Genomic DNA, 56,310 nt, shown 5'->3' with positions numbered 1-56,310 from the left:
GATGCAGGACCCGGGGGCCGGGTGCCGACTGGTGCATTGCGCGGTTTCCTCGCTCGCGGGTGTCGCCGGGGGACGTTGCGGGAACGCGCCTGACTACTGCCGGGTGTCGACGGCGACGAAGAGCGCGCCGGCCCACGCCGCGTCCCGGTGAGAAACGAGCCGGACGGCCGCCTGGTCACCACCGCGCCGCAAAGCCGGAGTCAGGTCGAACACGTCGGAGTCGTACCCGAGGGTGTTCGCGTACGCCGGTTCGCGCGCCGCCGGAGCCGCCCCCGGTTCGCTGATTGTCGAGTTCAGGACGTTGTCGGCCGGGTTCGCGGGGTCCGAGAGGGGGACGCCTGCGCCGTCACCGGTCGAGAACATGAGCGAATTCGCGGAGCTTCTTCTTTCTCCGTCGTAGGCCACCAGACCGGCGTGACCGGAGGCGCGCGGCGGGATTTCAAGCCCCCTGAGGCGGACTTCACGCCCCTTCTTCGTGTCCAAAGTGTCGAAGCCGTCCCAGAGAGAAAGCTTTCGCAGGGGTTCGTTGCGATTTTCGTACGCCACCACGAGCGTCCAGCCGCCCCACGCGCCCGCCTTGGACTTCCCCATGGCGACGTTCAGCTGGGCGACGGTGTACATCCCCGCACCGCTGCCGCGCACAAGGTCGGTGACATCGGCGGAAGCCTGGTAGGCGTCGGCGCCGTTCGCGACGCGGTGGCCCACGAGGGTGTCGGCGAGGACCGCCTTGTACTGGCCGCCGGGCTCGGCGATCAGGACGCGGCCGTTGTCCTTGGGGGGCTTCTGCTCGCCGACGCGGAGGTTGCCGCCCCAGTAGAGGCGGGCGTAGCTGACGCGCGAGCCGCGCGGGAGGCGGACCTCGGCGCGGGAGGAGTTGTACGTGTTGGGGTCGTCGTCGACGTCGACGTAGAACATGTCGAAGTCACCGTTGGCGCCGGGTCCGCCGGCCTGGGCCTGCGCACAGCCGGGGGTCCGCTCGCGGCAGGTGATCGCGGAGTTGGCGGCGCGGACGAAGCCGCCGTGCTGGGTGGCGTGGTAGCGCTCGGCGAAGGGGAGGGTGGGGGCTTCGGTGGGGGGTGCGGCTTCGGCTGTTCCGGCTGTCTCCGCGGTGGGGGGTGCGGGGGGTGCGGCGGTCGCCGGGTGGGGGGTCCAGAGGGTGGCGAGGGCGAGGACGCCGACGCCCGCGCGGCGCAGCAGCGGCCTCAGGGAAGTGCGCATGACCGGCGGTGCCCTTTCGGAGAGGTGGGGTTCGCGGTGCGTGGTGCGGTGTGCGGTGCGGTGCGGTGTGCGTGTTGCGGTGGTGCGATTTGCCCGCTTATAGGGATACGGCGGACGGGCCGCAACTCTATTCCGTATTCGGACTAATCCGGTGATAGCGGGCAAGTGTGTCGGAATGGTGAAGTCGGATGGCTCCGGCGAAGTCGGACGGGCCCCGGCGGAGAGCGCGGCCCGTTCCCCGGCGCGTCACTCCATTGGCCGCGCAACCCCTTGATCGCTCGCGCGTTGACACAGCGCCGGGCATCCCCGCCCGTTTGTCACAACCCAAGGAGCACCTCTCCATGTCGCGTATCGCGAAGGGCATGGCCCTCACCACCGTTGCCGTAGCGGCCGTCGCCGGCGCCTCTGGCATCGCCGCTGCCGACAGTGGCGCGCAGGGCGTCGCCGAGAAGTCCCCGGGTGTGGTGTCGGGCAACGTCATCCAGGTCCCCGTGCACGTCCCGGTCAACGTCTGCGGCAACACCATCGACGTCGTCGGCCTGCTGAACCCGGCGTTCGGCAACACCTGCGTCAACGACTGACGCGTTCTCTTCTTCGGCGACGGCCACTTCCCAGCCAGGGAGGTGGCCGTTCGTCATGTCCGGGAGGGGGGCCGGCCGGCCGAGGGGGCTAGTCCGGTGATCTTTCGCTGACCCGAATGGGGGGTGCCCCGCGCGACACGGCTGACGGGGCTTGACGGTGCGTCCGACCAGCGGCGATGCGTGATCCGGGGTGGTCGCGAGCCGTGGTTGACCTGTTGCGGTGAGTGTCCGCCGCTCGCACGGTGGGCTCAAGACCTGACGCAATCGAAAGGAACCCAAATGCGTGGTCTGCCTGTACGGCGTGTCGCGTCCACCGCACTGTGCGCCTGTCTCGCCCTCGGCGTCGCCGCCCCCGCCGCTCTCGCGGCCGACGGCCCCGCCCAGGAGCGTTCGGCGCCGGTGCACCGGGCGCCCGTCCCCGGCACCGACGCACTGCTCGCCCAGACCAAGGCCCTCGGAAACCTGGGCTCGGTCGTAACTCCCGTGACCGACCTGCTCAACACCGCCCTCAAGGCGGACAACGGCAAACTGACCCCGGACCAGGCCACGTCGCTGGCCGACGCGGTCAAGACGGCGATCGCCAAGATCGAGGCGGTGGCGCCGGCGACGCCTGCGACCTCCGCAACCCCGGTGACGCCTGCCACCCCGGCGGCGCCCGCGCTCCCGGCGACCCCGGCGCTGCCTGCGGTGCCGAAGAGCGCGCACGAGGGCGGGGACGACGAGGCCGCGTCCGCCGAGGACTCCGGAGACGGCGACCGCAAGGCCGTCCGCGCCGACCCCGCGAGCGACGCCCTCACGGCCCTCCAGAGCGCCGTCACCTCGCTCATCTCGGCCGTCACCGGCGGCAACCTGTCGGGGCTGCTCCCGGCCGCGACCTCCGTGGTGACCGGCCTGGTCAACTTCGTCGCGGCGACCCTGCTCGGCGGCGCCCTCCCCACCCCGAGCCTGCCGTCCCTGCCGTCCCTGCCCAGCCTCCCCTCGACCCCCTCGACGTCGACGGTGACCTCGGCGGTGCCCGCGACCCCGGCGCTCCCGGCCACGCCCGCGCTGCCCGCCGCCCCGGCGCTGCCCGCGGCGCCCGCGCTCCCGGCGACGCCGCAACTCCCGGCCGGAGGCTGAAGGCTGACCCTCTGAACCCCGCCTGACCCGCACCTGAGCACCGCCTGATCGCCGGTGCCCCCACGCCCGCACCCCGGCCGGACGGCCTTCCCACCCGCCGCACGAACCTCGTACGAATCCGCGCGAACCTCGTACAAGCGACTCGTCCGACGATGGGAAACGCCGACAAGTCACCCCCTTCGAACGGGTGGCCTTCCGCCCGGGGTGCGGAAACTTTCGCGTCAACGGGTTTCCGGCGCGGCGGCGCGTCGTTAGGTACGGCGTCGAGGAAGTTCCCCAGCCGCCGATGAAAGGAACCCCATGAAGTCCCTGAAGGCTGCCGCTGTCATTGCCGGAACCGTGGCCCTCGCCGGCGCCGCCGCGCCCGCGTTCGCCCACAGCACCGCCGAACTCACCCCCACCAGCCTCAACGGCGCGGTGAACACGCTCACTTCGGGCGGTCTGACCGCCAAGGACGTGATGCCGCTCCAGCACCAGTCCGACGCGCTCAACACCGAGAACGAGTCGTCCCCGCTGAGCACGGTCAAGGGCGCGGCCGGCGCCCTCAACTCCCACAACCCGCTGCTCGGCGGCCTGCCGTTGCAGGGCTGAGGTCCACTGCGGAGAGGGCCGGTCTTCGCACGGGACGGAAGCCGGCCCCGCAGGGAACGTCAAGGACAACCTCATAAACACCCCCGTAACTCGTACGGGTGGCTCACCCCTGGTGCGTCCTCCGGTCGGGTGAGAGGGCGTCCGGGAGGCGTGGTTTACGCCGTTATGGTCGCGCGGTGACCTCAACTAGCGAAACCCGCCCCTTCCGCGTCGCAGACCTGGGCACCCTCGTCGTCATGCCGTGGAGCGGCGAGGCCCCCGACGGCAGTGACATGCCCTACCTCCTGGCCTACTCCCTCGGTGACGCCGCCGAGGGCCCCGAGGTGACGGCCGCGGCCATCGAGCGGCTCCTCACCGACAACGGCCTCCCCGTCGGCGGCGACCTCGTCGACGGCACGGAGAAGCCGAGCCTGCCGGTCAGCCTGCTGGTCGAGGCGGGCACGGCCGTCCTGACCATGCCGCGCCTCAACGCGCAGTGCGTACCGCCGCCCGAGTGGCTCGCCGCCGTCGACAACCGCGGCTACGCCTACCTCGTCTTCACCACCCGCCCCTGGCCCGAGGCCGAGCCGGGCAAGCCCGTCGAACTGGAGGCGCTCGCCGCTTTCGCGGGGGCCGACGAGACGCTGAACGCCGCCGCGCACATCGTGCTGCCCGCGCGGTCGCTCCGCTAAGAGGGGCGGGGCAGGTCGGCTCGCAGTCTCAACGGGACCGTCATCTCCGCGATGGCGGTCCCGCTGTGTTCATCATCCTGTTCCCGCATCCGGGCGAATTGTGGACCCGCTCGTTCCCGCCCCCCTCGCCCGGCTCGTTATCCGGTACGCACAGCCTCTCCCCATCCCCCCGAAAGGCCCGTACCCGAGATGAAGTCGACCACCCGAGGAACCCTCGCCGCCGTCCTGCTCGCCGCCGCCGCGGGGGCCGCGGGCGCCGCTCCGGCCGCCGCCGCGGGCACCGTCCCCGTACCCGTCCCGCTGGACGGGGCCGAGCAGGCGCTGGGCATGGAGCTGCCGAAGCTCGGCGGCGAGCTCCCGCTGCCGACGCCGGGCGCCCCCGACGGGCCCCGCTACGTCGAGGGCCGGCTCCTCCCCGACCGCGCGCTCCCGCAGCTCCCGGTCGAGACGGGCCTGCCGGGCCTGGGCCTGCGCGCCCCGCTCCCGCACGTCCTGGGCGACGACTTCGACCACGTCGGCGTCGACGCCCCCGCCACCGACGTACGCTCCCTCGGCCCCGGCGCCACCCTGGACCTCCCGCTCACCCCGCCCAACCCCGACAACTTCGGCCTCCCGGACCCCAAGCTCCCCGAGGCCGGCGTCGTCACCCCCCTCCTCCAGGCGGTCCCCGGCGCGGACCTGGGCCTCGGCCAGGGCCTGTAGCGCCCGGTACGACGGCCCGCGCGCGCGAGTGCCGGGCCGTCACCCTTTTCCGGGGTGACCCCGAAGCCCTCCGGACGGTTACCGATGTGACAAACCGAACCGGACGAGCGAAACGGGGCACAGGATGCGGATGGCACGCAGAGGACTCCTCCTGGGGGCGATCGCCGTCCCCCTCATGGCCGCCGCCCACCAGGTACGCGGACCGTCCTTCCGCGAGACGTACCGGGGCCGCCGCATCGAAGGCACCCGCGCGGGCCGCGTCACCATCGACGGCCGCCCCCTGCACCTGATGCGCCGCGCCGACGGCACCTGGCTGAGCATGGTCGACCACTACTGCTCCTACGACACCCCGCGCGCCGCCGCCCGCGCCGCCGTCGACGCCCTCGGCCCGCGCGCCGAACTGACCGCGACCGCGATGGAGGGCCGTCATGGCGTACACGCGTAAAGACGTCACCACCCTCACCACCACCGAACGCCACCGCTTCGTCCGCGCCGTCCTGGAGCTCAAACGCCGGGGCGAGTACGACGAGTTCGTGCGCGTCCACATCGACCACTACACCGCCGACGGCGAACGCGGCCTGCGCACCGCCCACATGGCCCCGTCCTTCCTGCCCTGGCACCGCCGCTTCCTCCTCGACTTCGAGGAGGCCCTGCGCCGCGTCGACGCCGCGGTGACCGTGCCGTACTGGGACTGGACCCGCGACCGCACGGCCACCGCCGTCCCCTGGACCGCCGACCTCCTCGGCGGCAACGGCCGCACCGGCGACCGGCAGGTCACCACCGGGCCCTTCGCGTACGCCACGGGCGACTGGACGATCCGCGAGAACGTCACCGACGAGGACTACCTCACCCGCGACCTCGGCCGCGCCCAGGGCCCGATCGACCTCCCCACCAAGGCGGACGTCGAACAGGCCCTCGCCGACCCGGTCTACGACGTCTCGCCCTGGGACTCGACCGTCACCCGCGGCTTCCGCAACCTCCTGGAGGGCTGGACCACCGGCCGCGGCACCGCCTCCTGGCGCACCCACAACCGCGTCCACCGCTGGGTCGGCGGCGCGATGCTGAACGGCGCCTCCGTCAACGACCCCGTCTTCTGGCTCCACCACGCCTACATCGACCTGCTGTGGCTGCGCTGGCAGGGACGGCACGCGGAACACCGCTACCTCCCGGCGGAGGCACCACGGCTGGGGGACCGGCAGCGGGGGCGGATCGTGGCGAGGGGGGAGAAACTGCCGCCGTGGGAGGTGACGCCGGGGCAGCTGGAGGATCTGAGCGCGGTTTATCGGTACGGGTAGGGGGTGGGGTGGGGTGGGGCGAGGTGGGGCGTTGCGTGGTGGGGGAGTTGGGCCGGCGGGCGGTTCGGCGCGCGGGCGGTTCGGTGTGCGCTGGTTCGGTACGCGGGCGGTCTGGTACGCGGGTGGGTCGGTATGCGGCCGGTCCGGTGTGCGGCTGGTCCGGGATAGGGAACAGCCCCGGCGCTCGGAGGTGCCGGGGCTGTTCCGTGGAGGAACCGGGAAGGGGTCCGGTCAGCGGCCGTAGCCGCCGTGGCCGTACCCGCCACCGTGCTTCGGGCCGTGGTGGCCCTGGTTGACGCAGGTGTTGCCGAACGCCGGGTTCAGCAGACCGACCACGTCGATGGTGTTGCCGCAGAGGTTGACGGGGATGTTGACCGGGACCTGTACGACGTTGCCGGAGGCGACACCGGGCGAGCCGACGGCCGCACCCTGCGCGCCCGAGTCCGCCATGGCGAAGCCGGCGCCGCCGACCACCACGGCGGAGGTGCTGAGCACCAGGCCCGCGACCTTCGCGATGCGAGACATCACGTTCTCCTAACTGATCGTTTCGCACGGCGTCAGGTTCGCCGCCGTACTCCCCTTCAACGCGGCGGGGGCGAACGGGTCACGGGGGGTCACCCGAGTGGGGTGAGGGGGTCTCCGGGCGGGCCGGGGATTTTCGGTGGCGGGGGTTTCGGAGTCGGGGGTTTCGGAGGGGGCCGGAATTTTCCGGGCGGCCGGTACTTTTATCGGCAATCTCCTTGGTTTCCTGGGCTATTCTGGTCCGCTGAATCGCGAAGGCCGAAATCAACCCCCGGTGTTACGCTGCCGTATGGAGAAACCCGAATTTTCCACGGAGGGCGTGAACGTCGACGACCTCTGTTCGTACGCCGCCGACATATGGGTGGGCGACAGCGGTATTCTCACCGACCCGGAGCGGCTGCTCCGACTGCTGCGCGTGGCCGCGGAGAACGGGAACGCCAAGGTCCTCGGCGAGGCGACGCACATATTCCCCAACGGAGCGGTGACCGCGATCCTCCTGCTCTCCGCGTCCCACCTGAGCATCCACACCTGGCCGGAGTTCGGTCTGGCCAACGTCGACCTCCTGGCCTACGGCCGCCCCAATGGTGAACTCATGCTCCGTGCAGTGGAGTTCGGTCTGGCGCCGACGCGAGTGAACGTGACGCGGACGCTGCGCGCGGTGCGTTGAGGTGGGGGAGGGGGGTTTTAAGGTTGTTGACGGGGTGTCAAGGGGGGTTCCGGTATTGGCGGATGAAATCGGTCGGTGTTGTTCTGAAGGGGTGCTCTCCGTAGGTCGGAGAGGTGGTCGGTAAACATTCGAGGTGGCGGTCCTCTGTGGTGGAATATGACGCCCTGTGGATGCGGCTGGTCCAGGAATCCCACTCGGGTCCTACTGTGTTCCGTCACGCATTTATTTTCGGCGGCCTGGAATTCTCTGTGCCGCCGGAGGGTCAGCTGATGATGTGCGGCCCGGGTGCCGACCTGGCGATCGCTCTGCCGGACGTGCCCCAGCTCTTCAGCCACACCCGCGCGGAGCTGCTGCCCGGCGGGCAGGCTGTGCGTCGACTCCGTCCTGGTCGCTCGTCGGCAAGTTCGCGGCGGCTCTCGACGTCGCCGCGAGGATGCGCGAGGTCTGCTTGCCGCACCTGGCGATCGAGGGCAGCCGCTTCGCTGATGGCTTCGGCCCCGTCGCCGACGGCGTCCACGACACCGGCGGCGCTGAGCGCAGCGGCCCAGAGTGCAGCGGAGCTGTCACCGAAGTCGCCCTCGCTGTCGGCCCGTTGGCGCCCGGCCGACCCGACCGGAACCTCAACCGCCCGCTCGACGCAGGCACCGCCGACATCCCCCCGAGCCCCGGCGGCAGACCGGGCGGCATGCACGTCGACTCCATCTCCACGAAGGCTGGCGCGCCGCCCGCCGCCCGCCGCCCGCCGCCCGCCGCAGCGCCCCTGCGCCTGACCGACGCCCTCCACCTGAAGCCGAAGCCCGACATCGTCGCCCAGGCCATCGACGGCCGCCCCTACGCCGCCGCCCGCGTCAACCACTCCGCCCGCCTCCTCATCGAGCCCTCTGGGAGTCCCCGCGCACCGAACACGACCTCACCGCAGTTCTCGCACGAGCCGTCGAGCGAGCCGCCGAGTGTGGCCGCCGAGTACGCGCCGCCGAGCGCGAGCCGGAGGAGGCCGCGGTCCCGGCGGCCGAACTGGCGCGTGAGCTGAGAGGAAGGGACGGGCGGAACCAGCCGCCCGACACTGGGCTCTCCTGACACCGACCCCTCCCTGACGCCCGAGCTCTCTCGACGCCGAGCCCCCCTAACGCCCAGGCCCTCCTGATGCCAGCCCCTCCTGCCCCCATGCCCGCCCGGCGCCGCCACCCACCGACTCCTGACTTTGCGGAACATCCGGGTCAATTGACCTCTTTTTCCCGTACCGGCTGCCCGAGTTGCGACTATTTATGTCGTCTATAGGCTTTTACGTGTCCACCTGTTCTAGGAGTTGATCCCCATGGGCATGGAACACACGCTGCCGACCGAGACGGCTGACCTCGCAATTCAGGTAGAGGGCATGGTCGACGCCCCTGAGATGGACGGTGTCCACCACGACAGCGCCGAGTGCGCAGCTCTGCTGGTCATCGGCGGCGCCGGCGGACTTCTGCTGTCGACGCCGACTCCCCGACCGAAGAAATCCAGCTGAGCTAAGGGGAACCGCATTGGCAGAGCAGGCCCAGGAGGCCGCGCCCCTGAACACTGCGATCGCCGAAGCGGCCCACGGGGTCACTCTCGCCTTGCGCGAGGGTGGCCCCTACGCCCTGTCCCGCGTCCTGCGCCCGGAGGACCCGCTGACCTCGGCGGCCGTCCGCATCCTGGGCGCCGATGTCCTGCTGCCTTATGTGGCCGGACGACCGGAACAGCGCGACCCGGCCGACGAGACGGTCGTACGGCGGTCCCTGACCGCCTATCCGCCTAGTGCGGGCTCCGCCGTGTCCGCGTGGAGCCATCACGGACTGACCGAAGCGGCACGGCAGTTGCTGCCCGCCGTATGGCCGACCCCCGGGGAGCCGGACGGGGGCTGGACCGAGACCGAGTCCTGGCCGCGCCTCGCCCACCAGGTCTCCCAGCTCGCCGCCCTCGCGGTCCCCGGCCTCGCCGTCGACCTGGAGGAACGGCTCGCGCCGCGCGCGGTCGACCTCTCCCGCGGCTTCGTCCGCGCGGTGCGCCGCCGCGACTGGCTCCAGGCCGCCGGGCTCGGCCGCTGGCTGGCCCGCCTCCCCGGCGTCCCCGAGACCCTCGGCCTCGACGCGGGCCTGGCCTTCGTCGGCCGCTGGGGCGCCGAGGACCCCCGCGTCGTCCTCCATGTCGTCGCCGCCGACCGGCTGTTCGGACGCGGCCGGTGAGGGCCCCTGGGGACACGACCGCACGGAACGCTTCGACGCCGGGGGACGCGACACCACAGGGCTCCTCGACACCGGGGGACCCGTCGGCACGCGACACCTCCACGCCGCAGGACCCACCGGCTCCGGGACTCTCCCCGGCGTACGACGGGGACGCCCTCGACCCCGCACTGCTGGACCAGGTCGCCGCGCGGGCCGTCGGCTGGCTGGTGCAGGCGCGGGACTGCTTCCGGCTGCCGGACGACGCCGTCACCGACGCCGACCGGGACCGCACCTGGAAGCCGCTGGGCGAACTCGCCGAACTCAGCGGGTACATCGCCGGCGCCCACCCGCGCGCGGAGGTCCGGGAGACGGCACGCGGGCTGCTGGAGTTCGCCTGGGAGGAGACCGCGCGCGGCGAACTCTTCGCGGAACTGATGCACCGCGAGCCGTACGCCACCTACCCGGTCGAGCTGTACGGCGCCTTCGCGCGGGCCGGGCTGCGGCACGAGCGCGCCGACAATCTCGCGGCGGTCGCCGTACGGCTGCGCACCCGCGGCGTCCCCCGGGAGGCGCCCACCCGCACCCTGGGCGTCCTGCGGGCCGAACGGCGCATCGGGCTCACCCCGCACGGTGACTTCGACACCGAACTCACCCGCACCTGGCTCGGCTCGCTCCCCGAACCCTGGGCGCTGGAGCGCCGGACGGCGTACGGGCTGACCCATGACGTCTTCCACGTCACCGACTGGGGCCGCGCCCGCGCCGGGATGGCCCCGCACACGGCCGGCTATCTGCGGCTGTGGCTGCCGGCCTGGCTGGAGTGCTGGCTGGCGGAGGAGGAGTGGGACCTGGCCGGGGAACTCCTCGCCGTCGCCGCCTGCCTGCCGGCCGCCGCCCGCTACGGCACCGCCTGGGAGCGGCTCGCCGCCGCCCAGAGCAGCGACGGGAGCATCCCGGAGAACGGCCGGCTGCCCCTGGGCGTCTTCCGGTCCTGCTACCACTCGACCCTGGTCGCGGCGTTCGCGGCCACGCTGGCACTCGCGGACGGGGACCTGCGATGACGACTGCTTCCCCCGCCGTGCTGCACCGGGTCGGCGAGCGGGCGCTGGACTGGCTGGACGCCCACCGGGACTACTTCCGGCTGACCGACGACGACCGGGCCACCAACATGGCGCTGGGCGAGCGGCTCAAGCCGATCGGGGAACTCGCCATCAACATGCGGGTGCTGTTCCGTGAGGGCGTCGCCGGCTCCCGCCAGCGCGAACGGGGCGGCGCCCTGCTGGACTTCGCCTGGCGGGAACTCCTCGACGGCGGCACCCTCCTGGCCGACGTACAGCGCAGCGAGCCGCTCTCGCCGGTGCCCATGGAGGTCTACGCGCCCTTCTACGAGTGCGGTTACCGCAATCCGGGGCTGGAGGAGGTGCTGGCGCCGCCCCGGCGGCTGCGGAGCTGGGCCGCGCTGGAGGTGCTGCCCAACCGGCGGCTGTCGCTGCGCGCCGCCGAACGCAGGGTCGGGCTCACCCGGGGCGGTGATGTGCGGGAGAACCTGGCACGCACCTGGCTGGGGCAGCTGCCGGAGCCCTGGACCCTCCAGATGGACGTCGCCTACCACCTCACACACACCGTCTTCCACCTCAGCAACTGGGGTGAGAACCCTGGCGGTATCCCCCCGCACGTCTCCGGCTACCTCGAACTGTGGCTCCCGGCCTGGCTCGACGAGTGGGCGCAGCGGCAGCATTGGGATCTGCTGGGCGAACTCCTCGTCGTCGACGCCTGCCTGCCCGAGCCGGCTCTCGACGCCGGCATCTGGGAGCGCTTCGCCGCCGCCCAGGCGCCGTCCGGTGCCATGCCCATCCAGTACGGCATGCCCGAGGGCGACCCCAGCGACGTCTTCGACCTCGTCCACCACCCCACCCTCGTCGCCGCCTTCGCCTCCGCGATGGCCACCTCCCGGGCGCTGGGCTGAATGGCCCCCGCCACGGCCCCCGCCACGGCCTCCACCACGGCCGCCACCAAGGCTTCCACCGAACTCCCCGCCCCGGCCTCCGCCATGCCCCTCCCCGACCGGCTCCGGGAAGCCGTGACCCGGATCGACGCGCCCGACGTCGTCGTGGGCGTCTCCCGGGGCGGGGAGCGGACCGTGGTCTGCGGGGGCCGCGCCGACCGGGCCGACGAGGTCCGGCTGGGACTGCGGTACGAACTGGGCTCGCTGAGCAAGACGTTCACGGGACTGCTGCTGGCGGAGCTGGCCGAGCAGGGTGTGGTCGCGCTCAACGACTCCGTCAGCCGGTATGTGCCGGGTCCCGGCGAGGAGGCGGCGGACCCGGCCGGCGCCCGCACCCCCACCCTCGTACGCGTGGGCAGTCCGATCACCCTTCACCATCTGGTGACGCACACCTCGGGGCTGCCCCGGCTGCCGCCCGAGCTGGTTCCCGGGGCGCTGCTGTTTCCTCGCCGGAATCCTTATACGGGGTACGGGAGCGACCAGTTGGTGGAGGCGTTCACGCGGACGCGGGTGCGGCGGGGGCCGGGGACGCTCTGGCGGTACTCCAACTTCGGGGCCGCGCTGCTCGGGCAGGCGCTGTGCCGGGCGGCCGGGATGCCGTATCCGGAACTGCTCGCGGCGCGGGTCCTGGGGCCGCTCGGGCTCGCGGGGAGCACGGCGGCGGCTGGGGTGGACCGCGCGGACGCCGTCGGGCATGAGCGGGACGGGGTCACGCGGGTGCCGGTGACTTCCATGGGGGCCTTCGCGCCGGCCGCGTCCGTACGGACGACGCCGGGGGATCTGCTGACCTATCTGGAGGCGCATCTCCGAGGAGGGGACGGAGCGTTGGGGGGCGCGCTGCGGCGCGTTCGCACTCCGCAGCTGCGGCACGGGCGGGGGATGCGGGAGACGCACACGCTCACCTGGTTCCAGCATCCGGCCACGTGGGGGCCCGTCCTCTTCCATACCGGGGCGACCTTCGGGCAGCAGGTCTTCGCGGGGCTCCATCCGGCGTCCGGCACGGCGCTGATCGCCCTGGCGACCCAGCACTTCCGCACCTGCCCGCTCGTACCCGTCGCCTACGACCTGCTGCATGAGCTGGCGGACGGCACAGACCGCCAACTGGATTGACTCTTCGCTCTCTTGAGGTGTCAAGGTGCGACTGCCTACACCCTGACAACGCGCGGCCCCCGTCCGAGGTTCCGGCTTCGTGAACAGATTTTCGAGGCCGGTTTCCCGTAACTGCCGAATCGATTAATCGTGACCGGCGGATACGACAAAATGCCTGTTCAGACGGGTGCCTGCCGGATGGCTTCGGCATGGCTACCCGACGGGTGAACCCGCCGTGCGCCGCGTGTGGCGGCCCTTCCGCCGGTGGTCGACTGCCGCCCTAGAGCTGAGCTGAAACGTTCGTTCGCCGGTGCGGGTCCTGTCGGGCCCGGCCGTGCGGACGGCCAGAGCACCGAGGGGTCGCAGTGGGTTCCGTAGCCGAGACGTGCCGTGAGAGACGTTCGCCGGAGGCGTACGTACGACCGGACGCCGCCCGTGCGGTGGCCGCCGCGGCGCCGGTCGTGATGAGGCACCGCCGCGCCGCCGGCCGGCGCCGGGTGTGGATCGCCGTCGCCGCCGTCGTCTTCCAGCTGGCGCTGGGGTCGGTGTACTCCTGGAGCGTCTTCGCGCGGGCCCTGCGCGAGCCCGGGTCGGCGTTCGCCTTCGACGCGACGCGGGCGACACTGCCGTTCAGCGTCGCCGTGGGCATGGTCTTCCTCGGGACCTGGTGCGGCGGGCGGCTCCAGGAGCGGCACGGGTCGCGGGTCACGGCGATGGCCGGGGCGGTCGTCTACTCGGCCGGGATCGCCGCCTGTTCGCTCGCCACGACCGCGGCCGACCTGTGGATCCTCGTCCTGTGCTACGGCGTCGTCTCCGGCTTCGGCCTGGGGATCGGCTACATCGTCCCGACCGCGCTGCTCCAGCGCTGGTTCCCCGACAAGCGGGGGCTGATCACCGGGATCAGCGTCGGCGGGTTCGGGCTCGGTCCGGTGCTCAGCGCGCCCGTCATGGCCGCGCTCGTGCACCGGCACGCGGCCGTCCCCACCGAAGCGTTCCTCCCCATGGGTCTGCTCTGCGCGGCGATGACCCTCCCGGCCGCCTGGCTGTTCGTCAACCCGCCCGCCACGGCGTCCTTCGTGGCGTCCTCCGCGGCCGGACGGCCCACCGGGCGCTCGGTCACCGCGCGGGAGGCGCTGCGCACCCGGGAGTGGTATCTCCTCGCGGCGATCCTGTGCGCCAGCTCCCTGGCGGGCATCAGCCTCGTCAGCGTCCTCGCGCCCGCGGCCCATTCGGTCGCCGGGTACGACGCCTCCTCCGCCGCCGCCCTCACGGCCGCCGCCGGTGTCTTCAACGGCGTCGGCCGCCCGCTCGCCGGCGCGGTCTCCGAACGGGCCGGGCGGATGCGGACGTTCGCCGTGCTGCTGCTGATCCAAGGGGTCTGTCTCATCGTCCTCCCCTGGGCGCACTCGGCGGTCGTCTTCGCGGTGCTCGTGTGCGCGGTGAGCCTTGCCAACGGAGGCGGGTTCGGGACCATGCCCGCCACCGCCGGGGACTTCTTCGGGGTGGCCCATATCGGGGCTGTCTATGGGCCGATGCTGGTGTCCTGGAGCGTGGCGGGGGTGGTGGGGCCGTTGGCCACGGCTCATCTTGCGGGGAGGGGGTATGGGGTGGCGTTCGTGGTGATCGGAGGGGTTACGTTGGGTGCGGTGGGGTTGACCGCTGTGGTGAAGGTTCCGGGGAACGGGCGGGCGTGACGGCCGTCAGGACGGTGGCTGTCACCCGTTCCAGGTGGATGGCGTAGCCGCGGGCGGAGGGGTGGAAGCCGTCGTCGGCCAGGAGGCCCGGGGCCGGAGCGCGGAACTGAGGGTCGATCAGGCTCACCGCGTGGGCGCCCGTCCGCAGGACCGCGGCGGTCTGGCGGCGGGCCAGGGCGTGGGCGCGGCGGGAAGCCAGCGGGCGGGACCAGGGGCGCAGGGCGGGGAGGCCGGAGAGCTCGGGGCAGCAGCCCACGACCACCGTCCAGCCCGCCCGCACCAGCCGGGCCGTCTGCTGTTCCAGGTGTCCCACGGCGGGGGCCAGGCGGGCGGGGGCCAGGGCGTCATTGGCGCCGAGGCTGAGGACGGCGATGCCGGGCGGGCCGTGCAGGGCCCGGTCCGTCTGGCGTTCCAGGAACGGGGCCGTGGTCCCGATGCGGGCGAGGACCTCCACGTCGACCGGGCGGCCGGTGTGCTCGGCGAGGGCCGTGGCGATCCGGGCGCCCGCGGTGTCCTGGGGGCGGGTGACGCCGACGGAGAGGGCCAGGGAGTCGCCCAGGAGGGCCAGGCGGAGGGCGGGGGCGTCCTGCGGTGAGGCGGGTGCCGGGTAGCGGCCTTCGCAGTGGGTGGCCCGGGGGCGGGTGAGGGGGATGGGGCGGGTGAGGAGGAGGGCCAGGTACGTGCGCAGGAGGCGGCGTCTGAGGGGGAGTCTCCTGGGCGGGCGGGCGGTCATCTTCTCCGTCCCACGGGCCGGCCTGCCTGCTGCCCGAGTTCGAGGTGGCGGTCGGTCTGGCGGCCGGCGGCCCGGGAGAGGCGGGCGAGGAAGCCGGCGAGCGCTTCGCGGGCCTGGTCGGCGGCGGGGGCGAGGCGGGGGACGTCGAAGATCCTCCAGTGCCGCAGGAGGGGTTGCGGGACGTCGTCGTGGTGGATGCGGAGGTTGTAGATGTCCGCGCGGGAGATGGCGGCGGCTTTGCGGCGGAAGCCGGGAAGGCCGTCGCCGGGCATCCTGAAGGACATGGCCTCGCGGCAGATCGCCTCGGTCATCGCGGAGGGGTCGATGGCCAGGGACTCGGTGACCAGGTTGCGGTAGAAGACCATGTGCAGGTTCTCGTCCGCCGCGACGCGGGCGAGGAGACGGTCGGCGCGCGGATCTCCGCTCAGCCGGCCGGTGTTGCGGTGCGCGATACGGGTCGCCAGTTCCTGGAAGGAGACGTAGGCGCAGGCGTCGGCGACGGTGCGGTCCTGGGCGTCGTACCCCTGGCGCATCGTCTGCATCCGGGTGCGTTCCAGTTCGTCCGGGTCGACCGCGCGGGTGGTGAGGAGGTAGTCGCGGATCGCCGTCGCGTGCCGGCCTTCCTCTGCCGTCCACTGGTGCACCCAGGTGCCCCACGCGCCGTCGCGGCCGAAGCGGACGGCGATCTCGTGGTGGTAGCTGGGGAGATTGTCCTCGGTCAGCAAATTGACCTCCAGCGCCGCCTGGATCGCCGGGGTGAAGGCCGACTGGTCCGGCGTCCAAGGGGATTTCTCGAAGTCCCGGCCCTCGTCCCACGGGACATATCTGTGGGGCATCCATTCTTTCGCCGTCGCCAGATGGCGGTTCAAGTTCTCGGCGACCACAGGTTCGAGTTCCGCAATCAGATCGATTTTCACACTTACCTCTGCGGTGGGTCCGGTGCGGGGTTTATCGGGCGCCGAGGCCAGCAAAAGGATCGATATGTGCTTTGTTTTCCAATGTCAATCGTGAGGAGTGGAAATGGCCGACAGTTACGATCTGATGCGGCCGGAAGCGACTTTTCAGGAACTCGGCCTCGATTCGCTGGCGTTGATCGAACTGGCGGTGGCGGTCGAGGACGAGGTGGGGGCGAGCGTGGGGGAGCTGGGGATGGAGTGCACCTTGGCGGAGGCGGCGCGGGTGCTGGACGCGGCGCGGGGCGGCGGGAGCGAGGTCGTCGCAGGGGCGTTCGGGCGGGACGGCTGATGGCGGCCGACGACGTCGTCGTCACCGGGATCGGGCTGGTCACGCCTGGTGGGGTGGGGGTCGGGGAGAGCTGGCGGGCCGTGGTCTCCGGGGTGTCCGTCGCGGCCACCGATCCCGTTTTCGCCGGGCTCGCCGTCGATTTCAGCTGCCGGGTGCCCGGGTTCGACGCCGACCTGCTGCTGGGGGGCCGGCTCGCGCGGCGGCTGGACCGGGGGACGCAGATGGCGTTGGTGGCGGCGCGGGAGGCGCTGGCCGACGCGGGGCTGGGGGCGGGTGCCGGGCGCGGCGGCTGGGACGCCGGGCGGGTCGGGGTCGTCATGGGGGTGGGCAGCAACAGCCTCCAGCACTACACCAAGGCGTTCGTGGGGGTCGCCGAAGGGCGGCCGGGGCGGGTCTCGCCGCTGATGATCCCGCGGAGCGTGCCGAACATGGTGCCCGCCGAGATCGCGCTGGCCGTCGGGGCGCAGGGGCCCAATCTCGCGGTGTCCACCGCGTGCGCGTCGGGGACGAGCGCGCTCGGGGTCGCGCGGGATCTGCTGCGCGGGGGCGCGTGCGACGTCGTCGTCGCGGGCGGGGCGGAGTCGACGTACGCGCCCGTCTACTCCGTGACGTTCGGGCAGATGCGGACCCTGTCGGGGCGCGGGGGCGATCCCGCCTCGGCGTCCCGGCCCTTCGACCGGGACCGGGACGGTTTCGTGCTGTCCGAGGGGGCCGGCGTCCTGATCCTCGAGCGGGCCGCGCACGCGGCTGCGCGGGGGGCGTTTCCGCGGGCGCGGCTGGCGGGGTTCGGCAGCTCCTGCGACGCCCACCACGCCACCGCGCCCGATCCTGAGGGCGGGGGCGCGGGGCGGGCGATTCGGGCCGCTTTGCGGGATGCGGGGGTGGGGGCCTGGGAAGTCGGTCATGTCAATGCGCACGGGACATCCACCGTGCTGAATGACGCCGCCGAGTGCCATGCCCTTCGGTCGGTGTTCGGTTCACCTCCGCCTGTCACGTCCGTCAAAGGAGTGCTCGGGCATTCCCTGGGAGCGGCGGGTGCCGTCGAGGCCGTCTGTAAGGTCCTTTCTCTTCAGCATCAATTGATTCCGCCCACCGCGAATCTCGAATCTCTTGATGCGGGGATCGAGCTGGATGTGGTCGCTAAAGTTTCCCGCCGGGTGCGGATGCGGGTGGCTCTGAGTAATTCATTCGGGTTCGGGGGGCAGAATGCGGTGGTGGTGTTCGCCGTGTGAGTGAGGGGTGTCCGCCGGAGCGCGGGGCGCGCGCGGCGCGGTGGGGGGTCGTATGCGGTCCGCGGGCGTGCGGCCGTGGCGGCTCTCCCTTCCGGGCGCTCTGTGCCGGCGGGCCCTGGCGCCTGTGCAATGGACGCGGTCATGGCGTTCACGGGCGTTCGGCACGGGGCGGGGCATGGGTGGTGTGCGGCGGGCCGCGGTCCGTGTGGTGATCGTGGGCGGGCGGGCGACGGGTACGGCCGTGCTGGTCCAGCTGGTGGAGCGGGGCGCGGCGGGGGCGGTGGTGACCGTGGTCGATCCGGCCGAGGCGGGGTATCCGGCGGTGTTCGACGATCCGAGCCCCCTGCTGGTGGCGAACACCTCGGCGGGGATCAACTCCCTGTTCCCTGCACTGCCCGGTGACTTCGCCGGGTTCGCGGGGTGTGCTCCCCAGGACACGGTGGTCCGGCAGGTGGTCGGCCGCTATCGGGCGGACCGGGCGCGGGCGGCGGGTGAGCGGGCGGCGCGGCGCGGGGTGGAGGTGCGGTGGCTGACGGGGTTCTGCCGGTCGGTGCGGGTGCTCGGGGAGGGGGTGTACGAGGTGCGGCTGGCGGACGGGCGGTGCGAGTACGCCACCCATGTGGTGCTGGCCGTCGGCGTGGGGCCGGTCCGTCCTCCCCGGGGTCTGGGCGGGGTGGCCCCCTTCCCCTCCACCGCGCTGGTCCGGCGGGCGCCGCGGACCGCTTTGGTCGTGGGGCAGGGGCAGTCCGCGATCGATGCCGCGCTGGTGCTGTGCGCGGCCGGCGGTCAGGTCGTGATGGCCTCGCGCACCGGCCGGTTCCCCGCCGTGCGCACCCGGACGCTGCCGTACCCCGTGAGTGCCGGCGCGGTCCGCGCGGCCGGGGTCCCGGCCGATCTGTACGCCCTGGTGGACGCGGACTGCCGGGCCAAGGGGTTTCCGCCGCTGCGGGCGCAGTTGTGCCGTGACGGTGATGCGGTCGGGCGGTTGCGCGAGGAGATCGCGCTCGCCGCTGCTGACGCGTGTCCGTGGCAGGACTGTGTCGTCGGTGTTCTGGATCTGGCGGGGGCGCGTCGGCTGCGGGTCGCCGAGGGCGGGGAGTTCGGCTGGCGGTACGTCACTTCCGTCGCGCTGCCGACGGCGCGGCGGTTGCTGGAGCGTATCGACGCCGGGCAGATCGCCGTCCGGGACATGGGGGTGGTCGGTCGCGGCGCCTTTGACCTGGTGGTCACCGCGACCGGGTTCGGCCGTCCTTGGCTGTGGCACAGCGATCGGGAGGTGTTTCTCGGGCGTTGTGCGGTGGGGGCTCGGCCGCTGGAGTGGGTTGATCCCCGGTTGCGGGTGCGGCTGACCCCGGGTGGTCCGCCGGAGCGGATCTGGGCTGTCGGGCCGGCGTCCTGGCCTTGCGCGCCTTTCCCGAACTTTCTGCGTACCGCTGTGCGGCAGGCTTGTGAGGTTGTCCGTCAGATCGCCGGCGGGGGTGCGGGGTGAGGCCGGGGCGCTGTGGGGCGGCTGCGAAGTCCCGTTCAGGACAGCCCGGCCGGAGATCCGCTATGGCCACAGACCAGAACTGGCCATCTGCCGGGCGGTTCTGATGAGGACATCGCCGACATGGGGGAGATCTCGCCGGGGCTGTCGGGCAGTTCGGCGCCTTGTGCGGAGCGTGGGAATGAGAAGAACAGGATGGCGGCGAATTCGACGCCGCCATCCTTCTGTGGGGCGCCCCCGGCAGGACTCGAACCTGCGGCCAAGTGCTTAGAAGGCACCTGCTCTATCCACTGAGCTACGGGGGCCGGATGGGGTGGCCGCGTCCGTGGGGCCCGGAGGGGGCGGGGTGGGACGCTGCCGGGGACAAGGATAGAGCTCCCGGTTCCTTGTCCCGCGTGCTTCGCCTCCGTGGCTCGATGTGGAGGTTCGGTGAAGCGGTCCTGATAATCGCAGGCAGGTACGAATCGTGCACCGCTTTTGGCGTCTGGGGCCACGGGTGTTGTGCACTCGTTATGCCTGGCCTATGCCCTTGTCCCGGTCATCCCTTCCGTCCCTTGTGTCCTGTCGGCACGCAGACGTGCCTATATGCTTCATAAATCCCCTAAAATTGGGCATTCTTCGCATGTGGTGACCTTGGACGTACGGCCTCAGCTGCTCGACGCACTCTCCGCCCTGCGCGACCGTGTCGCCGCCGCACGCTTCCCGCTGCCCCTGGCGGGGGCGCCACGCGCGCGTGCCAACCGCGACGAACTGCTCGCCCAGCTCGACGACTACCTGATGCCCCGGCTGCGCACCCCCGAAGCACCCCTCCTGGCCGTCGTCGGCGGCTCCACCGGCGCCGGCAAGTCGACCCTCGTCAACTCCCTGGTCGGCAGAAGGGTCAGCGAGGCCGGGGTACTGCGGCCCACCACGCGCACGCCCGTGCTGGTCTGCCATCCCGAGGACCACCACTGGTTCAGCGGGATGCGCGTCCTGCCCGACCTCACGCGCGTGTGGGTACCCCATCAGGAACCCTCCGACGAACTCCTCCTGCCCGGCGAGGACGGCCGCCGGGTACTGCGCGTCGAGACCGCCGACACCCTCCCGGCAGGACTCGCCCTCCTCGACGCCCCCGACATCGACTCCCTCGTCGCCGACAACCGCTCCCTGGCCGCCGCCCTCATCTGCGCCGCCGACGTCTGGATCATGGTCACCACCGCGGCCCGCTACGCCGACGCCGTCCCCTGGCACCTCCTGCGCACCGCCAAGGAGTACGACGCCACCCTGGTGACCGTCCTCGACCGCGTCCCCCACCAGGTCGTCTCCGAGGTCTCCCGGCAGTACGGCGCCCTCCTCGCGAAAGCCGGCCTCGGCGACGTACCCCGCTTCACCGTCCCCGAACTCCCCGAGTCCGCCTGGGGTGGCGGGCTGCTGCCCGCCACCGCCGTCGCGCCGCTGCGCACCTGGCTCGTCCACCACGCCCAGGAACCCTGCGCCCGCCACCAGGCCATGGCCCGCACCGCGCACGGCGTCCTGAACTCCCTCAAGACCCGTATGCCCGAACTCGCCGGCGCCGCCGCCGCCCAGTACGCCGCCGCCCTCCGGCTCACCGCCGCCGTCGACAACGCCTACGACAGCGAGTACGCGCGCGTACGCGGGCGCCTCCAAAGCGGCGCGGCCCTCGCAGGAGACGCCCTGAAGCGCTGGCGGGCCTTCCCCCTCGACTGCACCGCCGGAGAGCTCCTGGACGCCCTCGTGGAGTCCCTCGCGGCCCTCCTGCTGTGCTCCGTCACCGCCGCCGACGAACGCGTCGACGACACCTGGCGCCGCGAACCCGCCGCCGGCACCCTCACCGCCCGCGACCCCGAACTCGAAAGCGCCGAACACCGCATCGGGATGGCCGTACGACGCTGGCGGCGCGAGCTCGTCGAGTACGCCGAGGACGAGGTCCGCGACCTCGAACGCGGCTCCGTGCCCGACCCCGAGGCCGTCGCCGCCCTCGTCGCCACCGCCCTCCTGGGCGGCCGGCGCGCCCGCTCCGCCGGCGAGGGCCTCGCCGAACGCCTCGGCGCCCACGGCGCGTTGCGGCTGCGCGACCGGGGCGGACGGCTCCTCGCCGACCACCTCGACCGGGTCATGACCGCCGAACGCGAGCGCCGCCTCGCCCCGCTCGACGGACTCGACGTCCATGTCGAGCCGCAGGCCGAGCTGATCGCCGCGCTGTCCGTACTTCAGAAGGAGAGGTGACGGGTGACCGCCGTCACGGACCACCAGGAACACGACGGGCCGCTGCACGAAGGGCCCCTGGACGAAGGCCCTATGGCCGACGCGAACACCCTTAAGGAGGGCGACAACGTAAGCGCACTCCCTAAGGACACGCCTTTCGACGACGACCCCGCGCGCGCGGGCGACAGCCCCTGGGGCGACGGGCTGATCGCCCGGCGGGTCGGCGACACCGAGGCCGCCACCCCCGTCGAGACCCGCGGCACCAGCGCCCCGCCCTCCGCGCCCCTCGCCTACGACGGCCCCCTGCGCTCCCGCCTCGACGCCCTGCGCGAACTCGTCGGACTCTCCCGCGCGCGGCTCGACAACAAGACCCTCGCCGAAGCCGGCCGGGTCCTCGACGAGGCCGCCGCGCGCCGCCGCCTGTCCGGGCAGCACACCGTCGTCGCCATCGCCGGGGCCACCGGCAGCGGCAAGTCCCAGCTGTTCAACGCCCTCGCCGGGGTCACCATCTCCGAGACCGGCGTACGCAGGCCCACCACCTCCGCGCCCATCGCGTGCAGCTGGAGCGACGGCGCCGCGAGCCTCATCGACCGGCTCGGCATCCCCGGGCGGCTGCGCCGGCGGCCCGTGCAGAGCGCCGAGGCCGAGGCCCAGCTGCGCGGACTCGTCCTGATCGACCTCCCCGACCACGACTCCGCCGCCGTCCAGCACCGCGAGCAGGTCGACCGCATCCTCGCCCTGGTCGACGCCGTCATCTGGGTCGTCGATCCCGAGAAGTACGCCGACGCCGTCCTCCACGAGCGCTATCTGCGGCCCCTCGCCGGGCACGCCGAGGTCATGTTCGTCGTCCTCAACCAGGTCGACCGGCTGCCCGGGGAGGCCGCCGACCTCGTCCTCGATGATCTGCGGCGCCTCCTGGACGACGACGGGATCGCCCTCGGGGAGTACGGCGAACCCGGGGCGACCGTCCTCGGGCTGTCCGCGCTCACCGGGGACGGGGTCGGGGAACTGCGGGAGCTGCTCGGGCAGTTCGTGGGGGAGCGGGGGGCGCCCGCGCGGCGGATCGCCGCCGACGTCGACGCCGCCGCCGTACGGCTGCGGCCCGTCTACGCCAACGCGCGGCGGGCCGGGCTCACCGAGGAGGCACGCGACGAGTTCGCCGCGCGGCTCGCCGATGCCGTGGGGGCCACCGCCGCCGGGGAGGCCGCCGAGCGGGCCTGGATGCGGGGGGCCGGGCGGGCCTGCGGGACGCCCTGGCTGCGGCTGTGGCGCTGGTACCACGACCGGGGGGACTCCGTCACCGGGCGGCTGCCCGTGCGGGCGCAGATGGACGAGGAGGCCACCGCACGGCAGCGGGTGGAGCAGGCCGTGCGGACCGTGTGCGACCGGGCGTCCGCCGGGCTTCCCGCGCCCTGGGGGCAGGCCGTGCGGGAGGCCGCCGTGCGGGGGGCTCAGGGGTTGCCCGAGGCTCTTGACGACGTTGCCGCGCGCGCGGGGTTGCCTCCTGGGCGGCCTCCCCGGCCCGGGTGGTGGCCTCTGGCCGTGCTCGCGCAAGCCGCCATGACGTTGCTTCAGATCCTCGGGGGGATCTGGCTGATCGCTCAGATCTGTGGGGTGGTGGCGCCCAATCTCGGGGTTCCCGTGCTGCTGATGGTCACCGGGATCGCCGGGGGGCCGTTGGTGGAGTGGGGGTGCCGGATGGCTGCCAAGGGGCCGGCCCGGAGGTATGGGCTGGAGGCTGAGCGGCGGTTGCGGGAGGCCGCGGCTGCTTGTGGGAGGGGGCGGGTGCTGGATCCTGTGGCGGCGGAGTTGCTGCGGTATCGGGAGGTTCGGGAGCAGTATGCGCGGGTTATGGGGGTGGGGGGTCGGTAGGGTTTTCGCCCCCGCCGCCCCTACCCGTCCCGTCCTTTCCGGGGGCTGCCGCCCCCGTGCCCCCGCTTCGGCCCTGAACGGGCCTTGTCCTCAAGCGCCGGACGGGCTGGAGTTGGCGGGCGTCGGGGGTGGGTGGGGTGTCGGCCCTGGACGGGCCTTGTCCTCGAGCGCCGGACGGGCTGAGAATGCTCAGCTCATCTGATTCGTTGGCCTTTCTCTACGCCTTCCCTCGATCGGGTGGTGGGGTTTTCCACAAGGTGGAGGTTGTCCACAGGGCGGCGCGGGGGGTTGTGGGGTGCGGGAGTGTGGTGGGGCGGGAAGGGCCCGTGGATGTGCCCGGTGGGTTCGGGCGGGAGGGAGAGTTGTCATGAACGAGATGGTTGTGTGCGCGGTGGGGAATGTGGCTACGCAGCCCGTTTACCGGGAGGTGCAAGGTGGGCCTTCCGTGCGGTTCCGGGTCGCGGCCACCGCTCGGTATCTCGATCGGGAGCGGGGGGAGTGGGTCGACGGGCACACCAACTTCTTCACCGTGTGGGCCAATCGGCAGCTCGCCGTGAATGTGGCCGCTTCCGTCTCCGTGGGGGATCCGGTCATCGTGCAGGGGCGGCTGAAGGTGCGGACGGAGTCGCGGGACGGGCAGAACTGGGTGTCCGCTGACATCGACGCGGTGTCGGTCGGGCACGACCTCGCCCGGGGGACGTCCGCGTTCGTTCGGGGGGCCGGTGCTGCGGCGGCGGTTGCGGCTGCGGGGGCTGACAAGGGGGAGCCCTCTTGGGAGACCTCGCCGCCCGGGGTTTCCGGTCCGCCCGGAGTTCCAGCCGGCTCCCGTGAGGTTCTCTCCGTGACGTGATGTCAGATCCCGCCCGGTACGGGGCGGTTGGGGCTTATCGGCGGGCAACAGCCTTATCGCGCTGGGGATTTGTCGATAAGTCCCACCCCCTCCCCGTACCGGAGTGATCTTGGGGATAACGATTCCGAGTCGGATCGGTTTATCCGGCGATCAGCTTGGGAAACGGGGTCCGCCGCGTCTCTAGGATGCGCGACATAGCTGTCGTGGCTTCCGATTCTGCTGGTGGGGCCCGTCCCCCCGCTTCAACGGGTCCTGCTCGAAGGAGAATTGCGTGCTTTCTTCGATCGTCCGCCGCACCGCCGCGGTCCTGGTGTCCGGGCTCGCCGCCGGTGCCGTACTGGCCGGGGCCGTGCCCGCCGCCGCCGCTCCGGTGGCGCAGGGCGCGCAGGCGCAGGGCGGGGCGAGCGCGACCATAGGCGGGCTGAAGGTCTACGGCGGTGCGGTGCTGCACACGGAGAGCGGGGACACGGAGATCCCGGCGGGGCTGTTCGAGATGTCCGTCGACGGGGGCGGCACGTTGCAGACGTACTGCGTCGATCTCTTCACGCCGACGCAGAAGGACGCCAAGTACCACGAGACGGCGTGGAGCGGGACGTCGCTCGCGGCCAACAAGAACGCCGGGCGCATCCGCTGGATCCTCCAGCACTCCTATCCGCAGGTGAACGACCTCGCCGCGCTCGCCAAAAGCGCCGGCATCGGGGCGGGGCTGACCGAGCAGGACGCGGCGGCGGGGACGCAGGTCGCGATCTGGAGGTACTCCGACGACGAGGCCGGCGCGGCCGGCGCCGACAGGGCCACCGTCACCGCCGTCGACCCCCAGGCCGAGAAGCTCGCCGACTACCTCCAGAAGGCCGCGCGGGACGCCGCCGAACCCGCCGCCTCGCTGACCGTCGACACCCCGGCGGTCTCCGGCAGGCCCGGCGGACTGCTCGGGCCGGTCACCGTGCACACCGGCGCTGGCGCCGTCTCCGTCGTCCCGCCGATGGACGCGGCGACGACCGGCGTGGAGATCGTCGACGCGGAAGGTGAGCCGGTCACCACCGCGCGTGACGGCAGCCGGCTCTACTTCAAGATCCCCGCAGCCGCCCCGGCCGGATCCGCCGAGGTCACGCTCCAGGCCTCGACCACCGTCCCCGTCGGCCGCGCCTTCGTCTCCGAGGGGCGCAGCCAGACGCAGATCCTGGCCGGGTCCAGCGAGTCGACGGTGTCGGCGACGGCGAGCGCGAGCTGGGCCGACTCCGGGCCGATACCGGCACTGTCGGCGGCCCGCGACTGCCTGAACGGCGGCCTGGACATCACGGCCGTCAACAAGGGCGACCAGCCGTACACGTTCTCCCTGCTCAGCGACGAGTACACGATCGCCGCCGGTGAGACCCGCACCATCATGGTCCCCCTCCAGGAGGACCAGTCCTACGACTTCACCCTCACCACCCCGCAGGGCACCAGCCCCCGCTTCAGCGGCGTCCTCGACTGCGAGACCCAGGCCCGCACCACCGCCGAGTCCCACCTCACCACCCAGACCCTCAGCGAACCCACCCCGGTCACCGTCGGCGCCGCCGGATCCGACCTCGCCGAGACCGGCGGGGACAGCACCACCCCGCTCATCGCCGGCACCGCCATCGGCCTCGTCCTCATCGGCGGCACCGTCCTCGTCCTCGCCGCCCGCAAGGAACAGGGCACGGAAGGTAACTGACCGACTACTCAACGCCCCAGGCGGAAAAGGCCGGTTCACGCAGGCCTGACCCCGCAGGTTTCCGCCGGGGGATGGACGTAAGGCAGGATGGGGTGTATCTGCCCCCCTGCCCACTGCCAGATTTCAAGCTGCCGGACGGTTTCTCTTGGCTGAGTACATCTACACCATGCGCAAGACGCGCAAGGCAATCGGCGACAAGGTGATCCTTGACGACGTATCGCTGAACTTCCTGCCCGGCGCGAAGATCGGTGTGGTCGGCCCGAACGGTGCCGGTAAGTCGACCATCCTGAAGATCATGGCGGGGCTGGACCAGCCGTCCAACGGCGACGCGTTCCTCTCCCCCGGGTACACCGTCGGCATCCTCCTCCAGGAGCCCCCGCTCAACGAGGAGAAGACCGTCCTGGAGAACGTGCAGGAGGGCGTCGCCGAGATCAAGGGCAAGCTCGACCGGTTCAACGAGATCGCCGAGCTGATGGCGACCGACTACTCGGACGCGCTCCTCGACGAGATGGGCAAGCTCCAGGAGGAGCTCGACCACGCCAACGCCTGGGACCTCGACGCCCAGCTCGAGCAGGCCATGGACGCCCTGGGCTGCCCCCCCGGCGACTGGCAGGTCACCACCCTCTCCGGTGGCGAGCGGCGCCGCGTCGCGCTCTGCAAGCTCCTCCTCGAAGCCCCTGACCTGCTGCTTCTCGACGAGCCCACCAACCACCTCGACGCCGAGTCGGTGAACTGGCTGGAGCAGCACCTCGCCAAGTACGAGGGCACCATCGTCGCCGTCACCCACGACCGGTACTTCCTCGACAACGTGGCCGGCTGGATCTGCGAGGTCGACCGCGGCCGGCTGCACGGCTACGAGGGCAACTACTCCAAGTACCTGGAGACCAAGGCGACCCGCCTCAAGGTCGAGGGCCAGAAGGACGCCAAGCGGCAGAAGCGGCTCAAGGAAGAGCTGGAGTGGGTCCGCTCCAACGCCAAGGGCCGCCAGGCCAAGTCCAAGGCCCGCCTCGCCCGCTACGAGGAGATGGCCGCCGAGGCCGACAAGATGCGGAAGCTGGACTTCGAGGAGATCCAGATCCCGCCGGGCCCGCGGCTGGGCTCCATCGTCGTCGAGGTCAACAACCTCTCCAAGGCCTTCGGTGACAAGGTCCTCGTCGACGACCTCAGCTTCACCCTCCCGCGCAACGGCATCGTCGGCATCATCGGCCCCAACGGCGCCGGCAAGACCACGCTGTTCAAGATGATCCAGGGCCTGGAGACCCCCGACTCCGGGACCATCAAGGTCGGCGAGACCGTCAAGATCTCCTACGTCGACCAGAGCCGCGAGAACATCGACCCCAAGAAGACGCTGTGGGCCGTCGTCTCCGACGAACTGGACTACATCAACGTCGGCCAGGTCGAGATGCCCTCCCGCGCCTACGTCTCCGCCTTCGGCTTCAAGGGCCCCGACCAGCAGAAGGCGGCCGGCGTCCTGTCCGGCGGCGAGCGCAACCGCCTCAACCTCGCGCTCACCCTCAAGCAGGGCGGCAACCTGCTGCTCCTCGACGAGCCCACCAACGACCTCGACGTCGAGACCCTCTCCAGCCTGGAGAACGCGCTCCTCGAATTCCCCGGCTGCGCCGTCGTCGTCTCCCACGACCGCTGGTTCCTCGACCGGGTCGCCACCCACATCCTCGCCTACGAGGGCGAGTCCAAGTGGTTCTGGTTCGAGGGCAACTTCGAGTCGTACGAGAAGAACAAGATCGAGCGGCTCGGCGCCGACGCCGCCCGCCCGCATCGCGCCACCTACAAGAAGCTGACCCGAGGCTGACCTTGCGGCACATCTACCACTGCCCCCTGCGCTGGTCCGACATGGACGCGTACGGCCACGTCAACAACGCCGTGTTCGTCCGGTACCTGGAAGAGGCGCGGATCAGCTTCCTGTTCCGGCCCGAGAAGAACTTCCGGCAGGGGTCGGTGGTGGCCCGCCACGAGATCGACTACAAACGCCCCCTGGTCCACCGGCACCACCCGGTGACCGTCGAGGTGTGGGTCACCGACATCAAGGCCGCGTCCTTCACCGTCGCCTGCGAGGTGAAGGACGAGGACGTCGTCTACGTGTACGCCGAGACCGTCGTCGTCCCCTTCGACTTCGAGGCCGGCCGGCCGCGCCGGATCACCGCCGACGAGCGGGAGTTCCTGGCCGAGTACCGCGACGAGCCGGGGAAGGCCGCCGCCGCATGACGGTGCTGCATCTCGCCGACGAAGGGGAGGCGGCCGACCTCGCCGCCTTCCTCTCCCGGCTGCTGCACTACGACCGCGGCGCCGCCGTCCGCCTCCAGGCCACCGGCACCGCCCTCGCCGTCTTCGGCCGCCCCCCGTCCTTCGAGGTCCTCGCCGTCCGCGCGGTCCGCCTCGCCAAGCCGTACGAGAACGGGCTCGACGCCGGGCTCGATGTCACCGTCTCCGCAGGGGAGTTGCTGGAGTCGGTCGACGAGCAGGCGGCCACCGCGGGTGTCCCGGCTGCCGTAACCGGCCCTCCCTGGGCGGGAGTTCTTCCTCCCAAGGGCGGCTGGCAGCCCGAGACCGGGCTTCCCGCGCCCGACGAACTGCGTGCCCTCGTCGCCGCCGGTGTCATCGAATTCCGGCGCCGCACCGAGGAGTTGCCCGCCGAAGGGCGTACCCGCGCGGAACTCGACCGCATCGGCCGCGAGATCTGGTCCCGGACCGTCGCCGCGACCCCCCTCCCCGTCCGCGCCGTCCACGCCGCCCAGTCCCTCGGCTTCCTGCGCCCCGCCGTCCGGGAAGCGGCCCTGTTCTCCTCCGGCGCCTGGCTGCGCCTGCGCACGGCGTACGGGTCGATAGCGGTACGGCGGGCGGGAGTTGGCGGGCTCGGGCTGAGCGTGCGCTGAGGTGTGGGGGGCGTGAGGGGGGCGGGTGCTGGGCGCCGGCCTCAGCTCGCGCCTCTGCCGCCGTCCCGCGCGAGCCCCCGTACCCCCTCAGTCCGGCGTATTTATCATCGACGCCGCCGCGTACGTCATGTAGTTCCACAGCGTCGTCTCGTGTTCCTCGCTCAGCGCCAGCGAGTCCACCGCGTCGCGCATGTGCTTCAGCCAGGCGTCGTGGGCCGCGCGGTCGACGGTGAAGGGGGCGTGGCGCATGCGCAGGCGTGGGTGGCCTCGGTTGTCGCTGTACGTCGTGGGGCCGCCCCAGTACTGCATGAGGAAGAGCGCGAACCGCTCCTCGGCCGGGCCCAGGTCGTCCTCGGGGTACATGGGCCGCAGGAGCGGATCGCCGGCCACCCCCTCGTAGAAACGGTGGACCAGCCGGCGGAAGGTGTCCTCCCCGCCGACCTGCTCGTAGAACGTCTTCTCCTGAAGCGTGCCGCGCCGGATCTCTCTCACACCCCCCATGGTCTCAGACGGTCCGGCCGAGGACTTGGGGCTTAGGTCCTTCGCCCCGCACAGTGGAGGTATGCGGCCGGAAGCGGATCTGGAAGGGCTCGCCGTGTCGGTGCGGGCCGGGTTGGTGCGCGTGATCGAGGGGAGCGGGGCGTTCGCCGCCGATCCGGGCTGGCGGGAGGCGTTCGAGAAGGTGCCCAGGCATCTTTTCGTGCCGTACTACTACGTCTCCGGCACCCACGGATATCTGCGGCGCTGGGCCGGCGACCCCGACCCCGCCGCCCGCGAACGCTGGCTGCGCGGGGCCTACGACGACGCCCCGCTCGCGACCCGGCTGCGCGACGGCGAACTCCTCTCCTCCAGCAGCCAGCCCTCGCTGATGGCGCTCATGCTCGCCGAGCTGGGGATACGCGAGGGTCACCGGGTCCTGGAGATCGGCACCGGCACCGGCTACAACGCGGCCCTCCTCGCCCACCGCCTCGGCGACGCCGCCGTCACGACCGTCGACCTCGACCCCGAGATCACCGAGTCCGCGCGCACGCACCTCGCGGACGCCGGCCACCGCCCGTACACCGTCACCGGCGACGGCGCGCGCGGGGTGCCCGAGCGGGCGCCGTACGACCGTATCCTCGCGACCTGCGCGCTCAGCACCGTCCCCGCCGCCTGGATCGCCCAGTGCGCGCCCGGCGGGCGGATCCTCACGCCGCTCGCGACGGGGCTCGCGCTGCTGGACGTGCGGGACGCCGGGCACGCGGAGGGGCGGTTCCTGCCGACGGCCGCGTACTTCGTCCCGCTGCGGGGCGGGCGGGCCGGTGAGGCGATGGTCCTGCGGGCCGTGCCGCCGCGCGCCCGCGACAACGACCTCTTCCGCTTCCTCGCCGCGCTGACGCGCGGGGCGCTGGAGCCGGCCGAGGCGTACACCCTGTGGGAACGCGAGGGCCGCCCCGCCCGCGAGCGCTACGGCCTCACGGTCACGGAGGGGCAGGTGTGGGCATGGCTGGACTCACCGGAGGGGCCCTATGTGTGGGCGCTCCGGTGAGTCCGGGTCCGCGTGTCCTTGTGTCCTTGTGTCCTTGTGTACGACGGTGTCGTCAGCCTCGGCGGAGCGTGATCGTCGTCCACGCGCCTACGTGGACCCGGTCGCCGTCCCTGAGGGGGACCGGGACGAAGGGCTGGATGGGCTCCTCGCCGCCGTTGACCGTCGTGCCGTTCGTCGAGTTCTGGTCGACCACCGCCCAGCTGCCGTCCGGCTGCTGGACCAGGACCGCGTGCTGGTGCGAGACGCCGGGGTCCTCCGGGGGGACCGCCAGGTCGATGTCCGGGGTCTCGCCGGTGGAGTGGCGGCGGCGGCCGATCGTGACCTGGTTGCCGGTGAGGGTGCGCTGCTGTTCCGGGGAGTAGGCCGGGAGGTTGAGGCCGGTGGCCTCCGGGCCCGAGCGCTGCATCATCGCCATGAAGTAGTCGCGGTCGGGGGTGATGGTGGCGGTCCAGGTGGTGGGGTGCTGGGCTTGCGGGTTCTGTGGGTTCTGCTGGTTCTGCTGGTGGGGGAAGCCGCCGGGGGTGTTCTGGGGGTAGCCGTAGGCGGGGGGTGCGCCGGAGGTGGGCGGGGAGAGGACCCAGTCGTCGTCGCCGGGGGTGCCGAAGCCGGGGGCTGTGCTGGGGCGGCCCGGGGCGGTTGTGCCTGCCTGGGGGAAGCCTTGTGGGGGGTTGGGGCCGGGGGGCTGGGGGTAGCCGTAGCTGCCGGGGGGGCCGGCGGGGGGTGGGGATTGGCGGGAGGGGGTGGGGGTGAAGGGGCCGGGGGCGGCTGGTCCACCGGGTCCGCTCGGTCCGCCTGGTCCGCCGGGAGGGGGTGGGGTGCCGAAGGGGGTGTTGGGGTTGCGTCCGGCGAAGGGGTCGTTGGGGGGGCCTGCGGGGCCGGAGTTTTCGCGGTTGCCGAAGGGGGCGCCGGAGCCGCGCTCACCGAACGGGTCTCCGGCGGGGCCGGAGCCTTCCCGGCCGCCGAAGCCGCTGCCGGGTGCGCCCGGGTTGCGTCCGCCGAACGGCTCGCCGCCTGCCGGGCCTGCGCCCTCGCGTCCGGCGAAGGGGTCGTTCGAGGGACGGCCGCCGAAGCCTTCGGGGCCGAAGGGGTCGTTGGGGGAACCGGGGGTGCCAGGGGCGCCGCCGGGTCCGCCGGGGTTTCCGGGTGCGCCGGGGGTGCCTTCTCGCCTGCCGAACGGTCCACCGGGCGCCGGGGGTTCGGAGGTGTCGCGTCCGCCGAAGGGGGGGCTTGCGGGGGCTGAGCCGTCTCGGTTGGGGAAGGGGGTGCCGGAGTCTCGTCCGCTGAAGGGATCGGCTGGGCCGGAGCTGTCACGGCCGCCGAAGCCGCCGGGTGCGCCGGAGCCGCGTTCGCCGAAAGGGTCGCCGGGTGCGCTGGAGCTGCCGGGGGCGCCTGGAGCGGCGGGGCCGCCGAAGCCGCCGGGCGCACCAGCGCCGCGCTCACCGAACGGATCGCCGGGTGCGCCGGAGTCACGCCCGCCGAAAGGTTCGCCAGGTCCGCCGGCGGTCCGTCCGCCGAACGGCTCGCCCGCGCCGCCGCCCTCACGGCCACCGAAACCGCCCGGTCCACCGGAGTCACGTCCGCCGAAGGGGCCGCCGGGCGTCGTAGCGCCACCGGGGCCGGAGCCGTCGCGTCCGCCGAAGGGGTCGGTACTGCCCGGTCCGCCGGAGCCACCTGGTGCACCGGGGCCGCCGTCACGGCCGCCGAAGGGACCGCCGGGTGCGCCGGAGTCACGTCCGCCGAACGCACCTGCGCCACCGGAGCCGGCAGGGCCTCCCGGGCGTCCGCCGAACGGCGTCGCGCCTCCCGGTCCCGTCGGCTCGCTGCCGAAGGGAATCGGTTCGGCGGGGCGGTTCACCTGGGACGGGCGGGAACCCTGATAGTCGTCGAAGGAACTGCCGCCGCTGAAGGACGGCGGGGGCGGGGGAGGGGCGGGGAAGCGGGGGGCGCCGGAGTTGCCAGGGGCACCCGGACCGCCGGGGCCACCACTACCGCCGGGGTTCCCGGGCGTGCCGAAGCCGCCCTGACCGGCGGGGCCGCCGGAGCCGCCAGGGGCACCCGGGCCGCCGGGATTGCCGAAGCCGCCCTGACCGGCCGGGCCGCTGGAGCTGCCAGGACCGCCGGAGTTGCCGAAGCCACCTTGGCCGCCGGGGCCGTCAGCCCCGCCGGGACCGCCGAATCCACCTTGGCCCCCGGGTCCGCCGGGTGCGCCGAAGCCGCCTTGACCGGCCGGGCCGCCGGAACCCCCGGGGCCGCCGGTGTTGCCGAAGCCGCCCTGACCGGCAGGGCCGCCTGGGCCGCCAGGACCACCGGTGCTGCCGAAGCCCCCCTGACCACCGGGGCCGTCAGACCCACCGGGACCGCTGAAGCCGCCTTGGCCCCCGGGTCCGCCGAATCCACCTTGACCGGCCGGGCCGCCAGAACCCCCGGGGCCGCCAGTGTTGCCGAAGGGTCCGCCGGGTCCGCCAGAGCCTCCCGGTCCGCCGGTGTTGCCGAAGCCCCCCTGACCACCAGGGCCGTCAGACCCACCAGGACCGCCGAAACCCCCCTGTCCCCCAGCCCCGCCGGAACCCCCAGCCCCGCCCGGACCACCGGAACCGCCAGGACCGCCGGAGTTGCCGAACCCCCCAGCACCCCCAGCCCCCCCGAAACCAGACCCGCCCGGCCCCCCGAAGCCAGGAGCCCCCTGCCCTCCAGGTCCACCAGATCCGCCAGGACCGTTAGGCCCCCCGAATCCTCCAGGCCCCCCAGCTCCCCCCGAAGGCCGAGGCGCCGCCGGCGTATACGTCGTCGCCGTGTTCGTCAGGAAGTTCCACCTGCACTCCTCGCAGAACGGCGCGCCCCCCTCACGGGGCGTGCGGCACTGCGGGCACAGGTCGGACTCCTGGCCGGGGACGGCGGAGAGGTGCCGCCCGCCAGAAGGCCCACCGCCCGGAGCGCCCGGGGCGCCAGGCGGGGGCGGGAAGCCGTAGCCGCTCGTGGGCGGCGGGGGCGGCGGCGGAGGTACGGCACCGGCCATGCGGTGACCGCAGACCTCGCACCAGTCGTCGGAACCCGACTGGTGTCCGTTCGGGCAGGTCGGCATGTCGGCGCGTCCCCCTCTCCTCTAAGTTCCCACTAGGCCGCAGGCAACCCCACGGCACGCTCTCCGCACCGCAGGCAGCCCCACGGCACGTTCTCCGTGCCACGAGTAACCCCACGGCACGCTCTCCGCGCCGCAGGCACCCCCGCAGCACGTCACGCGGAACCGCGGGCAACCCCACGGCACCTCGCGCGGGACCGCAGGAAACCCCGCGACCCGCGCCTCACTTCTTTACACGGACTGTCTTTGTGGACCGGGTTTCGAGGGTCATCTCGTCGGCCTCCGCGACCCTGGCCTTCAACCGCACAGTACCCGTCGTGGCATCGACCACGTCCACCACCTTCGCAAGCAGTTTCGCAGTATCCGCGTTCCCCAGCCCGCTCGCGAGCTGAACGGCCCGCCCCAGTTTGGCCGTTGCTCCATCCATATCGCCCGCTTTGCGCAGCTCGAGACCCTGTTGGATGACTTGGGCCAGTTCGGCTTGACCGGTGTAGTGGGCGACTTGGGGGTTGATGGAGGTGGAGGCCGTCATGTCGTCGGTCCAGACCGCCCGTACGAGGCCCTGCGCGCCCAAGTTCCGCACGCTGCCGTCGGCTTGCGGGACGACCAGGGAGACGCGGGCGGCCAGCATCTCCTGGCCGAGCCCCGCGGCCGGGACCCGCAGGCAGAGGTGGTAGTCGCGGGACTCGTCGCCCCAGGAACCGGTGGGGTAGTCCCCGGAGCGGGGGCCGGACTCGGTGCGCCGGGCGGTCAACTCCTGCACGGTCGGGGCGACTTGCTTGAGGAAACGGACCTCTGTGCCGACCGGCGTCCACAGCCGCAGGCTGACGTCGGCGACCTCTTTGCCCATCGCCGTCTCCATCATCTTCGTGAAGTCGGCGGCCAGCCCCGAGGGATCGGCGACGATGTCCGCGCTGCCGAGCAACGCCGAGGCGATCCCTGTGACTTCTTTCACTTCCCAGTCGGTGCCCACGCCCCGGGCGTCACAGGTGAACCGGCCCGCGCAGTGCTCCAGGGCCGCCTTCAGCGCCGCCGGCTCCTCGTGCTCGTTGCGGCCGTCGGTGAGCAGGATGCCGTGCCGGATCGCGACGTCCGCCGCCGACAGGAGTCTCTCCGCGAGCCGCAGCCACGTCCCGATCGCCGTACCGCCGCCCGCGCTCAGCTTGCGCAGCGCCTGGCGGGCCTGTTCCCGGGTGGTGGCGTCGGCGACCGCGAGCCGGCCGCCGCCGGGGTAGACCTCCTTGGCGACGTGCGTGCCGGCGATCACCGCGAAGTGCACGCCGTCGCGCAGCGCGTCGATCGCGGCGGCCGTCGCCTCCCGGGCGCCGCGCATCTTCGCGGGCGGGTAGTCCATCGAGCCCGAGCAGTCCACCATGACCGCGACGGCCGCGGAGGGGCCGCTGACCGGCGAGTACAGGTGGGGCGCGGCGACCGCGCCGCCGACCGTGCCGCCGCCGGTCGCGGTGACCGTCACGATCGCGTTGACCTCACGGCCGCCCTCCGGCAGCTGCTCGTTCTGGTAGACGTCCACCGCGAACGCCGGCACATTCGACTTCGAGAAATTGGCCATTCCCGCTCAGATCCCCCAGAAGGCCCGCGTGGGACGGGCGTTGACGATGAGAGAGGCGACCGGTCCCCTCCGGCCCCCGGTTCCGGAAAAGGGCGCCCTCGACCGTTCCCGGGAGGCTTCCCCGTTATGTCCTGTCCGCCTCAGGCCGATCCTGCCCCGGGCACGGGCGCCGGGAACGGTACGACGGCCACTGTTACGTTGTCGTGGCCCCCGCCGTCGAGCGCGTGCCCCACGAGGACACGGGCCGCGTGCAGCGGCCGCAGCCCCGCGTCGGCCGGCACGATCTCCGCCAGCTCCTCGGCCGCCTCCGCGTAGTTCCACAGGCCGTCCGTGCAGACGATCACCACGCCCGGCCGGTCCGGCTTGAACGACGCGGTGTGCGGCTCCAGTTCGTAGGCGTCGGCGCCGAGCCAGCCGGTGATCGCGTGGGCGCGCTCGTCGGCGTACGCCTCGGCCTCGCTCAGCAGGCCCGCCGCGACCATCTGCGCCGCCCAGGAGTCGTCCTCCGTCAGCCGGGCGGGCGGGGTCGTACGGTCGTCGGGGACCCAGTAGACGCGGCTGTCGCCGACCCAGCCGACCACCAGCAGGCCCGTCGTCACCGCCGAACCGACGATCGTGCAGGCCGGGGCGTTCTGGTGCGGGACGTGCTCGCGGGCCGTCCGGGGCTCCTGCGCGAGGGCGTTCACCGCGTGGGCGGCGGCGACGATCGCGTCGTGCATCGCCTGCTGGGGGTGGGTGCCGTGGGGGAGGGCGGTCAGCAGGGTCTCGCCGGCCGCGCGGGCGGCGGCGGCCGAGGCGTCGTCCGGGCGGGTCGCCGAGGAGACGCCGTCGCAGACGATCGCCACCGACACCGTCGAGTGGTCCGGCAGCGAGCCGAGGCCCACCGCGAACGCGTCCTCGTTGCGGTGATGGCGCAGGCCCCGGTCGCTGACGGCGGCCAGCGGGCCGACCTCCTGCTCCATGTGGTCGCGCTCACGCGGCTGCGCGTGCCCGCAGTTCTCGCAGTAGCCGTCCTGGTCCACCCGGCCCGCCCGGCAGGCCACGCACACCTTCGCGGCCTGCGCCGCCGCCAGCGGGTCCGGGGCCTGCAACGGGTACTCCTCCGGGTCGGCGCGCTCCGGCCGGTCGAAGCGGACGCCTCTGCTCGCGGGGGCGTGCAGCGTCAGCGTCGGACGGTCGGCGGGCTGCCGCTCCGGGGCGGCCGACAGGTCGTGGCCGCAGGCGCCGCAGAACCGGTCGCCCGGCTCCAGCGGCTCCGCGCAGCTCGGGCACCTCGCCGGCGGCGCGGCCTGCGGGGGCAGGTGCGAGGACGGCGTCTGCGAGGGCGGCGTTTGCGAGGGGGGCATTTGCGACATCAACTACACCCAGGTCCGGGGGCGGTAACGGTTGGCACGTTCCACCAGGTCGATCCTCTCCTCACCGGCGGTGGCCAGCCGGGCCAGCGCGCGGTACGAGCGCTCCAGGCCGAAGCGCAGGCCCCGCTCGTCGAGATCGCTGCCGAGCAGCGACCGCCGCGTCGCGGCTCCGCCCCCGGAGAGTATCCAGTCCAGGGCGGCGCCGAGGACTTCCGCCGACAGCCGCGCACGCCGGCCGGCGTCCAGACCGTACGCGTCCAGCGCCTCGACCTGCGCCGCCGCCGCGGTGAGATCCTCCAGGAAGGGTACGTCCCCGGCGCCGCCGGCCCGCCCCCGCAGCCGCGCCCGCACCGCCGCGACCCGGGCGGCCGTGTAGTGGATGGACGTCTCCGGCACCGACTCCAGCGTCTTCACGGCCGTACGGCGCTCCCCGCCCGCGAGTTGGACTCTGGCCAGCGCGAACGCCGCGCTCACGTAGCTCGGGTCGGTGGCCCAGACGAGGCGGTAGTACTCGGCGGCGTTGTCGAGCTGCCCCAGCACCTCCGCGCACAGGCCGAGGGCGAGTTTGGGGGCGACTTCGCCGGGGAAGGCGTCGTAGACGCCGTCAAAAGCGAGCGCGGCCCGCTCATGATCTCCGATGACGAGCGAGACGATCCCCCCGCACCAGACGACTCGCCAGTCTTCAGGATGCTCACTCTCCAGCGCCCGCAGCAGAGTTACGCCGTCCCGGACGTCCCCGCACTCCAGCTTGGCCAGCACCAGCCGCAGCCGCGTCTCGACGGACGGATCGGCGACGACCTCAAGCACCCCGACCAGCTCACGCGGCCCGGAGGCGACGAGCCCGGCGAGGAACCCGGCATCGGGGTCGGCGGAATCGACAAGGGGTACAGGCAGCGCAAGCCCGGCCCGGCCGGCGTCAGCGGGGTTGACGAACGCCCTAACGGCTCCGCCGCCTCGAATCTCGGCACCTCCGGTGCCGGCGAGAAGGGGGGCCGAAGAGGGGGAGTTGGAGGGGGCCGGGGAAGCGGGCTTCGTGGACGCGGAGTTGGCGGCGAGCGGGTCGCCTGCCGCCCGGCGAGGCGAGTATCGGGTGGGGGAAGTCGAAGGGGAGCTGGGGGAGTTGGGGTCGGGAACGGAGTTGCCGTAGGCGGAAGCTTGGGGGAGCGGGGGTTGGCCGGAGCTGCCGGAGCTACCGGAAGCCGAAGCACCGGGAAGCGCCCCTCCAGCAGAAGCCGAAGCGCCGAGCGCCGAGCCAACTCCCGTACCAGCAGCGGAGTTTCCGTACCCCGAACCCACAGACCCCACCCCCTTCCCCCTTCTCCCGAACACCCCCACCCTCTCCCGTCCCCCCAGTTGAGACACCTCCCCCTCCCCAGGAAACAACTCCGTGTCCGTCACCCGGAGTTCAGGGCCGAACAGTGTCGACAGCGCCGGGCGGGCGCGGCCCGACTGGAGGGAGACGACCTCTCTCAGGACCCCCGTCAGCTGTTCCGACATCTCCTGGGCCGACGAGAAGCGGCGCGCGGGATCGGGGTCGGTGGCGCGGACCAGGAGGCGGTAGAAGGACTCGTACGTACGGAAGACCTCGATGTGATCGGGATCGGGGAGCGAGTCCGCGAAGACCGTCGTATAGCCCTGGAAGTCGAAGCTCAGGACCGCCAGTGTCCGCCCCACCGTGTACAGGTCGGACGCCACCGACGGGCCCACCTCCGCGACCTCCGGCGCCTGATAGCCGACCGTGCCGTAGATCGCCGACTCCTCGTCGTCCATCCTCCGCACCGCGCCCATGTCGATGAGCTTGAGCTGGTCCTCCGTCTGGATGGCGTTGTCGACCTTGAAGTCGCAGTAGAGGAGGTTACGGCTGTGGAGATGGCCGAGGGCCTCCAGCGCCTCGATCCCGTACGCGCAGGCCTGCTCGACCGGCAGCGGATCGCGGTGCCCCTCGGGCGTGCGGCGGGCGTTCGCGATCTCCTTCAGGGACTTGCCGCCGACGTACTCCATGACGATGTAGCCGTCCAGCGAGCCGGTGCGCGGGTCGAGATGCTCGACGAAGTTGTAGATCCGGACGATGTTGGCGTGCTCGATCTCCGCGAGGAACCGCCGCTCGGAGATCGCGGCGGCCATCGCGTCCTGGTCCCCGGTGTCGAGAAGCCCCTTCAGCACCACCCACCGGTCCGCCACCGCACGGTCCACCGCGAGATAGATCCAGCCGAGCCCGCCGTGCGCGAGACACCCGGCCACCTCGTACTGGCCGTGCACGACATCCCCGGACGCCAACTTCGGTACGAAGGAGTACGGGTGGCCGCACTTCGTGCAGAACCCCTCGGTCCGCCCCGCCCGCTCCCCGCGTGAACGCCCCACGGGCGCACCGCAGTCGGAGCGCGAGCAGAACCGCTTGCGCTCGGGCACCTCGGCCCGCTCCAGGACCATCGCGCGCGGGTCGGGACGCGGCACCTTCGGCACGGACACCAGCCCCGCCCCGAGCCGCGACCGCCCGGACGACTCCCCGGAGGCCGCCCCCGAACCCCGCACGGACACCGCCGCCCCGGACCGCCCCGACAGCCGCCCGGACACCGACCGGCGCGAACGCGAGGACTGCGAGCCGCTGGACTTCTCCGTCGGCGCCGAGACACTGCTGGTGGGCGGCGAACCGAGCACCCCTTCCCCAAGCTCTCGGCTCCGCTCGACCAGGGGAGACCCCAATGGCGAGACGACAGGGGCGAGCCCGCACGTGTCGCAGTACAGCTCACCGCCGCCGACGTCCTCGTACGCCCCCTCACACCCGGGCCGCTGGCAGCTCTGGCCGGCTCCGCTCATGAACACCCTCCCCCTTACGACCGGTCCCGCTGCACGGCCAACTGCTCGGCCGCCAGCCGCTGGTAGCGCAGTACGGCCTGTTCGGCGACGCGCAGATCACAGGGCGCGCTCCACAGCATGCGGCGCGCGGTGTCGTACCGCTCGACGAGGAACGGGTCCTCGGCGAGGCCGTGCCGCGCCACCTTCGCCTTGTACGCGTCGAGCCGGCCGCGCAGCTCCGCGCGGACCGCGAGCGGGGCGGTGACCGCGCCCAACTGCTCGCGTGCGCGCTCCAGTTCGTCCTCCGCCTTGCGCTCGAGGGACTCCAGGAGCGGGGAGAGGCGGTGCCACTGGCCCTGTCTGCGGTACTCGGCGGCGAGCGCGAGCTGTTCCTGGAGGACGGTCGGGGGGCCGTTGACCACCGGGACCTCGGTCGCCGCGATCTTCGCCAGCACCTCCCCGCGCGCGGCCCGCGCCTCCGCGAGCGTGCGGTCGGCGCGCGAGAGGACGTCCCGCAGCCGCACCAGCCGCTGCTCGGCGTCCTGGCGGACCGTCAGCACGGCCTCTATCTCCCGGCGCACGTCCTCCAGGGCGCGCGCCTCCCGGTCGTACACGGCCGTGTCGGGACGGCCGCCGCCGGGGGCCGAACTGCCCTTCGCCGGGAGCCAGTAGGCCAGCGGGTCGGAGACGACGGCGGCGCGCAGGACGGTCAGGGCGCGGGTGATGTCCTCCAGGTCGTCGCCCGAAGGGTGCTCGCCGGGGCGTACGCCCACCGAGTGGGCGAGGTGGCGGGTGCGCTGGAGCTCGGCGGCGAGTAAATCGATCCGTGCGGGCAGCGCGGACCAGACGGCGTCGGCGGCGACGACCAGGTCGAGCGAGGACGCGTACAGGTCGTTCATCCGGTCCACCAGCGCGGCCAGCGTGAAACTCTCGCTGAGCACCCCCGCCTCCGCGCCGGTCACTGCGACCGACTCGCCGCGCAGCAGCTCCGTCAGCTCCACCAGGTCCTCGCGGGAGGACCAGCGGCGCCGGGAACGGATCTCGCGGGCGGCGCGCAGCCGGGCGGTGTACGCGTCGAAGTACGTCCACAGCAAGGTGATCCGGGCGTCCGTCGCGCTCCAGCGCTCGTGGGTCACGCCGGTCAGCTCGGCGCCCTCCAGCAGCCGCCGGCCGGCGTGGTCCTGGAGCGCCAGCAGGGAGGTCTCGATCGCCTCGTGCTCCTGGCCGAGCCTGGCCAGCGCACGGTCCACCTCGTCCCGGTCCATCACCGGACCGGGGGCTCCCGCGACGCCCATCGATCACCTCTCGTTCGTCAAGTCACGTGTGTCCGGCCCCCGTCGGCCCCGGCTACCCGGCGCGCTGGTAGACGGCCGGGCTGGGCGGCCGGTACTGCGCGGGACTGCCCTTCATGGTCTGGCTCAGCCACTTGTCGTACGCCGCCTGCCAGCCGTTCGTGCCGTCCGCCAGGTACTGGGCGAGGATCTGGTTGACCCGGCGTACCAGATCGTCGGCGCCCTTCTTCATCGCCACGCCGTAGTAGTCGGTCGTGAACGCCGGGCCCTTCAGCTCGATCGTCGGGTCCTGGGCGGCCTGTCCGGCGGCGAGCGCGCCGTCGGTGACGACCGCGTCGGCCTCGCCCAGCTGGAGCCGTACCAGGCAGTCCAGTTGGTTGGGGACCGTGAGCGATATGTCGGTGGTCGCGGGCAGGATGTCCGCCTTCTTGTCGGCCGTCAGCTTGGCTAGGGCGGTCGAACCGGCCGCCGTACAGATCTTCTTGCCCGCGAGGGACTTGTCGTACCCCGTGATCTTCAACGACTTGGCGGCGAGGACCTGCTGGCCGGTCCTGAAGTAGGGGGCGGAGAAGTCGACTTGCTTGACGCGGTCGCAGCTGATCGTCATCGTGCGCACGACCATGTCGACGATGCCGCTGCGGATCGCCGGGATGCGCTGGTCGGTCGGGATCGCCTTGAACTGCACGGCGTTGGGGTCGCCGAGGATGTCCTGAGCGATGCGGTGGACCAGGTCGATGTCGAAGCCCTCCAGAGAAGTGCCCTCGTTGTTCGGGTTGCGGTAGCCCCAGCGGTAGCTGTTCTGGTCGATGCCGACGATCAGCTTGCGCAGCTCGCCCTTGCGGGCCTTGATCGCGGCGATCGCCGGCCCGTCGGCCCCGGACGGGGCGAGGGTCTGCCGCTCCGGGCTCTTGCAGTCCCCGCCCGCGACCTGGACGCCGTCGGCGACGGCTCTCGGGTCGGTGCGGTGGCCGTGGGCGCCGGGCAGCAGCAGGACGATGACGAGGGCGAGGACGCAGAGGACGGCCATGGCACCGACCCCGCCCCACCCCTTCAGCGCGCGCGACACCGTGCCTCCTCTCGTGGGTCCCCCGGTGGTCCTTGCCGCGCCGGTCCGTTTCAGTCGCCCTGTGCTCCGGGCCGCGCCGCTCACCGGTACTCCGACAGCCTGCGCCCGATGCCGACGACCGCGCCCGCCGCGCCCAGCACCGCCAGCGTGCCGGCCCCGGCGGGCAGCCCGTCCAGAGCCGCGCGGCCGTCCCGCGCGGCCCGCTTGAACTCACCCTGCTCATGCTCCAGGGCGACGTCCAGACTCTTGTCGACGTTGTCGAAAGAGGCGCCGGTCGCCGCGCCCGGGCCGATGACCAGTTGCAGCGCCTGGTCGTAATTGCCGTTCAGGTCCTGGCCGCGGGCCTCCTTGTGCCGCCGCGCCCACTCCTCGACGCTGCGCTCGGCGGAGGCGACCGGAGCGCGGCCCGCCCGGTCGTCGGCCAGCCGCGCGGCGGCGTCCAGGTTCTTGCCGAGGTCCGCCATGTCGGCGTCGTAGCTGGTGTCGTACGCGTCCTTTGTCTGACCGCCGACCTTGACGGTCTCCGCGCCGCGCGAGACCAGGGTCAGGTTCTCGTTGCCCCGGGCCTTCAGGGAGGCGATCCGCGCGTCGTGCAGCACCTTCAAGGAGCGCACGCCGTGGTCGTAGGAGCTGTTCAGCTGGGCCCGCGCCACGCTGTGGCCGGCCGCCAGCCACAGCAGGACGACGGCCGTCGCCGCGCCGGCCGCGACCAGGCCGGGGCTGAGGACCCGGTTCGTGCGCCGGTACTCGCGCAGGCCCGTCCAGGCGAGGGCGGCCAGCGTGAGGACGCCGAGGGCGAGGGCGGCCCAGGGGTACGGGGTCGCGTCCGCGTAGTCCGCGTCCAGCCGCTGGTTCTCCCTGGTGTAGAGGTCCTCCGCGGCTTTCAGCATCTCGGTCTGCATCTTCTGGTTGGCGTAGCGCAGATAGGCGCCGCCGACCGGGAAGCCCTGCCGGTTGTACGTACGGGCCGACTCGACCAGGCCCTTGTACTCCGGGAGCAGCTTGTTCAGGGTCGTGATCGCCTCGGCGGAGGGGGAACCCGGCTCCGCGTTGTTCGCCGCGGTGATCAGCTTCTCGGCGGCGGTGTCGACGTCGTCCTCGTACCGCTGCCGCGAGCGCGCCGTCTCCTGTCCGCCGGCCAGGAAGCCGCTGGAGGCGACCGTGTTGGCGTCGGCCAGGGAGCGGTAGATGTCGGCGGCGGCCGTGCTCAGGGGCTGGCTCTTGTGCAGGACGTCGTCCGCTGCGGCCGTCCGGTCGTTCATCTGCCAGGCGGTCACCGCGCCGAACGCGAGGACCAGGACGGCCAGGAGGGCGCCGATGATCCGGAGGCGGCCGGGTTCGGTGCCGGCGGCGCGGCGGAGGCGGTCGGTGTTCTCGGCCCAGGCGGAGCGTGGGCGGGGCACGGCTGGAACTGCTCTTGGTTCCGCTTCCGGCGGATTCGCCACTGCTGACCTCCCCCATGGTCACGTTCAGCCGTAAATATCACTAAGAGTCGTCCGCTGTACACCAGGCCTCTCACCTTTGAGAACGCGAGCCGTGAGGATTCGGTTCCTTATTCGGTTTCCGGGACGGAAAGGGCGGGCCGGCGGGGCGGAGGGGCACCCCCGGGAGGCGGCGCACAGCCTTCACCGAGTGGCAACCCCCACGTCACCACCCGAAACTTGAATGAACACAGGTCACACCTTTAACCCGGCGCGCCCCCGGAAACCTACGCTCTCCTTCACCGCGTCCCGGCCCGCCGCCCCACGCGCCACCCCCCACCCCCTCGCGCGAAAGAACGGCCCTCCATGCCCGACAGCCCGGACACGGCCCCCCGGCCGACCACCCGCACCTCCGACTACACCGCCCGCCTCACCCGCCTGGAGACCTCCGGCCTCAAGCGCCTCCTGCCCACCCAGGCGCCCTACCGCTGGAACCTGCGCCGGCTGAAACTGGGCCGCGTGCTGGACGTCGGCTGCGGACTCGGCCGCAATCTCCTCAACTGCGGCCCCGACAGCGTGGGCGTCGACCACAACGCCCACTCGGTCGAGGTCTGCCGCTCCCGCGGCCTCACCGCCTACACCCCCGACGAACTCGCCACCGCCCCCGACTGCGCCCCCGGCTCCTTCGACAGCCTCCTGTGCGCGCACGTCCTGGAGCACATGGACGAGACCCTCGCGGCGGACGTCCTGTCCCAGTACCTCCCCCTGATAAAGCCCGCAGGCAAGGTCGTCCTGATAACCCCCCAGGAGGCCGGCTACAAGACCGACGCCACCCACATCCGCTTCGTGGACTTCCCCGGCCTCCACGCCCACGCGGACAAGGCGGGCATATCGATAGACCGCACGTACTCCTTCCCCTTCCCCCGGCCGGTCGGGAAGGTGTTCCCGTACAACGAGTTCGTACTGGTGGGGAGGGTCGCGGCCTGACCCCGGCCCGCTGAACCCCCGTCGCGGCGGGGGTTTTCCGCATCCCGCTATTCACTCAGTACATATATCGAGTGCATAATGATCCGCATGAGCACCCGCCACATCCTCCTCGGCCTGCTCGTCGCGGGCCCCGGCCACGGGTACGACCTCAAGCGGCGCCACGACGAACGCTTCCCGCAGGCCCGGCCGCTGGCGTACGGGCAGGTGTACACGACCCTCCAGCGGCTGGTGCGGGACGGGCTGGCCGAGGTGGAGGGGACCGGGGCGGACGGCGGGCCCGAGCGGACGCTGTACCGGCTCACCGGGGACGGGGAACGCGAGCTGCGGCAGTGGGCCGGCGCGGTCGCCCCGCCCGCGCCCTTCGTCGTGAACGAGATCTTCGCCAAGGTCGTCGTCGCCATCCTCGCCGGCGCCGACCCGGCCGGATACCTGCGCGCCCAGCGCGAGGCGCACATGGCCAGGATGCGGGAGCTGACCGGCGTGAAGACCGCGAAGGGCGCCGGCCTCGCGACCGTCCTGTCCGCCGACTACGCCCTCAACCACCTTGACGCGGACCTCCGTTGGATGACCACCACGGCGGCCCGCCTCACCACTCTGACCGCGGAGGTCGACGCAGGATGAACGAGACCGGGGGGACCCCGCTCCTGACGGGGCAGGGCATCTGGAAGGCGCACGGCCCGACCAGCGCGCTGCGCGGCGCCGCACTGGAACTCGCGGAAGGGGAGATCCTCGCCGTCACCGGCGCCAGCGGCAGCGGCAAGTCCACGCTGCTGCACTGCCTCGCCGGGATCGTCCGGCCCGACAAAGGCGCCGTCGTCTACGACGGAGTCCGCCTCGACGAGCTCCCCGAGCGCCGCCTCAGCGCACTGCGCCGCACCGACTTCGGCGTCGTCTTCCAGTTCGGCCAGCTCATCCCCGAACTGACCGCCGTCGACAACGTCGCCCTGCCCCTGCTGCTCGCCGGCCGGGCGCAGAGCGCCGCGCGGGAACAGGCGCGGGAGTGGCTGGAGCGGTTCGGCGTGCTCGGGCAGGCGCTGCTGCGGCCCGGCGAGCTGAGCGGCGGCCAGGCCCAGCGCACCGCCCTCGCCCGCGCCCTGATCACCGGCCCGCGCGTGGTCTTCGCCGACGAACCCACCGGCGCCCTCGACTCCCTCGCCACCGAACAGGTCATGACCGCCCTCACCCACACCGCCCGCGAGACCCGCACCGCGCTCCTCCTCATCACCCACGACCCCCAGGTCGCCGCCTACGCGGACCGCGAGACCCGCCTGACGGACGGCACGACCGAGCCGGCGGGGGCATGGGCATGAGCGACGCGAGCTTCATGGGGGAGGGCCCCCGAGCCGGCGAGGACAGCCCCCGCCCCCTGTTCAACGACCTCCGCCTCGCCTGGACCCTCACCCGCGGCTGCGGCCGGCGGGAGTGGTGGCGGGTCGGGCTGACCGCCGCCGGCGCCGGGCTCGCGACGGGGCTCGCGCAGGCGGCCGTCGTCGTGGGCTCGCTGCGCGGACAGGTCCATGTCTCTTACGGCAACGGCCTGTTGGACCGGCCCGGCGAGCGGGCCGGGATCGTCTTCGGGCTGGCCGTGCTGCTGATCCCCGTGCTCGGGTTCCTCGGGCAGTGCGCCCGGGTCGGGGCCGTGCGGCGGGACCGGCGGCTGGCCGGGCTGCGGCTGGCGGGGGCCGGGGCGGGGCAGGTACGCAGGATCGCCGGGTTCGAGACCGGGCTCGCCTGCCTCGCCGGCGCCCTGCCCGTCACGCTCGCCGGGGCCGTGGCCGTACTGCGGCTGTGGACCTCGCCGACCACCCTGACCTGGGCCGGGATGGCCGTCGTCGCGCTCGCCGTGCCCGTGCTGGGCGCCGCGGCCGGGGCGGTGGCGCTGCGGCGGGTCGTGGCGTCGCCGCTGGGGTGGGTCCGGCGGGTGCCGGCGGACCGGCGGACACCGGCGCTGCCGGCCGCCCTCGTCGTCGTACCGCTCGGCGCGACCGCGCTGCTCGGCGGGAAGGGGCCCGCGCTGGCGGCGCTGGTGATCGAGGTGAGCGCCGGGACCGTCTGGCTGGCCGGGGTCTGGGCCGGGCTCGCCGGGCGGCTGCTGGCGCGGCGGGCGCGGACGGCGGCCGTGCTGATCGCGGCGCAGCGGCTGCGGGCCGACCCGTGGGCGGCGGCCCGTACACACGCGGCGGTGCTGCTCGTGACGGTCGTCGGCACCGGCTTCGCCGGCGTCCGGCACGTCTTCCTCACCGACCTGCTCACCGGGAACCTCGCGGCCGGCGCCGGCTTCTACACCACCGGCCTCGACCTGACCGCCGTCGCGATCGGCGCCGGCGCCCTGCTCACCTTCTGCGGGCTCGCCGTCGGCACGGCGGAGTCGGTCGCGAGCCGGCGCCGGGGCCTCGCCGCCCAGGTCGCCGCCGGAGTGCCGTACGCCGTGCTGGGCCGGGCGCTGCTGCTGGAGACGGCGCTGCCGCTGGCGGTGCCCGTGCTGCTCGCCGGGGCGGGCGGGCTGGCCGTCGGCGCCGGGTACGCGGCCCTCGTCGCCGGCGCCCCGGCCGTCCCGTACGGCGGTCTGCTCGTCCCCCTCGGGGTCTACGCCGCCTGTCTGCTGGCCGCCGCGACCTCGCTGCCGCTGCTGCGGCGGGCCGTGCGGCCGGGGGAGCTGCGCTACACGTAGCGCACGCCCCGCCGCCCCGGGAGCACAGGGGACTCCCGGGGCGGCGGGATACGCGAAGGCCCGGATCTCAGGCTGAGATGCCGTCGATCCGGGCCAGGGCGTCGTCCGCGCCGTACGGCTGGAGGTACGGCAGCCAGCGCGGGTCCCTATGGCCGGTGCCGATGATGCGCCAGGCCAGGCCGGTGGGTGGGGCGGGTTTGTGGCGCAGGCGCCAGCCGATCTCCGTGAGGTGGCGGTCGGCCTTCGTGTGGTTGCAGCGGCGGCAGGACGCCACCACGTTGTCCCAGACGTGCTTGCCCCCGCGGCTGCGCGGGATGACGTGGTCGACGCTGGTTGCGACGCCACCGCAGTACATGCACCGGCCCCCGTCGCGCGCGAACAGGGCGCGGCGGGTGAGGGGGACCGGACCCCGGTAGGGGACCCGGACGAATCGCTTCAGCCGGACCACGCTGGGCGCGGAGACGGTGACGGTCGCGCTGTGCAGATAGGCGCCGGATTCCTCCAGGGAGACAGCCTTGTTCTCCAGGACGAGTATGAGCGCGCGGCGGAGCGGTACGACGCCGAGCGGCTCGTACGACGCGTTGAGTACCAGGACATGCGGCACGGGGCTGCCTCCTTGGGCGTCGGCGGCGCGTGGCTCGCGCCGGGACGATCTGGTAGCCAGTTTCCCCTCTTGCCTGGTGAACGCGCCACCATCTGCCGGTAACGGGCTGGGAGTGTTTTCGACCACACACCCCGGTGACGCCTTGTGTCCATGGGTGAGCCTTGTCTCTGTCCCCCCGCATACGACAGAACTCCACACAATGCCCCGTTAGTGTGGTGGGCCTGTCCGCCCGGTGACCTTTTCGTGATCTGCGGCGGCAAGCCGCTCCTGGAGGTCCCCGCCGTGTCCCTGTCCGCCGCCCTGCTCGCCGACGCCTCGACGTCGCCGTCCCCCTCGCCGTCCCCGTCACCGTCACCGGTCGTGACGGTGCCGACGTTCCAGGACGCGCAGGAGAGCGCGACGAACGCGGCGAGCTGGGTCGAGCAGAACTGGTCGACCTGGCTCGCGATCGGCCTCAGGGTCCTGCTGATCATCGTCATCGCGGCGGTCCTGCGGAAGATCGTCCTGCGCGCGATCACCAAGCTCATAGACCGCATGACCCGCACCGTCGAATCCGTCGACGGCACCGCCCTCGGCGGCCTCCTCGTCAACGTCGAGCGCCGCCGCCAGCGCTCCCAGGCCATCGGCTCCGTGCTGCGCTCGGTCGCCTCCTTCCTCATCCTCGGCACCGCCGCCCTGATGGTCCTGTCCGCCTTCCAGATCAACCTCGCCCCCCTCCTCGCCTCGGCGGGCGTCGCGGGCGTCGCGATCGGTTTCGGCGCCCGCAACCTCGTCACGGACTTCCTCTCCGGCGTCTTCATGATCCTCGAGGACCAGTACGGCGTCGGCGACCAGATCGACGCCGGCGTCGCCACCGGCGAGGTCATCGAGGTCGGCCTGCGCGTCACCAAGCTGCGCGGCGGGGACGGCGAGATCTGGTACGTCCGCAACGGCGAGATCAAGCGCATCGGCAACCTCTCCCAGGGCTGGGCCACGGCCGGCGTCGACGTCACGGTGAAGCCCACGGAGGACCTGCCCCGCATCAAGGCGGTCCTGACCGAGGTGGCCGAACAGATGGCGAAGGAGGAGCCCTGGAACGAACGCCTCTGGGGCCCCATCGAGATCCTCGGCCTCGACAGCGTCCTGCTGGACTCCATGGTCATCCGCCTCTCCGCGAAGACCATGCCCGGCAAGGCCCTGTCGGTGGAACGCGAACTGCGCTGGCGCGTGAAGCTGGCCTTCGACACGGCGGGCATCAGGATGGTCGGCGGCACGACCGCCCCGGCCGAGGAAACCCCCACCGACCCCACATCCACCGTCGCGGCCCCGTCGGTCTTCGCGAACGCGGACTCGCCCCAGGTGGCGGCTACGACCCCGATAGCACCCCGGACCGCGGGGAAGTAGCACCCCGTACGACAGGTGGACTATCCCCCCGCCCCGGGTAGACACGCCCCATGCCCCCCTCGCCCGCACCCCTCACCCGCCTGGCCGAGCTGTACGGCATCGCCCCCGCCTACAGCCCGTCCCCCGGAACGACCGTCGCCGCGACCCCGCAGGCCCTCGCCCGTACCCTCGCCGCCCTCGGCGTCACAGCGGACACCCCGGACGCCGTCCGAGTCGCCCTCGCCGCGCGGGAGCGTGAGCTGGAGGAGCGGCTGGTGCCGCCGACGCTCGTGCAGTGGGAGGGGGAACGCGGGCCGGAGCTGCCCGAAGGGGCGGAGGTACGGGTCGTCACCGAGGCGGGGGAGGTTCACACAGACCTTCTTCAACTGCCGCCCGGTGTCCATCAGTTGACTGTCACCACCCCCGACGGACGCACCGGCGCCGCCCACCTCGTCGTCGCCCCCGCCACCCTCCCCGCACCCCCCGCCCGCTCCCACGGCCTCCTCGTCCAGCTCTACTCCCTCCTCTCCCGCCACTCCTGGGGCATGGGCGACCTCGGGGATCTGAAGGAGCTGACCGAGTGGGCGGGGCGCACTCTCGGGGCCGGGTTCGTGCAGGTCAACCCGTTGCACGCGGCCGTGCCGGGGGCGCCCACCGACCCCTCGCCCTACCGGCCCTCCTCCCGCCGCTTCCCCGACCCCGTCCACCTGCGGATCGAGCGGATCCCCGAGTTCGCGTACGTCCCGCAGGGGCCCGAACTCCTCAAGCGGGCCGAGGCGTTGCGGCAAGCGGTGCTCCAGGAAGGGGAGTTGATCGACCGGGACGCGGTGTGGGCGCTCAAGAAGGAGGCGCTGGAGGCCGTCGTCGACGTCCCCCTCGGGCCCGGACGGCGCGCCGCCTACTGCGACTTCCTCGCCGAGCAGGGCAAAGCCCTTGAGGACCACGCCACTTGGTGCGCGCTGGCGGAGGTGCACGGGAGTGAGTGGCACAGCTGGCCGGCGGCTCTCCGAAACCCCCGGTCCGCCGAAACCGCCCTCGCCCGAAGGGAGTTGATGGACCGCGTCGACTTCCACGCCCGCCTCGCCTGGCTGACGGACACTCAACTCACCGACGTACAGCGCGACACCGCCATGGCCGTAGGCGTCGTGCACGACCTCGCCGTCGGTGTGCACCCCGGCGGCGCCGACGCCTGGGCCCAACAGGACTACTTCGCGGGCGGGATGTCCATCGGCGCGCCCCCCGACGCCTTCAACTCCCTCGGCCAGGACTGGGGGTTGCCGCCCTGGCGGCCCGACCGGCTGGCGGAAGCCGGGTACGCGCCGTTCCGTGAACTGCTGCGCGCGCTGCTGCGCTACGCCGGCGGGCTGCGCATCGACCACGTCATGGGGCTGTTCCGGCTGTGGTGGGTGCCGGAGGGCGGCGCGCCGGTCGACGGCGCCTATGTCCGCTACGACGCCGAGGCGATGCTCGCCGTCCTCGTCCTGGAGGCCTCCCGCGCCGGAGCGCTCGTCATCGGCGAGGACCTCGGGACCGTCGAGCCGGGCGTACGCGAGACCCTGCGCCGCCGGGGGATCCTCGGGACGTCCGTGCTGTGGTTCGAGCGGGACTGGGACGGCGACGGCCGCCCGATCCCGTACGACCGCTGGCGGGCCGGCTGCCTCGCCACCGCGACCACCCACGACCTGCCGCCCACGGCGGCCCGCCTCGCCGGCGACGACGTCGAGCTGCGCCACCGCCTCGGCCTGGCGACGGGCCCCCTGGAACGGGAACGCGCCACGGCGGCGGCCGACGTCCGCGAATGGCTCGCCGCCCTCGGCGCCACCGGCGCCGGCGAGGAGGAGCAGATCAAGGCCGTGTACCGGTTCCTGGCCCGCACCCCCGCCGCCCTCGTCGGCCTCTGGCTCCCGGACGCGGCCGGCGACCGCCGCCCGCAGAACCTGCCCGGAACCTGGGACCAGTACCCCAACTGGCGGCTGCCGATCGCGGACGCGCAAGGACGCCCGGTGACCCTGGAGGACCTGGCCGCCTCCCCGAGGGCGCACGCGCTGGCCCACGCCCTGCGGACCTCCCTGAACACCCCTTAAGGCACCCCGGACGAGCGCCCCTCCCGGGCGTTCGCTACTTTTGCACCGTGGACAAGAAGAACGCCTTGCGCGCCGGCACCCTGGCGGCCGGTACGACGCTGATGATGCTGCTGTTGTCGTCCCCCGCGCTCGCGCTGACCCGTGACGACGGTGACGACCCCGGTCCGGGCCTGAGCGCCATCGACACCATCGGCCTGTTCGTCGTCGCCCCGATCGCGCTGTTCGTCGTCATCGCGGGCCTCGTCTGGGTCCTGGACAAGTCCAAGGACCGCGAGCCCAAGCCCGCCAAGAACAAGGTCCCGGCAAAGGCCTGACACCTTTGACCTGATCTGAGGGGCGCCGCCCCCGCCGCCGTACGACGATGGAACGCGTACGACGACGGAGCCGGCGCCCTCTTCGGCGTCGCCTCCGCCTCGAACCGGACTGGAGGCAGCGCCATGACCGTCCCCCGCCCTCGCCCCGTCGTCATCGTCGGAGCCGGCCCCACCGGACTGCTCCTCGCGGGAGACCTCGCACCCCACGTCCCCGTGATCCTCCTGGAACGCCGCCCCCCGGGCATCGCCAACCTCACCCGCGCGTTCGCCCTGCACGCCCGCAGCCTGGAGCAGCTCGACGCGCGCGGCGTCGCCGACGAACTCGAGGCGACCGGCCACCCCCTGCGCCACCTCGTCATGTTCGGCGGCCTGGACATCGACCTCGGCACCCTCAAGTCCCGCTACCCGCACGCCCTGGTCATCCCCCAGTACGAGGTCGAACGCGTCCTCCTGGACCGCGCGCAGAAAGCGGGCGCGGACATCCGCTACGACCACGAGGTCACCGGCGTCGACCAGGACGCCGACGGCGTCACCGTCCACATCGACGGCGACCCCCTCCACGCCTCCTACCTCGTCGGCACCGACGGCATGCGCAGCGCCGTCCGCCGCGCCATCGGCGTCCCCTTCCCCGGCAAGTCCGTCATCCGCTCCGTCGTCCTCGCCGACGTCCGCCTCACCACCCCGCCCGAACAGCTCCTCTCGGCCGCCGCCAAGGACGACGCCTTCGCGTTCGTCGCCGACTTCCGCGACGGCTACCACCGCGTCATCGGCTGGCAGCGCGGCCGGGACGTCGACGACCACGAACCCCTCGACCTCCCCGAGGTCAAGGACGCCGTCCGCGCCGCCTTCGGCACCGACTTCGGTATGTACGACGCCCGTTGGCTCTCCCGCTTCCACAGCGACGAACGCCAGGCCCCCGTCTACCGCGTCGGCCGCGTCTTCCTCGCCGGCGACGCCGCGCACGTCCACACCCCCGCCGGCGGCCAGGGCATGAACACCGGCCTCCAGGACGCGGCCAACCTCAGCTGGAAACTGGTCCAGGTCCTCGGCGGCCACGCCGACGACCACCTCCTCGACACCTATCAGTCCGAACGCCACCCCGTCGGCCGCATCGTCGTCCGCAGCAGCGGCGGCCTCATCCGGATGGCCATGGCGACCCGCCCCTGGGAAAAGGCGGTCCGGGCCGGAGCGGTCGCCGTGATCAGCGGCCTCGCACCGATCCGCCACCGGGCCATCGCCCAGGTCAGCGGCATCGGCTACCGCTATCCGGCGCCGTGGGGAGCCCACCCGCTGACGGGGGCGAGGGTGCCGGACGTACGGCTGGCGGGCGGGGGGCGGCTGCACGAGGCACTGAGGGGAGGAAGGTTCGTACTGATCGCGCCGGCCGCCATGGGGGGCTTGCCGGAGTCGAACGGGCGCCTGGCGGTGGGGAGTTGGGCGAGCGGGAGGGGGACGACGGTGCTGGTGCGGCCGGACGGGTATGTGGGGTGGGCGGCGGAGGGGGCGGAACTCGGGGCGGTGAAGCGGGTGTTGGAGGAGAAGGTGGGGTGAACGGAGAAAGGGAGGCGCCCGGAGATCGGATCGCCGGGCGCCTCACCTTTTACTGAACGTCGGCCGCCTGCGCCCGCAACGCCCGCTCAACCCCCGCCTTGGCCTCCGAAACCAGCCTCCGCAGCGCCGCGTTGGGCTCGGCGGAACCCAGCCACGCCTCCGTCCGCTCCACCGTCTCCTGAGTCACCTGAGCCGACGGATACAGCCCGATCGCGATCTGCTGCCCGATCTCATGCGACCGGGAGTCCCAGATCCCCTTCACCACGTCGAAGTACTTCTCCGTGTAGGGCGCCAGCAACTCCCGCTGATCGATCTGCGCGAACCCCCCGATGACCGCCTCCTGAAGGGAGTTGGGCAACGAGTCGGAGTCGATGACGGAGGCCCAGGCCTCGGCCTTGGCCTCGGCGGTCGGACGCGCCGCACGGGCATACGCGGCATGCCGCTCACCGGCCGCCGTCTTGTCCCGCTCGTACTCCCCGGCGATCTCTTCTTCCCCGAACCGCCCCACGACCGCGAGCCGTTGGACGAACGCCCAGCGCAGCTCGGTGTCCACGGCCAGCCCCTCGATGACGGCGGACCCGTCCAACAGGCCCGCCAGCAGGTCGAGTTGATCCGGAGTACGGGCGGCCGTCGCGAACGCCCGCGCCCACGCCAGCTGATGGTCGCTGCCCGGCGCGGCGGAGTCGAGGTGCGCCAGCGTCGCGTCGGTCCACTGGTTCAGCAGCGCGTCCCGGTTGGCCGGCGCGGCATAGATCTCCAGCGCCATCTTCACCTGCCGCTGGAGCGACTGCACGACGCCGATGTCGGACTCCTTGCCGATCCCGGAGAGGACCAGCGAAAGGTAGTCACGCGTGGCGAGTTCGGCGTCCCGCGTCATGTCCCACGCCGACGCCCAGCACAGCGCCCGGGGCAGCGACGACTCGAAGTCCCCGAGGTGCCCGGTGACGAACGCCAGCGACTCGGCGTCGAGCCGGACCTTCGCGTACGACAGGTCGTCGTCGTTGAGGAGGATCACGGCCGGACGGCGCTTGCCGACCAGCTGCGGCACGTCCGTCAGCTCACCGTCGACATCCAGCTCGATGCGCTCGTCACGCACCAACTTGCCGGTGTCGTCGTCGAGTTCGTACAGACCGACGGCGATCCGGTGCGGACGCAGCGTCGGCTCGCCCTTGGCCCCGGCGGGCAGCGCGGGGGCCTCCTGGCGGACGGCGAACGAGGTGATGACGCCGGCGGAGTCGACGGTGACCTCCGGCCGCAGCACGTTGATCCCGGCGGTCTCCAGCCACGCCTTCGACCAGGACTTGAGGTCACGCCCGGAGGTCTCCTCCAGCGCGCCCAGCAGATCGGACAGGCGGGTGTTGCCGAACGCGTGCCGCTTGAAGTACGCCTGCACGCCCTGGAAGAACTCGTCCATGCCGACGTACGCGACGAGCTGCTTCAGCACCGACGCGCCCTTGGCGTACGTGATCCCGTCGAAGTTGACGAGGACGTCGTCCAGGTCCTGGATCTCGGCCATGATCGGGTGCGTGGACGGCAGTTGGTCCTGCCGGTACGCCCACGTCTTCATGGAGTTGGCGAACGTCGTCCACGAGTGCGGCCAGCGCGAGCCGGGGGCGTACGCCTGGCAGGCGATCGACGTGTACGTCGCGAACGACTCGTTCAGCCACAGGTCGTTCCACCACTCCATGGTGACCAGGTCGCCGAACCACATGTGCGCCAGCTCGTGCAGGATGGTCTCCGCGCGCGTCTCGTACGCGGCGTCGGTGACCTTCGAGCGGAACACGTACTGGTCGCGGATCGTGACCGCGCCCGCGTTCTCCATCGCGCCCGCGTTGAACTCCGGGACGAACAGCTGGTCGTACTTCTTGAACGGGTACGCGTAGTCGAACTTCTCCTGGAACCAGTCGAATCCCTGCCGGGTCACCTCGAAGATGGCGTCGGAGTCGAGGAATTCGGCCAGCGAGGGCCGGCAGTAGATGCCGAGCGGGACGGACTGGCCGTCCTTCTCGTACACGCTGTGCACCGAGTGGTAAGGGCCGACGATCAGCGCGGTGATGTACGTCGAGATGCGCGGCGTCGGCTCGAAGATCCAGACGTCGTCCTTCGGCTCCGGGGTGGGGGAGTTGGAGACGACGGTCCAGCCGCTCGGCGCCTTCACCGTGAACTGGAAGGTCGCCTTCAGGTCCGGCTGCTCGAAGGAGGCGAAGACGCGGCGGGCGTCGGGGACCTCGAACTGCGTGTACAGATAGGCCTGTTGGTCGACGGGGTCGACGAACCGGTGCAGTCCCTCACCGGTGTTGGTGTAGGCGCAGTCCGCGACGACCCGCAGGACGTTCGGGCCGGCCAGCAGCGAGGGGAGCGCGATCCGGGAGTCGGCGAACACCTCGGCGGGGTCCAGGGAGTCGCCGTTCAGCGTGACCTCGTGGACGGCCGGAGCGACGAGGTCGATGAAGGTGGCGGCGCCGTCCTGGGCGACGTCGAAGCGCACCGTGGTCACGGACCGGTAGGTACCGCCCTCCTGCGCGCCGGAGAGGTCGAGATCGATCTCGTAAGAGCCAACAGTGAGCAGCGTCGCCCGCTGCTGAGCCTCTGCGCGGGTCAGGTTTGTGCCAGGCACGCGGTCATCTCCTCGTTATGCGTGGGTTGTGGTCATCTTTCCATGGCCCGCCCGCGGGCTCCCATCGGTATGGCGCAGGGCGGACGGACGGAGTCTCCCCAGGGAGGGGCCGCGCCATCCGGTTCTCAGAGCGACGGGCGGGGGCGGGAGAGTGGAACCATGCCCTCCACGACCCCCTGGCCCCCCGTCCTGGCCCTGGCCACGGCCACCTTCTCGGTCGTCACCACGGAAATGCTCCCGGTCGGCCTCCTCACCTCCCTCACCGACACCCTCTCCATCTCCCCCGGCACAGCAGGCCTCACCCTCACCCTCCCCGGCCTGATAGCCGCCCTCTCCGCCCCCCTCCTCCCCGTCCTGGCCCCCCGCGCCGACCGCCGCCGCCTCCTCGTCACCCTCCTCCTCCTGCTGGCCGCGGCCGACCTCCTCTCGGCGCTGGCCCCCACCACCGCGGTCCTCCTCCTCGCCAGAGCCGTCGTAGGCGTCTGCATAGGCGGCATATGGGCCCTGGCCGCAGGCCTCCCGCCCCGCCTGGTCCCCCCGGAGTCAGCGGCGAAAGCCACCTCGATCGTCTTCTCCGGCATAGCGACAGCCTCGGTGGCCGGCGTCCCCGCAGGCACCTACCTGGCCCAACTGACAGGCTGGCGCTGGTCGTTCGCGGCACTGGCGGCCCTGGCGACGACGGCCGCGCTGACCCTCTCCCGCTCCCTCCCGCCCCTCCCGCCCGAACGCCCCGTGAACTTAAGGACGTTCCCCCGCCTCCTGCGCCAACGCCCGCTGAGGAGGGGCCTGTTGGCGGTGGCACTCCTGGTGACGGGCCACTTCGCGGCGTACACGTACGTGAGGCCGCTGCTGGAACGCACACAGAGCTTGCCGCCGGACCAGATCGGCACCCTCCTGCTCTGCTACGGAGTGGCGGGAGTGGCGGGAACGTTCGCAGGAGGAGCGGCAAGCGGCAACCCCCGCCGCACACTCCTGCTCCTGGCCCTGACCCTGGGCACAGCCGTATCCCTCCTGACCCTCACAGGAAACTCCCTCCCCGCGACGATCCCCCTCCTCCTGCTCTGGGGCCTGTCCTACGGCGCCCTCTCGGTGACGGCCCAGACCTGGCTGTCGACCACGGTCCCCCACGCGAGGGAGGCGGCGTCGGCGCTCTTCGCGGGGATCTTCAACACGGCGATAGCGGTGGGGGCGCTGGCAGGGGGGAGGACGACGGACGAGTACGGGTTGACGGCGGTGCTGGGGGTAGGGGCGACGCTGGCGTTCACGGCGATCCCATTGCTACTGACGCTGCCGGCAGGAACCTCAGGGGCGCGGGGCTGTATCTGATGTGCGGCTACCGCCGCGCGGGCGCAAAAACCCACAGACCACCCGCGCCCGGCGAACAACAGCACCCCCTACGACGACTAGGTTCTGTCCGGCGGATCATGGCTGGAGCCATAGCTTGATGGCCGCGGTGGTGACGGTGCCGTGGA

General features: G+C 72.5%; 50 protein-coding genes and 1 tRNA gene (1 of these 51 only partly in view). 35 read left to right on the top strand and 16 right to left on the bottom strand.

The window, feature by feature from the left end:
* Positions 1 to 37, bottom strand: partial view of a glycosyltransferase gene (locus tag ACYUD3_RS37070; RefSeq protein WP_470980424.1) — the 5' portion only. The gene continues 1,142 nt to the left of window position 1, outside the view; 37 of the gene's 1,179 nt are visible here — the first part of the coding sequence; it begins with the start codon at positions 35 to 37; the stop codon falls past the left edge of the window.
* A 56-nt stretch (positions 38 to 93) separates the two neighbouring features.
* On the bottom strand, positions 94 to 1,218 hold the full coding sequence (locus ACYUD3_RS37065) for a DUF3344 domain-containing protein (RefSeq protein WP_470980421.1): 1,125 nt from the start codon (positions 1,216 to 1,218) through the stop codon (positions 94 to 96).
* A gap of 341 nt (positions 1,219 to 1,559) precedes the next feature.
* On the opposite strand from ACYUD3_RS37065, the gene ACYUD3_RS37060 reads away from it, so the two are divergent.
* The 7 genes from ACYUD3_RS37060 to ACYUD3_RS37030 all read left to right on the top strand — a co-directional run bounded on the left by ACYUD3_RS37060 (position 1,560) and on the right by ACYUD3_RS37030 (position 6,177).
* Positions 1,560 to 1,799, top strand: a complete 240-nt coding sequence (locus ACYUD3_RS37060; protein WP_470980419.1) for a chaplin — start codon at positions 1,560 to 1,562, stop codon at positions 1,797 to 1,799.
* 279 nt (positions 1,800 to 2,078) lie between these two features.
* A complete protein-coding gene (locus ACYUD3_RS37055) occupies positions 2,079 to 2,918 on the top strand; it encodes a hypothetical protein (RefSeq protein ID WP_470980416.1) in 840 nt (279 codons plus the stop codon).
* Positions 2,919 to 3,218: 300 nt separating this feature from the next.
* Positions 3,219 to 3,509 carry a hypothetical protein gene (locus ACYUD3_RS37050; RefSeq protein WP_470980413.1) on the top strand — a complete coding sequence of 97 codons (291 nt, stop codon included), beginning with the start codon at positions 3,219 to 3,221 and terminating at the stop codon, positions 3,507 to 3,509.
* A 176-nt stretch (positions 3,510 to 3,685) separates the two neighbouring features.
* Positions 3,686 to 4,180 (top strand): DUF5949 family protein, encoded by a 495-nt coding sequence (locus ACYUD3_RS37045; RefSeq protein ID WP_470980410.1) that lies wholly within the window; start codon positions 3,686 to 3,688, stop codon positions 4,178 to 4,180.
* A 189-nt stretch (positions 4,181 to 4,369) separates the two neighbouring features.
* Positions 4,370 to 4,882: a hypothetical protein gene (locus tag ACYUD3_RS37040; RefSeq protein ID WP_470980407.1), complete on the top strand. Its 513-nt coding sequence runs from the start codon at positions 4,370 to 4,372 to the stop codon at positions 4,880 to 4,882.
* A 130-nt stretch (positions 4,883 to 5,012) separates the two neighbouring features.
* Positions 5,013 to 5,327 (top strand): tyrosinase family oxidase copper chaperone, encoded by a 315-nt coding sequence (locus tag ACYUD3_RS37035; RefSeq protein ID WP_470980404.1) that lies wholly within the window; start codon positions 5,013 to 5,015, stop codon positions 5,325 to 5,327.
* Positions 5,311 to 6,177, top strand: coding sequence for a tyrosinase family protein (locus ACYUD3_RS37030; protein ID WP_470980401.1), 867 nt, complete (start codon positions 5,311 to 5,313; stop codon positions 6,175 to 6,177). The genes ACYUD3_RS37035 and ACYUD3_RS37030 overlap by 17 nt, the downstream gene beginning before the upstream one ends.
* A 231-nt stretch (positions 6,178 to 6,408) precedes the next feature.
* Here the strand turns inward: ACYUD3_RS37030 and ACYUD3_RS37025 are convergent, their stop codons facing one another.
* Positions 6,409 to 6,702, bottom strand: a complete 294-nt coding sequence (locus ACYUD3_RS37025; RefSeq protein ID WP_470980398.1) for a chaplin — start codon at positions 6,700 to 6,702, stop codon at positions 6,409 to 6,411.
* A 316-nt stretch (positions 6,703 to 7,018) separates the two neighbouring features.
* Here ACYUD3_RS37025 and ACYUD3_RS37020 point away from each other — a divergent pair, with 316 nt between their 5' ends.
* From ACYUD3_RS37020 to ACYUD3_RS36985, 8 genes are all read left to right on the top strand, one after another.
* Positions 7,019 to 7,366, top strand: coding sequence for an S-adenosylmethionine decarboxylase family protein (locus ACYUD3_RS37020; RefSeq protein WP_470980395.1), 348 nt, complete (start codon positions 7,019 to 7,021; stop codon positions 7,364 to 7,366).
* Positions 7,367 to 7,814: 448 nt separating this feature from the next.
* Entirely contained in the window at positions 7,815 to 8,396 is a 582-nt protein-coding gene (locus tag ACYUD3_RS37015; RefSeq protein WP_470980392.1) for a hypothetical protein, read from the top strand.
* A gap of 285 nt (positions 8,397 to 8,681) precedes the next feature.
* Positions 8,682 to 8,870, top strand: a complete 189-nt coding sequence (locus ACYUD3_RS37010) for a hypothetical protein (protein WP_470980390.1) — start codon at positions 8,682 to 8,684, stop codon at positions 8,868 to 8,870.
* 16 nt (positions 8,871 to 8,886) lie between these two features.
* The gene (locus ACYUD3_RS37005; RefSeq protein WP_470980387.1) at positions 8,887 to 9,570 is read left to right on the top strand and encodes a hypothetical protein; all 684 of its coding nucleotides are present in this window, start codon (positions 8,887 to 8,889) and stop codon (positions 9,568 to 9,570) included.
* Positions 9,567 to 10,607, top strand: a complete 1,041-nt coding sequence (locus ACYUD3_RS37000) for a DUF6895 family protein (RefSeq protein WP_470980384.1) — start codon at positions 9,567 to 9,569, stop codon at positions 10,605 to 10,607. The genes ACYUD3_RS37005 and ACYUD3_RS37000 overlap by 4 nt, the downstream gene beginning before the upstream one ends.
* Positions 10,604 to 11,512 carry a DUF6895 family protein gene (locus ACYUD3_RS36995; RefSeq protein ID WP_470980381.1) on the top strand — a complete coding sequence of 303 codons (909 nt, stop codon included), beginning with the start codon at positions 10,604 to 10,606 and terminating at the stop codon, positions 11,510 to 11,512. Before ACYUD3_RS37000 ends, ACYUD3_RS36995 begins: the two co-directional genes overlap by 4 nt.
* Positions 11,513 to 12,661, top strand: a complete 1,149-nt coding sequence (locus ACYUD3_RS36990; protein WP_470980378.1) for a serine hydrolase domain-containing protein — start codon at positions 11,513 to 11,515, stop codon at positions 12,659 to 12,661.
* Between the two features lie 344 nt (positions 12,662 to 13,005).
* The gene (locus ACYUD3_RS36985; RefSeq protein WP_470980375.1) at positions 13,006 to 14,334 is read left to right on the top strand and encodes an L-lactate MFS transporter; all 1,329 of its coding nucleotides are present in this window, start codon (positions 13,006 to 13,008) and stop codon (positions 14,332 to 14,334) included.
* Here the strand turns inward: ACYUD3_RS36985 and ACYUD3_RS36980 are convergent.
* Entirely contained in the window at positions 14,273 to 15,067 is a 795-nt protein-coding gene (locus tag ACYUD3_RS36980) for an SGNH/GDSL hydrolase family protein (RefSeq protein ID WP_470980372.1), read from the bottom strand. The genes ACYUD3_RS36985 and ACYUD3_RS36980 overlap by 62 nt on opposite strands.
* Complete coding sequence (locus ACYUD3_RS36975) at positions 15,064 to 15,984, bottom strand: acyl-ACP desaturase (RefSeq protein ID WP_470980369.1); 921 nt, start codon at positions 15,982 to 15,984, stop codon at positions 15,064 to 15,066. The genes ACYUD3_RS36980 and ACYUD3_RS36975 overlap by 4 nt, the downstream gene beginning before the upstream one ends.
* Before the next feature lie 103 nt (positions 15,985 to 16,087).
* On the opposite strand from ACYUD3_RS36975, the gene ACYUD3_RS36970 reads away from it, so the two are divergent.
* From ACYUD3_RS36970 to ACYUD3_RS36960, 3 genes are all read left to right on the top strand, one after another.
* Positions 16,088 to 16,312, top strand: coding sequence for an acyl carrier protein (locus ACYUD3_RS36970; protein ID WP_470980366.1), 225 nt, complete (start codon positions 16,088 to 16,090; stop codon positions 16,310 to 16,312).
* Positions 16,312 to 17,544: a beta-ketoacyl-[acyl-carrier-protein] synthase family protein gene (locus ACYUD3_RS36965; protein ID WP_470980364.1), complete on the top strand. Its 1,233-nt coding sequence runs from the start codon at positions 16,312 to 16,314 to the stop codon at positions 17,542 to 17,544. The genes ACYUD3_RS36970 and ACYUD3_RS36965 overlap by 1 nt, the downstream gene beginning before the upstream one ends.
* A 175-nt stretch (positions 17,545 to 17,719) precedes the next feature.
* Positions 17,720 to 19,033 (top strand): FAD/NAD(P)-binding protein, encoded by a 1,314-nt coding sequence (locus ACYUD3_RS36960; protein ID WP_470980361.1) that lies wholly within the window; start codon positions 17,720 to 17,722, stop codon positions 19,031 to 19,033.
* Between the two features lie 229 nt (positions 19,034 to 19,262).
* Here ACYUD3_RS36960 and ACYUD3_RS36955 read toward each other — a convergent pair.
* A tRNA-Arg gene (locus ACYUD3_RS36955) sits at positions 19,263 to 19,335 on the bottom strand.
* Between the two features lie 319 nt (positions 19,336 to 19,654).
* Here ACYUD3_RS36955 and ACYUD3_RS36950 point away from each other — a divergent pair.
* From ACYUD3_RS36950 to ACYUD3_RS36920, 7 genes are all read left to right on the top strand, one after another.
* A complete protein-coding gene (locus tag ACYUD3_RS36950; RefSeq protein ID WP_470980359.1) occupies positions 19,655 to 21,256 on the top strand; it encodes a dynamin family protein in 1,602 nt (533 codons plus the stop codon).
* Positions 21,257 to 21,259: 3 nt separating this feature from the next.
* Entirely contained in the window at positions 21,260 to 23,107 is a 1,848-nt protein-coding gene (locus tag ACYUD3_RS36945) for a YfjP family GTPase (RefSeq protein ID WP_470980357.1), read from the top strand.
* A 367-nt stretch (positions 23,108 to 23,474) separates the two neighbouring features.
* A complete protein-coding gene (locus ACYUD3_RS36940) occupies positions 23,475 to 23,957 on the top strand; it encodes a single-stranded DNA-binding protein (protein ID WP_470980354.1) in 483 nt (160 codons plus the stop codon).
* 271 nt (positions 23,958 to 24,228) lie between these two features.
* Positions 24,229 to 25,650 (top strand): Cys-Gln thioester bond-forming surface protein, encoded by a 1,422-nt coding sequence (locus tag ACYUD3_RS36935; RefSeq protein ID WP_470980351.1) that lies wholly within the window; start codon positions 24,229 to 24,231, stop codon positions 25,648 to 25,650.
* 145 nt (positions 25,651 to 25,795) lie between these two features.
* Positions 25,796 to 27,460 (top strand): energy-dependent translational throttle protein EttA, encoded by a 1,665-nt coding sequence (ettA, locus tag ACYUD3_RS36930; RefSeq protein ID WP_470980348.1) that lies wholly within the window; start codon positions 25,796 to 25,798, stop codon positions 27,458 to 27,460.
* Positions 27,461 to 27,462: 2 nt separating this feature from the next.
* Positions 27,463 to 27,873 (top strand): acyl-CoA thioesterase, encoded by a 411-nt coding sequence (locus tag ACYUD3_RS36925; protein ID WP_470980345.1) that lies wholly within the window; start codon positions 27,463 to 27,465, stop codon positions 27,871 to 27,873.
* A complete protein-coding gene (locus ACYUD3_RS36920) occupies positions 27,870 to 28,541 on the top strand; it encodes a DUF8185 domain-containing protein (RefSeq protein WP_470980342.1) in 672 nt (223 codons plus the stop codon). Before ACYUD3_RS36925 ends, ACYUD3_RS36920 begins: the two co-directional genes overlap by 4 nt.
* 87 nt (positions 28,542 to 28,628) lie before the next feature.
* Here the strand turns inward: ACYUD3_RS36920 and ACYUD3_RS36915 are convergent, their stop codons facing one another.
* The gene (locus tag ACYUD3_RS36915) at positions 28,629 to 29,042 is read right to left on the bottom strand and encodes a globin (RefSeq protein WP_470980339.1); all 414 of its coding nucleotides are present in this window, start codon (positions 29,040 to 29,042) and stop codon (positions 28,629 to 28,631) included.
* Positions 29,043 to 29,103: 61 nt separating this feature from the next.
* On the opposite strand from ACYUD3_RS36915, the gene ACYUD3_RS36910 reads away from it, so the two are divergent.
* Positions 29,104 to 30,069 carry a methyltransferase domain-containing protein gene (locus ACYUD3_RS36910; RefSeq protein ID WP_470980337.1) on the top strand — a complete coding sequence of 322 codons (966 nt, stop codon included), beginning with the start codon at positions 29,104 to 29,106 and terminating at the stop codon, positions 30,067 to 30,069.
* Positions 30,070 to 30,121: 52 nt separating this feature from the next.
* On the opposite strand, the gene ACYUD3_RS36905 is transcribed toward ACYUD3_RS36910, so the two are convergent.
* From ACYUD3_RS36905 to ACYUD3_RS36875, 7 genes are all read right to left on the bottom strand, one after another.
* Positions 30,122 to 33,151, bottom strand: a complete 3,030-nt coding sequence (locus tag ACYUD3_RS36905) for an FHA domain-containing protein (RefSeq protein ID WP_470980334.1) — start codon at positions 33,149 to 33,151, stop codon at positions 30,122 to 30,124.
* Positions 33,152 to 33,371: 220 nt separating this feature from the next.
* On the bottom strand, positions 33,372 to 34,718 hold the full coding sequence (locus tag ACYUD3_RS36900; protein ID WP_470980330.1) for a vWA domain-containing protein: 1,347 nt from the start codon (positions 34,716 to 34,718) through the stop codon (positions 33,372 to 33,374).
* Positions 34,719 to 34,858: 140 nt separating this feature from the next.
* The gene (locus ACYUD3_RS36895; RefSeq protein WP_470980328.1) at positions 34,859 to 36,064 is read right to left on the bottom strand and encodes a PP2C family serine/threonine-protein phosphatase; all 1,206 of its coding nucleotides are present in this window, start codon (positions 36,062 to 36,064) and stop codon (positions 34,859 to 34,861) included.
* A 12-nt stretch (positions 36,065 to 36,076) separates the two neighbouring features.
* Positions 36,077 to 38,890, bottom strand: coding sequence for a serine/threonine-protein kinase (locus ACYUD3_RS36890; protein WP_470980325.1), 2,814 nt, complete (start codon positions 38,888 to 38,890; stop codon positions 36,077 to 36,079).
* 14 nt (positions 38,891 to 38,904) lie between these two features.
* Positions 38,905 to 40,164 (bottom strand): coiled-coil domain-containing protein, encoded by a 1,260-nt coding sequence (locus tag ACYUD3_RS36885; RefSeq protein WP_470980322.1) that lies wholly within the window; start codon positions 40,162 to 40,164, stop codon positions 38,905 to 38,907.
* 52 nt (positions 40,165 to 40,216) lie between these two features.
* Positions 40,217 to 41,188, bottom strand: a complete 972-nt coding sequence (locus ACYUD3_RS36880) for a glutamate ABC transporter substrate-binding protein (protein WP_470980476.1) — start codon at positions 41,186 to 41,188, stop codon at positions 40,217 to 40,219.
* A gap of 119 nt (positions 41,189 to 41,307) precedes the next feature.
* Positions 41,308 to 42,630: a hypothetical protein gene (locus ACYUD3_RS36875; RefSeq protein WP_470980319.1), complete on the bottom strand. Its 1,323-nt coding sequence runs from the start codon at positions 42,628 to 42,630 to the stop codon at positions 41,308 to 41,310.
* Between the two features lie 384 nt (positions 42,631 to 43,014).
* On the opposite strand from ACYUD3_RS36875, the gene ACYUD3_RS36870 reads away from it, so the two are divergent.
* The 4 genes from ACYUD3_RS36870 to ACYUD3_RS36855 all read left to right on the top strand — a co-directional run bounded on the left by ACYUD3_RS36870 (position 43,015) and on the right by ACYUD3_RS36855 (position 46,306).
* On the top strand, positions 43,015 to 43,635 hold the full coding sequence (locus ACYUD3_RS36870; protein ID WP_470980316.1) for a class I SAM-dependent methyltransferase: 621 nt from the start codon (positions 43,015 to 43,017) through the stop codon (positions 43,633 to 43,635).
* Positions 43,636 to 43,722: 87 nt separating this feature from the next.
* A complete protein-coding gene (locus ACYUD3_RS36865; RefSeq protein WP_470980314.1) occupies positions 43,723 to 44,256 on the top strand; it encodes a PadR family transcriptional regulator in 534 nt (177 codons plus the stop codon).
* Positions 44,253 to 44,945: an ABC transporter ATP-binding protein gene (locus ACYUD3_RS36860; RefSeq protein ID WP_470980311.1), complete on the top strand. Its 693-nt coding sequence runs from the start codon at positions 44,253 to 44,255 to the stop codon at positions 44,943 to 44,945. Before ACYUD3_RS36865 ends, ACYUD3_RS36860 begins: the two co-directional genes overlap by 4 nt.
* 14 nt (positions 44,946 to 44,959) lie before the next feature.
* A complete protein-coding gene (locus ACYUD3_RS36855; RefSeq protein WP_470980473.1) occupies positions 44,960 to 46,306 on the top strand; it encodes an ABC transporter permease in 1,347 nt (448 codons plus the stop codon).
* A 67-nt stretch (positions 46,307 to 46,373) separates the two neighbouring features.
* Here the strand turns inward: ACYUD3_RS36855 and ACYUD3_RS36850 are convergent, their stop codons facing one another.
* Positions 46,374 to 46,910 (bottom strand): HNH endonuclease, encoded by a 537-nt coding sequence (locus ACYUD3_RS36850; RefSeq protein WP_470980308.1) that lies wholly within the window; start codon positions 46,908 to 46,910, stop codon positions 46,374 to 46,376.
* A 282-nt stretch (positions 46,911 to 47,192) separates the two neighbouring features.
* Between ACYUD3_RS36850 and ACYUD3_RS36845 the strand changes: the two genes are divergently transcribed.
* From ACYUD3_RS36845 to ACYUD3_RS36830, 4 genes are all read left to right on the top strand, one after another.
* Positions 47,193 to 48,293: a mechanosensitive ion channel family protein gene (locus tag ACYUD3_RS36845; RefSeq protein WP_470980305.1), complete on the top strand. Its 1,101-nt coding sequence runs from the start codon at positions 47,193 to 47,195 to the stop codon at positions 48,291 to 48,293.
* Between the two features lie 50 nt (positions 48,294 to 48,343).
* Positions 48,344 to 50,356, top strand: a complete 2,013-nt coding sequence (malQ, locus tag ACYUD3_RS36840) for a 4-alpha-glucanotransferase (protein WP_470980303.1) — start codon at positions 48,344 to 48,346, stop codon at positions 50,354 to 50,356.
* Positions 50,357 to 50,403: 47 nt separating this feature from the next.
* Positions 50,404 to 50,670, top strand: a complete 267-nt coding sequence (locus tag ACYUD3_RS36835; RefSeq protein ID WP_470980300.1) for a hypothetical protein — start codon at positions 50,404 to 50,406, stop codon at positions 50,668 to 50,670.
* Between the two features lie 123 nt (positions 50,671 to 50,793).
* A complete protein-coding gene (locus tag ACYUD3_RS36830; RefSeq protein ID WP_470980297.1) occupies positions 50,794 to 52,221 on the top strand; it encodes an FAD-dependent monooxygenase in 1,428 nt (475 codons plus the stop codon).
* Between the two features lie 49 nt (positions 52,222 to 52,270).
* Here ACYUD3_RS36830 and pepN read toward each other — a convergent pair whose 3' ends face one another.
* Positions 52,271 to 54,838: an aminopeptidase N gene (gene pepN, locus ACYUD3_RS36825; RefSeq protein WP_470980294.1), complete on the bottom strand. Its 2,568-nt coding sequence runs from the start codon at positions 54,836 to 54,838 to the stop codon at positions 52,271 to 52,273.
* A gap of 159 nt (positions 54,839 to 54,997) precedes the next feature.
* On the opposite strand from pepN, the gene ACYUD3_RS36820 reads away from it, so the two are divergent.
* The gene (locus ACYUD3_RS36820) at positions 54,998 to 56,164 is read left to right on the top strand and encodes an MFS transporter (protein WP_470980291.1); all 1,167 of its coding nucleotides are present in this window, start codon (positions 54,998 to 55,000) and stop codon (positions 56,162 to 56,164) included.
* The last annotated feature ends 146 nt before the right edge of the window (positions 56,165 to 56,310 follow it).

Source organism: Streptomyces sp. AMJ-169 (assembly GCF_055597585.1).
This window is presented reverse-complemented; position numbering and strand designations above follow the sequence as displayed.

Excerpts from the sequence above, each read along its gene's own strand:
- ACYUD3_RS37030 (WP_470980401.1), top strand. The coding sequence starts at position 5,311 with ATGGCGTACACGCGTAAAGACGTCACCACCCTCACCACCACCGAACGC.
- ACYUD3_RS36960 (WP_470980361.1), top strand. The coding sequence starts at position 17,720 with ATGGGTGGTGTGCGGCGGGCCGCGGTCCGTGTGGTGATCGTGGGCGGG.
- ACYUD3_RS37050 (WP_470980413.1), top strand. The coding sequence starts at position 3,219 with ATGAAGTCCCTGAAGGCTGCCGCTGTCATTGCCGGAACCGTGGCCCTC.
- ACYUD3_RS36890 (WP_470980325.1), bottom strand. The coding sequence starts at position 38,890 with ATGAGCGGAGCCGGCCAGAGCTGCCAGCGGCCCGGGTGTGAGGGGGCG.
- ACYUD3_RS36995 (WP_470980381.1), top strand. The coding sequence starts at position 10,604 with ATGACGACTGCTTCCCCCGCCGTGCTGCACCGGGTCGGCGAGCGGGCG.
- ACYUD3_RS36860 (WP_470980311.1), top strand. The coding sequence starts at position 44,253 with ATGAACGAGACCGGGGGGACCCCGCTCCTGACGGGGCAGGGCATCTGG.
- ACYUD3_RS36970 (WP_470980366.1), top strand. The coding sequence starts at position 16,088 with ATGGCCGACAGTTACGATCTGATGCGGCCGGAAGCGACTTTTCAGGAA.
- ACYUD3_RS36870 (WP_470980316.1), top strand. The coding sequence starts at position 43,015 with ATGCCCGACAGCCCGGACACGGCCCCCCGGCCGACCACCCGCACCTCC.
- ACYUD3_RS37040 (WP_470980407.1), top strand. The coding sequence starts at position 4,370 with ATGAAGTCGACCACCCGAGGAACCCTCGCCGCCGTCCTGCTCGCCGCC.
- ACYUD3_RS36855 (WP_470980473.1), top strand. The coding sequence starts at position 44,960 with ATGGGGGAGGGCCCCCGAGCCGGCGAGGACAGCCCCCGCCCCCTGTTC.
- ACYUD3_RS36880 (WP_470980476.1), bottom strand. The coding sequence starts at position 41,188 with ATGGCCGTCCTCTGCGTCCTCGCCCTCGTCATCGTCCTGCTGCTGCCC.
- ACYUD3_RS36885 (WP_470980322.1), bottom strand. The coding sequence starts at position 40,164 with ATGGGCGTCGCGGGAGCCCCCGGTCCGGTGATGGACCGGGACGAGGTG.
- ACYUD3_RS37025 (WP_470980398.1), bottom strand. The coding sequence starts at position 6,702 with ATGTCTCGCATCGCGAAGGTCGCGGGCCTGGTGCTCAGCACCTCCGCC.
- ACYUD3_RS36990 (WP_470980378.1), top strand. The coding sequence starts at position 11,513 with ATGGCCCCCGCCACGGCCCCCGCCACGGCCTCCACCACGGCCGCCACC.
- ACYUD3_RS36900 (WP_470980330.1), bottom strand. The coding sequence starts at position 34,718 with ATGGCCAATTTCTCGAAGTCGAATGTGCCGGCGTTCGCGGTGGACGTC.
- ACYUD3_RS36965 (WP_470980364.1), top strand. The coding sequence starts at position 16,312 with ATGGCGGCCGACGACGTCGTCGTCACCGGGATCGGGCTGGTCACGCCT.
- ACYUD3_RS36895 (WP_470980328.1), bottom strand. The coding sequence starts at position 36,064 with ATGCCCCCCTCGCAAACGCCGCCCTCGCAGACGCCGTCCTCGCACCTG.
- ACYUD3_RS36940 (WP_470980354.1), top strand. The coding sequence starts at position 23,475 with ATGAACGAGATGGTTGTGTGCGCGGTGGGGAATGTGGCTACGCAGCCC.
- ACYUD3_RS36915 (WP_470980339.1), bottom strand. The coding sequence starts at position 29,042 with ATGGGGGGTGTGAGAGAGATCCGGCGCGGCACGCTTCAGGAGAAGACG.
- ACYUD3_RS36920 (WP_470980342.1), top strand. The coding sequence starts at position 27,870 with ATGACGGTGCTGCATCTCGCCGACGAAGGGGAGGCGGCCGACCTCGCC.
- ACYUD3_RS37010 (WP_470980390.1), top strand. The coding sequence starts at position 8,682 with ATGGGCATGGAACACACGCTGCCGACCGAGACGGCTGACCTCGCAATT.
- ACYUD3_RS36905 (WP_470980334.1), bottom strand. The coding sequence starts at position 33,151 with ATGCCGACCTGCCCGAACGGACACCAGTCGGGTTCCGACGACTGGTGC.
- malQ (WP_470980303.1), top strand. The coding sequence starts at position 48,344 with ATGCCCCCCTCGCCCGCACCCCTCACCCGCCTGGCCGAGCTGTACGGC.
- ACYUD3_RS37035 (WP_470980404.1), top strand. The coding sequence starts at position 5,013 with ATGGCACGCAGAGGACTCCTCCTGGGGGCGATCGCCGTCCCCCTCATG.
- ACYUD3_RS36865 (WP_470980314.1), top strand. The coding sequence starts at position 43,723 with ATGAGCACCCGCCACATCCTCCTCGGCCTGCTCGTCGCGGGCCCCGGC.
- ACYUD3_RS36820 (WP_470980291.1), top strand. The coding sequence starts at position 54,998 with ATGCCCTCCACGACCCCCTGGCCCCCCGTCCTGGCCCTGGCCACGGCC.
- ACYUD3_RS36830 (WP_470980297.1), top strand. The coding sequence starts at position 50,794 with ATGACCGTCCCCCGCCCTCGCCCCGTCGTCATCGTCGGAGCCGGCCCC.
- ACYUD3_RS37055 (WP_470980416.1), top strand. The coding sequence starts at position 2,079 with ATGCGTGGTCTGCCTGTACGGCGTGTCGCGTCCACCGCACTGTGCGCC.
- ACYUD3_RS37065 (WP_470980421.1), bottom strand. The coding sequence starts at position 1,218 with ATGCGCACTTCCCTGAGGCCGCTGCTGCGCCGCGCGGGCGTCGGCGTC.
- ACYUD3_RS36910 (WP_470980337.1), top strand. The coding sequence starts at position 29,104 with ATGCGGCCGGAAGCGGATCTGGAAGGGCTCGCCGTGTCGGTGCGGGCC.
- ACYUD3_RS37060 (WP_470980419.1), top strand. The coding sequence starts at position 1,560 with ATGTCGCGTATCGCGAAGGGCATGGCCCTCACCACCGTTGCCGTAGCG.
- ACYUD3_RS36980 (WP_470980372.1), bottom strand. The coding sequence starts at position 15,067 with ATGACCGCCCGCCCGCCCAGGAGACTCCCCCTCAGACGCCGCCTCCTG.